This is a genomic window from Stenotrophomonas sp. STM01 (genome assembly GCF_014852135.1).
GTDB lineage: Bacteria > Pseudomonadota > Gammaproteobacteria > Xanthomonadales > Xanthomonadaceae > Stenotrophomonas > Stenotrophomonas capsici.
Genome location: NZ_JACVBA010000002.1, coordinates 115,344 through 173,014 on the forward strand (window position 1 = coordinate 115,344; position 57,671 = coordinate 173,014).

46 protein-coding genes (2 of these 46 cut by a window edge) are annotated in these 57,671 nt (G+C 68.2%); 17 read left to right on the top strand and 29 right to left on the bottom strand.

Translation table 11 applies throughout. The features are described from left to right. A protein-coding gene (locus IB227_RS10570) for a glycosyltransferase family 2 protein (protein ID WP_192287395.1) crosses the window boundary here: on the bottom strand, positions 1 to 208 show its 5' end (the start). The gene continues 812 nt to the left of window position 1, outside the view; only the first 208 of its 1,020 coding nucleotides appear in the window; it begins with the start codon at positions 206 to 208; its stop codon lies off the left edge, out of view. Positions 209 to 234: 26 nt separating this feature from the next. Beyond that, positions 235 to 909, bottom strand: coding sequence for a monofunctional biosynthetic peptidoglycan transglycosylase (mtgA, locus tag IB227_RS10575; RefSeq protein ID WP_225591836.1), 675 nt, complete (start codon positions 907 to 909; stop codon positions 235 to 237). 158 nt (positions 910 to 1,067) lie between these two features. Here mtgA and IB227_RS10580 point away from each other — a divergent pair, with 158 nt between their 5' ends. The 3 genes from IB227_RS10580 to IB227_RS10590 all read left to right on the top strand — a co-directional run bounded on the left by IB227_RS10580 (position 1,068) and on the right by IB227_RS10590 (position 5,995). Further along, entirely contained in the window at positions 1,068 to 1,961 is an 894-nt protein-coding gene (locus IB227_RS10580; protein WP_192287397.1) for an Hsp33 family molecular chaperone HslO, read from the top strand. Positions 1,962 to 2,112: 151 nt separating this feature from the next. Further along, complete coding sequence (locus IB227_RS10585) at positions 2,113 to 2,931, top strand: hypothetical protein (protein ID WP_192287912.1); 819 nt, start codon at positions 2,113 to 2,115, stop codon at positions 2,929 to 2,931. Between the two features lie 235 nt (positions 2,932 to 3,166). Beyond that, entirely contained in the window at positions 3,167 to 5,995 is a 2,829-nt protein-coding gene (locus tag IB227_RS10590) for a TonB-dependent receptor (protein ID WP_192287398.1), read from the top strand. 123 nt (positions 5,996 to 6,118) lie between these two features. On the opposite strand, the gene IB227_RS10595 is transcribed toward IB227_RS10590, so the two are convergent. Continuing rightward, positions 6,119 to 6,721 (bottom strand): TetR/AcrR family transcriptional regulator, encoded by a 603-nt coding sequence (locus IB227_RS10595; protein ID WP_132865284.1) that lies wholly within the window; start codon positions 6,719 to 6,721, stop codon positions 6,119 to 6,121. 165 nt (positions 6,722 to 6,886) lie between these two features. On the opposite strand from IB227_RS10595, the gene IB227_RS10600 reads away from it, so the two are divergent. From IB227_RS10600 to IB227_RS10615, 4 genes are all read left to right on the top strand, one after another. Then, on the top strand, positions 6,887 to 7,795 hold the full coding sequence (locus tag IB227_RS10600) for an alpha/beta hydrolase (RefSeq protein WP_192287399.1): 909 nt from the start codon (positions 6,887 to 6,889) through the stop codon (positions 7,793 to 7,795). After that, positions 7,792 to 10,266, top strand: coding sequence for an acyl-CoA dehydrogenase (locus IB227_RS10605; protein ID WP_192287400.1), 2,475 nt, complete (start codon positions 7,792 to 7,794; stop codon positions 10,264 to 10,266). Before IB227_RS10600 ends, IB227_RS10605 begins: the two co-directional genes overlap by 4 nt. A 64-nt stretch (positions 10,267 to 10,330) precedes the next feature. Further along, positions 10,331 to 10,810 (top strand): hotdog fold domain-containing protein, encoded by a 480-nt coding sequence (locus tag IB227_RS10610; protein ID WP_192287401.1) that lies wholly within the window; start codon positions 10,331 to 10,333, stop codon positions 10,808 to 10,810. 6 nt (positions 10,811 to 10,816) lie between these two features. Continuing rightward, positions 10,817 to 11,221, top strand: coding sequence for a hypothetical protein (locus tag IB227_RS10615; protein ID WP_192287402.1), 405 nt, complete (start codon positions 10,817 to 10,819; stop codon positions 11,219 to 11,221). A gap of 29 nt (positions 11,222 to 11,250) precedes the next feature. Here IB227_RS10615 and IB227_RS10620 read toward each other — a convergent pair whose 3' ends face one another. Both IB227_RS10620 and IB227_RS10625 read right to left on the bottom strand, forming a co-directional pair. After that, entirely contained in the window at positions 11,251 to 11,598 is a 348-nt protein-coding gene (locus IB227_RS10620) for a DUF1304 domain-containing protein (RefSeq protein ID WP_132865289.1), read from the bottom strand. A gap of 51 nt (positions 11,599 to 11,649) precedes the next feature. Beyond that, positions 11,650 to 12,975 (bottom strand): MFS transporter, encoded by a 1,326-nt coding sequence (locus IB227_RS10625; protein ID WP_192287403.1) that lies wholly within the window; start codon positions 12,973 to 12,975, stop codon positions 11,650 to 11,652. A 165-nt stretch (positions 12,976 to 13,140) separates the two neighbouring features. Here IB227_RS10625 and IB227_RS10630 point away from each other — a divergent pair, with 165 nt between their 5' ends. Together IB227_RS10630 and IB227_RS10635 are read left to right on the top strand one after the other, a co-directional pair. Then, a complete protein-coding gene (locus IB227_RS10630; protein ID WP_318639540.1) occupies positions 13,141 to 14,724 on the top strand; it encodes a choline dehydrogenase in 1,584 nt (527 codons plus the stop codon). Between the two features lie 212 nt (positions 14,725 to 14,936). After that, on the top strand, positions 14,937 to 16,349 hold the full coding sequence (locus tag IB227_RS10635) for a serine hydrolase domain-containing protein (RefSeq protein WP_192287404.1): 1,413 nt from the start codon (positions 14,937 to 14,939) through the stop codon (positions 16,347 to 16,349). A gap of 282 nt (positions 16,350 to 16,631) precedes the next feature. On the opposite strand, the gene IB227_RS10640 is transcribed toward IB227_RS10635, so the two are convergent. The 10 genes from IB227_RS10640 to nudE form a co-directional block, all read right to left on the bottom strand. Further along, entirely contained in the window at positions 16,632 to 17,135 is a 504-nt protein-coding gene (locus tag IB227_RS10640; protein WP_132865293.1) for a histidine biosynthesis protein HisIE, read from the bottom strand. Between the two features lie 804 nt (positions 17,136 to 17,939). Further along, on the bottom strand, positions 17,940 to 18,335 hold the full coding sequence (gene gcvH, locus IB227_RS10645) for a glycine cleavage system protein GcvH (protein ID WP_132865294.1): 396 nt from the start codon (positions 18,333 to 18,335) through the stop codon (positions 17,940 to 17,942). Positions 18,336 to 18,425: 90 nt separating this feature from the next. Continuing rightward, positions 18,426 to 19,532 (bottom strand): glycine cleavage system aminomethyltransferase GcvT, encoded by a 1,107-nt coding sequence (gcvT, locus tag IB227_RS10650; RefSeq protein WP_192287405.1) that lies wholly within the window; start codon positions 19,530 to 19,532, stop codon positions 18,426 to 18,428. Positions 19,533 to 19,620: 88 nt separating this feature from the next. Next, positions 19,621 to 20,052, bottom strand: a complete 432-nt coding sequence (locus IB227_RS10655; protein ID WP_132865296.1) for an NfeD family protein — start codon at positions 20,050 to 20,052, stop codon at positions 19,621 to 19,623. 3 nt (positions 20,053 to 20,055) lie between these two features. Further along, positions 20,056 to 21,027, bottom strand: a complete 972-nt coding sequence (locus IB227_RS10660; RefSeq protein ID WP_132865297.1) for an SPFH domain-containing protein — start codon at positions 21,025 to 21,027, stop codon at positions 20,056 to 20,058. A gap of 51 nt (positions 21,028 to 21,078) precedes the next feature. Continuing rightward, on the bottom strand, positions 21,079 to 21,381 hold the full coding sequence (locus IB227_RS10665) for a DUF962 domain-containing protein (RefSeq protein WP_132865298.1): 303 nt from the start codon (positions 21,379 to 21,381) through the stop codon (positions 21,079 to 21,081). 38 nt (positions 21,382 to 21,419) lie between these two features. Continuing rightward, positions 21,420 to 21,743 carry a YnfA family protein gene (locus tag IB227_RS10670; protein WP_132865299.1) on the bottom strand — a complete coding sequence of 108 codons (324 nt, stop codon included), beginning with the start codon at positions 21,741 to 21,743 and terminating at the stop codon, positions 21,420 to 21,422. Continuing rightward, positions 21,740 to 22,558, bottom strand: coding sequence for a nucleoside triphosphate pyrophosphohydrolase (gene mazG / locus IB227_RS10675; RefSeq protein WP_192287914.1), 819 nt, complete (start codon positions 22,556 to 22,558; stop codon positions 21,740 to 21,742). Before mazG ends, IB227_RS10670 begins: the two co-directional genes overlap by 4 nt. 67 nt (positions 22,559 to 22,625) lie before the next feature. Further along, positions 22,626 to 23,432, bottom strand: a complete 807-nt coding sequence (gene cysQ, locus IB227_RS10680) for a 3'(2'),5'-bisphosphate nucleotidase CysQ (protein ID WP_132865301.1) — start codon at positions 23,430 to 23,432, stop codon at positions 22,626 to 22,628. Further along, entirely contained in the window at positions 23,429 to 23,977 is a 549-nt protein-coding gene (nudE, locus tag IB227_RS10685; RefSeq protein WP_132865302.1) for an ADP compounds hydrolase NudE, read from the bottom strand. The genes cysQ and nudE overlap by 4 nt, the downstream gene beginning before the upstream one ends. Before the next feature lie 124 nt (positions 23,978 to 24,101). On the opposite strand from nudE, the gene IB227_RS10690 reads away from it, so the two are divergent. After that, a complete protein-coding gene (locus tag IB227_RS10690; RefSeq protein WP_192287406.1) occupies positions 24,102 to 24,836 on the top strand; it encodes a 16S rRNA (uracil(1498)-N(3))-methyltransferase in 735 nt (244 codons plus the stop codon). Between the two features lie 110 nt (positions 24,837 to 24,946). On the opposite strand, the gene IB227_RS10695 is transcribed toward IB227_RS10690, so the two are convergent. The 7 genes from IB227_RS10695 to pilG all read right to left on the bottom strand — a co-directional run bounded on the left by IB227_RS10695 (position 24,947) and on the right by pilG (position 37,190). Further along, positions 24,947 to 25,417, bottom strand: a complete 471-nt coding sequence (locus IB227_RS10695; protein WP_132865304.1) for a chemotaxis protein CheW — start codon at positions 25,415 to 25,417, stop codon at positions 24,947 to 24,949. 25 nt (positions 25,418 to 25,442) lie between these two features. Then, positions 25,443 to 26,765 carry a chemotaxis protein CheB gene (locus IB227_RS10700; RefSeq protein ID WP_318639541.1) on the bottom strand — a complete coding sequence of 441 codons (1,323 nt, stop codon included), beginning with the start codon at positions 26,763 to 26,765 and terminating at the stop codon, positions 25,443 to 25,445. Next, positions 26,752 to 33,693 (bottom strand): Hpt domain-containing protein, encoded by a 6,942-nt coding sequence (locus tag IB227_RS10705; RefSeq protein ID WP_192287408.1) that lies wholly within the window; start codon positions 33,691 to 33,693, stop codon positions 26,752 to 26,754. Before IB227_RS10705 ends, IB227_RS10700 begins: the two co-directional genes overlap by 14 nt. A gap of 107 nt (positions 33,694 to 33,800) precedes the next feature. Beyond that, positions 33,801 to 35,837 (bottom strand): methyl-accepting chemotaxis protein, encoded by a 2,037-nt coding sequence (locus IB227_RS10710; protein WP_132865307.1) that lies wholly within the window; start codon positions 35,835 to 35,837, stop codon positions 33,801 to 33,803. A 41-nt stretch (positions 35,838 to 35,878) separates the two neighbouring features. Further along, complete coding sequence (locus tag IB227_RS10715) at positions 35,879 to 36,409, bottom strand: chemotaxis protein CheW (RefSeq protein WP_132865308.1); 531 nt, start codon at positions 36,407 to 36,409, stop codon at positions 35,879 to 35,881. After that, positions 36,409 to 36,771, bottom strand: a complete 363-nt coding sequence (locus tag IB227_RS10720; protein WP_132865309.1) for a response regulator — start codon at positions 36,769 to 36,771, stop codon at positions 36,409 to 36,411. Before IB227_RS10720 ends, IB227_RS10715 begins: the two co-directional genes overlap by 1 nt. A 17-nt stretch (positions 36,772 to 36,788) precedes the next feature. Continuing rightward, entirely contained in the window at positions 36,789 to 37,190 is a 402-nt protein-coding gene (gene pilG / locus IB227_RS10725; RefSeq protein ID WP_132866201.1) for a twitching motility response regulator PilG, read from the bottom strand. Positions 37,191 to 37,427: 237 nt separating this feature from the next. Here pilG and gshB point away from each other — a divergent pair, with 237 nt between their 5' ends. Both gshB and IB227_RS10735 read left to right on the top strand, forming a co-directional pair. After that, positions 37,428 to 38,378 carry a glutathione synthase gene (gshB, locus tag IB227_RS10730; protein WP_192287409.1) on the top strand — a complete coding sequence of 317 codons (951 nt, stop codon included), beginning with the start codon at positions 37,428 to 37,430 and terminating at the stop codon, positions 38,376 to 38,378. Next, positions 38,375 to 39,265, top strand: a complete 891-nt coding sequence (locus IB227_RS10735; RefSeq protein WP_132865311.1) for an energy transducer TonB — start codon at positions 38,375 to 38,377, stop codon at positions 39,263 to 39,265. Before gshB ends, IB227_RS10735 begins: the two co-directional genes overlap by 4 nt. Before the next feature lie 54 nt (positions 39,266 to 39,319). Here the strand turns inward: IB227_RS10735 and tsaB are convergent, their stop codons facing one another. The 4 genes from tsaB to mrcB form a co-directional block, all read right to left on the bottom strand. Continuing rightward, positions 39,320 to 40,027, bottom strand: coding sequence for a tRNA (adenosine(37)-N6)-threonylcarbamoyltransferase complex dimerization subunit type 1 TsaB (tsaB, locus tag IB227_RS10740; protein WP_192287410.1), 708 nt, complete (start codon positions 40,025 to 40,027; stop codon positions 39,320 to 39,322). A 10-nt stretch (positions 40,028 to 40,037) separates the two neighbouring features. Further along, complete coding sequence (locus IB227_RS10745) at positions 40,038 to 42,104, bottom strand: ATP-dependent DNA helicase (RefSeq protein WP_192287411.1); 2,067 nt, start codon at positions 42,102 to 42,104, stop codon at positions 40,038 to 40,040. Between the two features lie 131 nt (positions 42,105 to 42,235). Continuing rightward, on the bottom strand, positions 42,236 to 42,766 hold the full coding sequence (locus IB227_RS10750; RefSeq protein WP_132865314.1) for a hypothetical protein: 531 nt from the start codon (positions 42,764 to 42,766) through the stop codon (positions 42,236 to 42,238). Positions 42,767 to 42,774: 8 nt separating this feature from the next. Continuing rightward, the gene (mrcB, locus tag IB227_RS10755) at positions 42,775 to 45,192 is read right to left on the bottom strand and encodes a penicillin-binding protein 1B (RefSeq protein WP_132865315.1); all 2,418 of its coding nucleotides are present in this window, start codon (positions 45,190 to 45,192) and stop codon (positions 42,775 to 42,777) included. Between the two features lie 96 nt (positions 45,193 to 45,288). Here mrcB and IB227_RS10760 point away from each other — a divergent pair, with 96 nt between their 5' ends. Beyond that, positions 45,289 to 47,388, top strand: coding sequence for a glycosyltransferase (locus IB227_RS10760; RefSeq protein ID WP_192287412.1), 2,100 nt, complete (start codon positions 45,289 to 45,291; stop codon positions 47,386 to 47,388). Between the two features lie 16 nt (positions 47,389 to 47,404). Here IB227_RS10760 and IB227_RS10765 read toward each other — a convergent pair whose 3' ends face one another. Together IB227_RS10765 and IB227_RS10770 are read right to left on the bottom strand one after the other, a co-directional pair. Further along, positions 47,405 to 48,958 carry a hypothetical protein gene (locus IB227_RS10765; RefSeq protein ID WP_225591795.1) on the bottom strand — a complete coding sequence of 518 codons (1,554 nt, stop codon included), beginning with the start codon at positions 48,956 to 48,958 and terminating at the stop codon, positions 47,405 to 47,407. A gap of 103 nt (positions 48,959 to 49,061) precedes the next feature. Beyond that, positions 49,062 to 51,221, bottom strand: coding sequence for a bifunctional (p)ppGpp synthetase/guanosine-3',5'-bis(diphosphate) 3'-pyrophosphohydrolase (locus IB227_RS10770; protein ID WP_192287413.1), 2,160 nt, complete (start codon positions 51,219 to 51,221; stop codon positions 49,062 to 49,064). A 62-nt stretch (positions 51,222 to 51,283) separates the two neighbouring features. On the opposite strand from IB227_RS10770, the gene IB227_RS10775 reads away from it, so the two are divergent. Both IB227_RS10775 and IB227_RS10780 read left to right on the top strand, forming a co-directional pair. Next, positions 51,284 to 51,808: a hypothetical protein gene (locus tag IB227_RS10775; protein WP_192287414.1), complete on the top strand. Its 525-nt coding sequence runs from the start codon at positions 51,284 to 51,286 to the stop codon at positions 51,806 to 51,808. Positions 51,809 to 51,849: 41 nt separating this feature from the next. Then, a complete protein-coding gene (locus IB227_RS10780; RefSeq protein WP_192287415.1) occupies positions 51,850 to 52,392 on the top strand; it encodes a DUF4124 domain-containing protein in 543 nt (180 codons plus the stop codon). A 4-nt stretch (positions 52,393 to 52,396) separates the two neighbouring features. On the opposite strand, the gene hrpA is transcribed toward IB227_RS10780, so the two are convergent. Beyond that, on the bottom strand, positions 52,397 to 56,611 hold the full coding sequence (gene hrpA / locus IB227_RS10785; RefSeq protein WP_192287416.1) for an ATP-dependent RNA helicase HrpA: 4,215 nt from the start codon (positions 56,609 to 56,611) through the stop codon (positions 52,397 to 52,399). An 88-nt stretch (positions 56,612 to 56,699) separates the two neighbouring features. Between hrpA and IB227_RS10790 the strand changes: the two genes are divergently transcribed. Continuing rightward, entirely contained in the window at positions 56,700 to 57,248 is a 549-nt protein-coding gene (locus IB227_RS10790; protein WP_132865321.1) for a Dps family protein, read from the top strand. Between the two features lie 316 nt (positions 57,249 to 57,564). Further along, positions 57,565 to 57,671 carry the 5' portion of a DNA helicase RecQ gene (recQ, locus tag IB227_RS10795; RefSeq protein ID WP_192287417.1) on the top strand. Its footprint extends 1,696 nt past the window's final position, so the window shows 107 of its 1,803 coding nt (coding positions 1-107); the start codon lies at positions 57,565 to 57,567; its stop codon lies beyond the right edge, outside the window.

Sequence of the window (57,671 nt, forward strand, 5' to 3'; positions counted from 1 at the left end):
GCAGTGCGGCCACGCGCCGGTCATCCTGCGCCAGCTGCTCGATCACCGCCCAGGTGGCATCGGAACTGCCGTCGTCCACGTACAGGATGCGGCCATCCACGTCCGCCATCGCATCGAGCTGCGCGCACAGCCGCGGATGCAGCAGCGGCAGCGCGTCCTGCTCGTTGAAGGCGGTGATGACAAGGGTCAGGCGATCAGCGGGATTCATGGCCCGATTCTACGCAGGCCGCCGGCTTAATCGCCCGCCTCCAGATAGTCCGCTCCGCCCAGCTGCCGGGCCTGGCGCTGGATCCAGGCCGCGCGGCGCTGCACGTAAGGACCGGGGCGGGCCGCGCTGTAGCGCCGCGGCGACGGCAGCACCGCGGCCAGGCGCGCGCTTTCGGCCGCGCTCAATTGCGAGGCGTCCTTGTTCCAGTAGCTGCGCGAGGCGGCCTGCACGCCGTAGATGCCGTCACCGAATTCGGCGACGTTGGCGTAGACCTCGATGATGCGCTGCTTGGACCACAACGCCTCGATCAGCACCGTGTACCAGACCTCCAGCCCCTTGCGCAGCCAGCTGCGCCCCTGCCACAGGAACACATTCTTGGCGGTCTGCTGGCTGATCGTGCTGGCCCCGCGCAGGCGCTTGCCCTTGGCATTGTTTGCCCGCGCCTTCTCGATGGCCTGCAGGTCAAAGCCGTTGTGCTCGGGGAACCGCTGGTCCTCGGCGGCCACCAGCGAGATCGGCACGCTGGCCGCCATCTGGTCCAGGTCCCGCCACTGGTAATGGATCCGGAACCCCCATTCGCCCTGCGCCAGGGCCTCCACCTGCCGGAACAGCATCACCGTGGAGAACGGCGGGTCGATGAAACGCAGCGCCAGCACCTGCAGCACGCTGAACAACGCCAGCGCCACCGGCACCCGCCACATCCACCACCACCAGCCGCGCCGGCGTCGGGCCACCCCCGCCTGTTCCGGCACGACCTTGCGCTCGTCCTGCTCCGCCCCCATTGAAGACCCACCTTGCAGATTCCATCGTCCGGCGCATTATCCGGCACCGGCCCCCACCTCGCGCAGATGCCGTCCCCATGACTGATACCTCCGACCTCCTCACCCGCTTCCTCCTGCCCGATGCCGGCGTCCGTGGCGTCCATGTCCGTCTGGGTGAAAGCTGGCGCGAAATCCTGTCCCACGGCGACTACCCGCCCGCCGCCGCGCGGCTGCTCGGCGAGGCCAGCGTGGCTACGGCGCTGTTCACCGGCCACACCAAGGTCGATGGCCGGCTGTCGATCCAGCTGCGCAGCAACTCCGCGCTGCGCGCGCTGTTCACCGAATGCACCTCCGCCGGCACCCTGCGCGGCATCGCCCAGCTGGCCGAGGGCGAGGACGCGCCGTCCAGCCTGAGCAGGCTCGGCGAAGGCACCCTGCTGGCGATCACCATCGAAAACCCGGGCCTGGACCCGCGCGAACCGCAGCGTTACCAGAGCCTGGTCAACCTCAGCGGCGACACCCTGGACGACGCCTTCGAGGACTATTTCCGCCATTCCGAGCAGTTGCCGACCCGCCTGTTGCTGGCCTGCGACGGCGAGCACGCCGCCGGCCTGCTGCTGCAGAAGCTGCCCGGCGATGCCGGCGACGAGGACGGCTGGGTCCGCGTCAGCGCCCTGTTCGACACCCTGGGCCGCGAGGAACTGCTGGCCCTGCCCGGCGCCGAACTGCTGCACCGTCTGTTCCATGAGGAGCACCCCCAACTGATGGGCGACAAGCCCTTGCGCTTCGGCTGTTCCTGCTCGCGCGAGCGGGTGGAGGCCATGCTGCAGTCGCTGGGCGAGGAGGAGGCCCGGGCCGCCGCCGAGGCCACCGGCCAGGTCGAGGTCCGCTGCGAGTTCTGTGGCCGCCAATACCACTTCCCTTTGACGGAATTCGGCGTATTGTTCGCTTCTACACCGGCCCAGCAGCCCGCCCCCGAGCGGTTGCAATAAGGGATTGCGAGTTTACGTTCTGGGGAGGACGAGGACTTGTTAAGAAACCATAAACACCATAGGATCAATGGCTCACGCGCCGGGAACTTCCCCGCGCATCCGGGGTCAGAGTGAGTCCATGAACGCCTTCCTGCGCCTGCCGCTTGCCTTGATGATCGCCCTTGGCGCGATCACGGGCGTGCATGCGCAGAACAAGCCGCGCACCGACAGCACCGTCCTGCCGGTCTGGAACCGCGGCAGTGGCAAGGTCGAGGCCCTGCTCTACCTGGAGCCGACCGGCGAACAGCGTGCCGGTGCCCGCTGGAATTTCGGCCGCAGCTCGCTGGATGCCGCGTTTGGCCTGTCCTCCGGCGACTCGCTGGGCCTGCTGTGCAACAGCAGCCGCGGCAGCAGCATCAGCGGGTTGGCCAGCCATTGCATGCTGGCCAGCCTGGGCGACGATGACGACGACAATGGTCATCACATCTCCGCCACCACCGCCTTCAACCGTCCCGGCGGCCGCATCGGCGTCACCGCCGGCACCGGCCGCGACACCCTGCCGGCCTGGCTGGCCGGTGGCAGCCGTTCCGGCGCGGCCCGGGTCGAGCAGAACGACCTGACCGTGTTCGGGCAGAAGAACATCGGCAGGGAAGGCTTCGTCTCGATCGGCGGCACCCTGGCCAAGGCCCGCCTGGTACCGCTCAGTGACGCCTCCCCGGCCATCGTCGACCAGTGGGACAGCAAGAGCCTGAGCGTGGGCGGTGGCTACGGCGCCTTCAGCGCCAACGTCATCGGCCGCGTGGTCGATGCCCCCGGCAGCAGCAAGTGGGAAGGGCTCGGCCTGGGCATCACCTGGCGCACCCCGTGGAGCGGCCAGCTGACCGTCGGTGCGGAGAACGTCATCACCCGCGGCAAGAACCCGTTCTCGCCCCGCAATGAGAGCAACGACGACGGTGCGATACCGTACGTGCGTTACGAGCAGGATCTGTAACCGCAATTTCCAAGTGACTTCCCTGAACGCCCCTTTTTGGGGCGTTCTTCGTTTCCGCCTTTCAAATCAGCACTTTGCCGAATTTGATGACCTTCCACCCTTCCATTAACCAATCTTTAATTTATTTGCAGGCGCAAGTACTATCGGCATCGACCTCGGGTTTTGGGATCGCCCTTCGACCCCACCCAGGCCACACGTGCAACACCCAAGTCCACTTGGCAGAGAGAGAGACCCAATGAATTGCAAGACCACCAAGCTGCGCGACGCAGTTGTCGTCGCCTTGGCAGCAAGTGTGTTCCCGGCCGGCGCCGCGTTCGCCCAGGACACCACCACCCTCGACAAGATCGAAGTCACCGGCTCGCGCATCAAGCGCGCCGACGTGGAAACCTCTCAGCCGGTCTTCACGATGAGCCGTGAGCAGATCCAGGCCCAGGGCCAGACCTCGATCGGCGACATCATCCAGACCATCAGCACCAACGGTTCCAGCCTCAACAGCACCTACAACAACGGTGGCAACGGCGAAACCCGCGTCAACCTGCGCAACCTGGGCTCCAACCGCACGCTGGTGCTGGTCAATGGCCGTCGCTGGGTTGGTGGCACCGGTCTGGGCGGCGCCGTCGACCTGAACACCATTCCCACCGCTGCGGTTGAGCGCATTGAAGTCCTGAAGGACGGTGCATCGACCATCTACGGCTCCGACGCCATCGCCGGCGTGGTCAACATCATCCTGCGCCAGAACTTCGACGGCGCTGAAGCCAATGCCTACTTCGGCCAGTACGACAAGGGCGACGGCTCGCGCGAATCGTACGACTTCACCATCGGCTCCAGCGGCGATCGCTGGCATGCCACCGTTGGCGTCGGCTACGTCAAGGAAGAGCCGGTCTGGGCGGGCGACCGCGCAATCTCGGCGGTGCCGGCCTTCGGCTCGCTGCCGAACACCGGCAACAGCAGCACCACCCCGGACGGCCGCTTCGGCTACTACGGCCAGACTGGCTTCAACAGCGATGGCTCGCCGAAGTTCGAATCCACCCGTCCGGATGGCAGCGCTGGTTACTTCGTCACCGGCAATGGCGGCAGCACCTGGCGCAACTACACCAGCGCCGACAGCTTCAACCACGCCCCGGGCAACCTGCTGGTGACCCCGCAGGAGCGCACCTCGCTGTTCGCCGACGCCGGCCTGTCGATCACCGACAACGTCCGCTTCAAGACCACGGTGACCTACAACGAGCGCAAGTCCGAGCAGGTCCTGGCCGCCATGCCGATCGTGCTGGGCCGTGCCGCACCGGGCACCAACGGCGCCAACATCGTCATCAGCAAGGACAACATCTACAACAACACCGGTCGTGACATCGACTACATCCAGTACCGTGCGATGGAGACCGGTGGCCGTATCTATACGCAGAACGTAAAGACCTACGGCTTCAACGGCGCGTTCGAAGGTGACTTCGAAGTCGGCAGCCGCTTCTGGAACTGGGAAGCCGGTATGTTCTACGGCAAGAACGACCAGACCGACATCACCACCGGCTTCTTCAACATCTCGGCCCTGCGCAACGCCCTGGGCGCATCGTTCATCGACGGCGATGGCGTTGCACGCTGCGGTACCGCAGGCAACGCGATCGACGGCTGCGTGCCGATGAATATGCTCAGCGGCGCCGGTTCGCTCACCCCGGAGATGATCAAGTACGCGAGCTTCACCGCGCACGACGTCTACGGTTATGAGCAGAAGACCTATTACGCGAACATCGGCGGCGAGCTGTTCGACCTGCCGGGCGGCGCGTTCGCCTTCTCCGCCGGCGTTGAACGCCGTGATGAGTCGGGCTTCGATGATCCCGATGGCCTGATCAATTCCGGTGACACCACCGGTAACTCGCGTACCGCCACCAGCGGCGGTTACAAGCTCGACGAAGCCTACCTGGAACTGGCGATCCCGCTGCTCGCCGGCGTGACCGGCGCCCAGCTGCTGGACTTCAGCGTGGCCACCCGCTTCTCCGACTACAGCAACTTCGGCAACACCGTCAACAGCAAGTTCGGTTTCCGCTGGAAGCCGATCAATGACCTGATGGTGCGCGGTAACTGGTCGCAGGGCTTCCGTGCCCCGTCGATCAATGAGCTGTTCTCTGGCGTGAGCGACACCTTTGAAGACGTCGCCGATCCGTGCGCCGGCACCATTGGTGACGATGCCAACACGCCTCCGGCCAGCTGCGCCGGCGTGCCGGCCTACACCCAGTCCAACCCGCAGATCCGCACCACGGTCGGCGGCAACACCAAGCTGGGTCCGGAAACCTCCGTCTCCAAGACCCTGGGCTTCGTCTACAGCCCGAGCTTCGTGCAGGGCCTGGACCTGTCGCTTGACTGGTGGAACATCAAGATCGAAGACGCCATCTACGCCCAGAACGCCCAGCAGATGCTGGACGCCTGCTACCAGCAGGGCGTGAGCTCGATCTGCGACATGATCACCCGTGACACCACCGGCCAGATCTCCAACATGTTGGCCGTGCCCAACAACGTCGGCACCATGGAAGTGGAAGGCTGGGACTTCACCGTCGGCTACCGCCTGCCGGATACCCGTTTCGGCAGCTTCAACTTCATCTGGGACAGCACCTACACCTCGAGCTACACCGTCGAGGATCCGGTGACCGAAGGCTACAACCGCGTCGGCAATTACCTGGACCGCGACAACTACTGGCGTATCCGCTCCAACCTGCTGGTTGCCTGGCAGCTGGGTGACTTCGGTGCCACCGCTTCGGCGCGTTACTACTCCAGCCAGGTCGAGGACTGCACCGGCTCGAACTACACCGGCGGCAACTTCGCACGCCTGTGCTCGGACGCGGATCACATCGGCCGTGGCAACAAGGCTGACCCGCAGCGCCACATCCCGAGCGTGACCTACACCGACCTGAGCGGTTACTGGAAGACCCCGTGGAACGGCCAGATCACCATCGGCGTCAACAACGCCTTTGATCGTGACCCGCCGAAGTCGTACACCACGTTCGCCAACTCGTTCGACCCGCAGTACGAAATCCCGGGCCGCTTCTTCTACATGCGCTACAACCAGAAGTTCTGATCGTAGCCAGGTAGTACCCGGAAACAGACCACGGCCCTTCGGGGCCGTGGTTTTTTGTTGGCTGTTGTAGGGACACAAAAAAGGCCGCAGCACGCTGCGGCCTTCTCATTCACGGCGCCACGATCAGTTGCCCGGGATCAACGTCTCGATCACGTGCTCGACATAGGCCTCGAAGTCCTCGCGGGCCTGCTTGGGCTGCTGCAGCTGCAGCGACAGCTGCAGGAAGCCGACATAGGCAGCATAGGCCAGGCGCGCGCGATGGCGGGCATCGGTGGAACTCAGGCCGGCCTGGCGGAACGAGGCGATCAGGTACTCCATGCGCCGCTGTGACACGCGATCGATGACCGGGCGCACCATCGGGTTGTCCAGCGCCTTGAGCAGTTCGCTGTAGATCACGTGCGGGGTGACCTCGTGCGCGACCAGCTGGAACAGCGCACGCAGACGCGTGCGCGGGTCGGGGACTTCTTCCAGGCTGCCGAAGACCTGCTGCTGCTCGACCACTTCCCAGCGCTCCAGCGCGGCCTGCAGCAGTGCATCGCGCGAGGGGAAGTGCCAGTAGAAGCTGCCCTTGGTCACGCCCAGGCGCCGGGCCAGCGGCTCGACCGCCACCGCACCCACCCCCTGCTCTGCGATCAGGTCCAGCGCTGCCTGTGCCCAATCATCCGCACTGAGGCGGCTGTGCCGCGCGCCGCGGGCGTCCGCGGAAGAAGCTGTCGTGTCATTCATGCGCAGATTTAACCATACGGCGGGGACTGGTTGCAGTACGCACGAGGGATATATCCGCACAAAGTGCACTTACGACCGCCCCCCGGAAAGCCCGTCACCGCGGGATAACCGGCTTCCATACCGAAGGGTATTGACAGTCATCGCACCCAATCCATACCATCGGGTATGGTCAACATGCCCTCTTCCCCGTCGCGCAGCGAAGACATCCGCCTGGATGGCGCCCACGGCGCGACCCTGGCGGCCACGCGCTGGCCCGGCAAGCGCCCGCCGATCCTGTTCGCGCATGGCTTCGGCCAGACCCGTGGCGCCTGGACCAGCACCGCCGCGGCCCTCAACGCGGCCGGCTATGCCGCGCTCAGCCACGACGCCCGCGGCCATGGCGGCTCGGATTGGAACGCCGCCGACCTGCCCTATCACGGCGAACAATTCACCGACGACCTGATCGTGGTGGCCGGCGAGCTGAGCCGCCCACCGGTGCTGGTCGCCGCCTCGATGGGGGGGCTGTTCGGCCTGATGGCCGAAGCCCGTTGGCCGGGGCTGTTCTCGGCAATGGTGCTGGTGGACATCACTCCCCGCTGGGAAACCCGCGGCGTGGAGCGCATCCTGGCCTTCATGAGCGCGCATCCGGAGGGCTTCGCCTCGCTGGAAGCCGCCGCCGACAGCATCGCCACCTACATGCCGCACCGCCCGCGCAAGAGCGAGGACGCACTACGCGCGCTGTTGCGCCCCACCACCGACGGCCGCTGGAGCTGGCACTGGGACCCGCGCCTGGTCCAGGAACTGGCCCGCGACAGCGAGCAGCACCAGGACGCCATCGCCGATGCGGCGCGGCGCGTGCAGTGCCCGCTGCTGCTGATCAGCGGCGGCCGCAGCGACCTGGTCTCGCCGCAGACCGTCGAGGAATTCATGACACTGGTGCCGCACGCGCAGCACGTGCATTTGCCCGAGGCCACCCACATGGTCGCCGGCGATGACAACAACGCGTTTACCGCCGCCGTGTTGAACTATCTGGACGCACTGCCTTCTGCCGCAGCGTCCGCCCGAACCGAGCACGTTACCGGAGCAAGCCAATGAGCATCGTCGTCCCCTTCCTGGCCCTGCTGCTCGCAGGCGCCTTCGTCGCCTACCACCGCATGCGGCTGGTCATCTGGACCGCCATCAGCGCGGTGCTGCTGGGCATCTGCTGGTTCGCCGGCGTCCACCAGACCGCCATCCTCGTGGCCGCCGCGATCCTGGCCCTGGTCAGCGTGCCGGTGCTGCTGCCGTTCCTGCGCAAGCCGCTGATCACCGCCCCGTTCATGGGCGTGTTCCGCAAGGTGCTGCCGCCGCTGTCCAAGACCGAGCGCATCGCGCTGGAAACCGGCTCGGTCGGCTTCGAGGGCGAGCTGTTCACCGGTGACCCGGACTGGAACATCCTGCTCAACTATCCCAAGCCGCAGCTCACCGACGAGGAACAGGCCTTCCTGGATGGCCCGGTCGAGGAACTGTGCCGGATGGTCAACGACTTCGAGATCACCCACGTCCATGCCGACCTGCCGCCGGAACTGTGGGACTACATCAAGAAGAACAGGTTCTTCGGCATGATCATCCCGAAGGAATACGGCGGTCTGGGCTTCAGTGCGCTGGCCCACCACAAGGTGATCCAGAAGCTGGCGTCGGTATCGAGCGTGGTCAGCTCCACCGTCGGCGTGCCCAACTCGCTGGGCCCGGGTGAACTGCTCAACCACTACGGCACCAAGGAACAGAAGGATTACTACCTGCCGCGCCTGGCGATCGGCCAGGAAGTACCGTGCTTCGGCCTGACCGGCCCGTTCGCCGGCTCCGACGCCACCTCCATCCCCGACTTCGGCATCGTCTGCAAGGGCCAGTGGAAGGGCGAGGAAGTGCTGGGCGTCAAGCTGACCTTCGACAAGCGCTACATCACCCTGGCCCCGGTGGCCACGCTGATCGGCATGGCCTTCCGCATGTATGACCCGGACGGCCTGCTCGGCGACACCAAGGACATCGGCATCACCCTGGCGCTGCTGCCGCGTGACACCGCCGGCGTGGAGATCGGCCGCCGCCACTTCCCGCTGAACTCCACGTTCCAGAACGGCCCGATCCGCGGCAAGGATGTCTTCATCCCGCTGACCCAGCTGATCGGCGGCGCCGAGAAGCGCGGCCTGGGCTGGAACATGCTCAACGAGTGCCTGGCCGTGGGCCGCTCCATCACCCTGCCCTCGACCGCTTCGGGCGGCGCCAAGGCCGGTGCCGTGGTGACCGGTGCCTACGCGCGCATCCGCAAGCAGTTCGGCCTGTCGGTCGGCCGCTTCGAAGGCGTGGAAGAAGCGCTGGCGCGCATCGGCGGCAAGGCCTACAAGATCAGCGCGCTGTCGCAGGCCACCGCCGCGGCGGTGGACCGTGGCGACGTGCCGTCGGTGCCGTCGGCGATTGCCAAGTACCACTGCACCAACATGAGCCGCGAAGTCATTTCCGACGTGATGGACGTGATCGGCGGCAAGGGCATCATCCTGGGGCCGCGCAACTTCGCCGGCCGCAGCTGGCAGGCCGCGCCGATCGCCATCACGGTGGAAGGCGCCAACATCATGACCCGCTCGCTGCTGATCTTCGGCCAGGGCGCGATCCTCTGCCACCCGTGGGTGCTCAAGGAAATGAAGGCCGCCCAGGACGAGGACCGCAAGGCCGGCCTGCGCGAGTTCGACCAGGCCCTGTTCGGCCATGTCCGTTTCGGCATCTCCAACGCCGTGCGCTCGCTGTGGTTCGGCCTGACCGGCGCCCGCTTCGGCGCGGCCCCCGGTGACGCCTACACCCGCCGCTATTTCCGCAAGCTGGACCGCTACTCGGCCAACCTGGCGCTGATGGCCGACATCTCCATGATGACGCTCGGCGGCAAGCTGAAGTTCAAGGAATCGCTGTCCGGCCGCCTGGGGGATGTGCTCAGCCACATCTACATGACCAGTGCCATGCTCAAGCGCTACCACGACGAAGGCGCGCCGCAGGCCGACCAGCCGCTGCTGGCCTGGGCCTTCCACGACAGCGTGCACAAGATCGAGGAATCGCTGTCCGCTGCCCTGCGCAACTTCCCGATCCGTCCGATCGGCTGGCTGATGTGGGCGCTGATCTTCCCGTTCGGCCGCCGCGCCGAGGCACCGGGCGACCGCCTGAGCCGCCGCGTCGCCGCCACCCTGATGGCACCGGGCGAGGCCCGTGACCGCCTGGCCCACGGCGTGTTCCTGACCCCGTGCGAGAACAACCCGGGTGGCCGCATCAACAGCTACCTGTCCAAGGCGATCATGGCCGAGCCGGTGGAGCGCAAGTTCCTCAAGGCGCTGAAGACCAAGGGCATCGAGGCGCTGACCTTCGCCACCCAGCTGGACGAGGCCGTGGCCGAGGGCGTGATCACCCAGGACGAGCGCAAGCTGCTGGAAGAGCTGCGCGAACTCACCATGGACACGATCACCGTGGACGACTTCGATCCGCACGAACTGCGTTCGGCCGGCTACTACGACCTGCCGGGCAAGCAGCGCCCGCAGCAGGCCGCGTAAGCCAGCGACAATGCGACAACGACGGCGGGCCTGGTGCCCGCCGTTTTCATATCAGGAAGCTCCCATGACCGCTCCGCTGCTTTCGCTGTACCGCCGCTTCACCCGCTGGCCCGCCGGCCACTGGCTGTTCGCGCGCGCGGTGTGCTTCAAGGCCCCCTACTTCGCCAGCATCTCGCCCACCATCACCGCGCTGGAGCCAGGCCGCTGCGAGGGCGTGATCCGCCAGCACCGCCGCATCAGCAACCACATCGGCACCGTGCATGCGATCGCGATGTGCAACCTGGCCGAGCTGGTCGGCGGGGTGATGGTGGACGCCAGCCTGCCGGCGGACATGCGCTGGATCCCCAAGGGCATGGAGGTGAAGTACCAGGCCAAGGCCCTGGGCGTGCTGAAGGCCGTGGCGACGCCACTGCGGCCTATCGTCAGCGCCGCGGACGGCTATGACCTGCCGGTGAAGGTCAGCGTGACCGATGCGGCAGGGACCGAGGTGTTCCATGCGACCATCGGGATGTGGGTGTCGCCGCGCCCTCCTCGCACAGGCTGATCACCCATGACGACCGCCGAACTACTGGTGCGCCTGGCAGGCGTTCACAGCCTGGGGTTTGCCGCCTTCCATCTGGCGTTCTGGCGGTTGTTCGGCTGGAAGCGCGAGCTCGCCCAGCTCAGCACCGCCAACCGCGCGATCCTGCAGATCCTCAACCTGCGCGTGATCTACGTGTTCCTGGGAATGGGGGTGATCGCGCTGGCCTTCACCTCGGACCTGGTCGACACGCGCCTGGGGGTGGTCCTGCTGTGCTTCATGGCGGTGTTCTGGCTGGGCCGCGCGCTTGAACAGTTCGTCTTCCTGCGCATCAACGACTGGCGCGTGCACCTGCTGACCGGCCTGTTCGTGCTGGGCGCGGTGCTGCATGCCGTGCCGATGTGGCTGGGCTTCATGCGCGCCATCAGCCACTGAGCGGCGGCACTTGCCGGCGCACGCTGGCGTCAGAGCGCCCGCAACACCAGTGCGAGAATCGCCGGCACGGCCTGGATAGGGAAAATGCGCGGGCTGACGCTCCACGCGCCATAGGCACCGGCCACCACCACGCAGACCAACGAGAACGTCACCAGCACCGGTTGTCCCAGTGCCAGGCCGGCGATGATCCCGGCGGCGAGGAAGCCGTTGTACAAGCCCTGGTTGGCCGCCAGCACGCGGGTCGTCTCCGCCTTCTGCGGCGTGTTGCGGAATGTCTTGAGCCCAAGCGGGCGCGTCCACAGGAACATCTCCAGCACCAGGAAGTACACGTGCAGGAGTGCGACCAGCACGGTCAGCAGCAGCGCGAGCAGGGACATGGGCGTTGTTTCCTTCAGGCCAACACAGACAGGGGGGACACGCCGCCGCATTCAACGATCGCGCGGCAGCTTCTTTTCCTCGCGCAACACGCCCAGCGCCGACAGCGTCATCAATACTGCCACCAGCGTGCCGCCGGCGAACACCAGGTGCGAGCCGAACAGCGACAGTCCCTTGTGGACCCAGGCGAAGGTCAGGTCGGCGCCCCGGTAGACCACCGTGTCGATCGCCGCACCGGCCTTGTAGCGCCATTGCCGGTCCACGCGCGTATAGATCGTCTCGCGCGCCGGCTTGCCCAGCGAAAACTCGCTGGCGCGGGTCATCACCTGCACCACCGCCACCATCAGTGGCAATGGTGAAGCGGCCAGCACCGAGAAACCGATGATGATGGCAAAGCCCGGGATCAGCAGCGCCGGGGCAATGCCGAAGCGCGACAGCAGCCAGCGGGTCAGGCCCAGTTGCACGATCAGGGTCAACGCATTCACCGCCAGGTCGATGCGCGAATAGAACGCGGTGCTGGCGGCCGGGTCGGTGATCATCCGCCGCGCGATGGACGCCTGTTCGTTGTACAGCATCGTGCCCACGCCCACGCCGAACACCACCATCAAGGCCAGCCAGCGCAGCAGCGGTTCGCGTGCGATCAGCTTCAGGCCATCGAGTACGCTGCCGCCCATGGGCTTCTCGCCATCGACCAGGCGTTGCTCGCGCTCGCGCTGCACCGCCCAGGGCCGCAACTGCCAGATGCACAGCACGCAGACCAGCAGGAAGCCGGCCGACACCAGCATCAGGTTGGCGATGCCCACCCGCTGCACCAGCGAACTGGTGATGATCGGGCCCAGGAAGGCACCGACCGTGCCCGCGGCGCCGATGTAGCCGTAGTAGGCGCGTGCCTGCGCGTTGGAGAACACGTCGGCCATGAAGCTCCAGAACACCGCCACCGCAAACAGGTTGAATACGGTGATCCAGAAGAAGAACGCCATCCCCCGCCCCGGCACACCGCTGTTGAACATCACGTAGAAGCCCAGCAGCGTGGCGATGAAGAAGCCATACACCGCCGGCAGGAACACCCGTCGCGGGAAGCGGCTGACCACCCAGCCATACAGCGGTTGCATCACCAGCATGATCAGGAACACGCAGGTGAAAAGGAACTGCAGGGTGAAGTCCTTCAGCGGCATGCCGTGCGCGTCGAACCAGGCAATCAGCGATGCCGGGAAGATCGTCTGCAGGTCGGCCGAGGCCGCCATGGCCTCACGCACCGGGCGCAGCACGTAGTAGCCGCTGAGCAGGCAGAAGAAATACAGGAACGACCACCACAGCGCCGGCGACTCGCGCAGTGCCTGGGTCAATCGCGACAGGGAGGTACGGCCGGCAACGCTCATGCAGCACCCCGGGCGCACAGGTGGCAGTGGGACGACGGCATGGGTACTCCGGGGGATACGGTGCGCGTACGTTATCTAATGCACTGCAACATCGCCAGTGCGCCGGACGTGCTGCCAGACAGTTGTCGCAGGCCCTATCCTGCAACGCTCGTGCAGGGGAATACCGTGAAGGAATTCGACTACATCATCGTCGGTGCCGGCTCGGCCGGTTGCGTGCTGGCCAACCGGCTCAGCGCCGACCCGCAGCGGCGGGTGCTGCTGGTCGAAGCCGGCCCCCGTGACTGGAACCCATTGATCCACATGCCCGCCGGCATCGCGCGGCTGGTCCGCAACCGCCGGGTCAACTGGAGCTACGACACCGAGCCGGAGCCGGCCTTGAACCAGCGTCGGCTGTGGTGGCCACGCGGCAAGGTGCTGGGCGGTTCCAGTTCGATCAACGCCATGTGCTACGTGCGCGGCGTGTGCGGCGACTACGACCGCTGGGCACAGGCCGGTGCCACCGGCTGGGACTGGGACAGCGTGCTGCCCTGGTTCCGGCGCAGCGAGGGCAACCGCCGCGGTGCCGATGCCCTGCACGGTGCCGACGGCCCGCTGCAGGTGGCCGACCTGCGCCACGTCAACCCGCTGAGCCATGCCTTCCTGCTGGCCGGGCAGCAGGCCGGCCATGCGCTCAACGAGGACTTCAATGGTCCTGACCAATTGGGGGTCGGCCTGTACCAGGTCACCCAGAAGGACGGTGCCCGTTGCTCCTCCGCCGCGGCCTACCTCACGCCCGTGCGCCAGCGCCCCAACCTGCAGGTGCTCACCGGTGCGCAGGTCGAGCGCGTGCAGATCGACGACGCCCGCGCGACCGGCGTGGTGCTGCGCGTCGGCGGGCAACGCCGGCACCTGCGCGCCAGCGGCGAGGTACTGCTCAGTGCCGGTGCGATCAACTCGCCGCAGTTGTTGATGCTGTCCGGCATCGGCCCGGCCGACCACCTGCGCGGCCACGGCATCGACGTGCACCTGGACCAGCCCGGCGTTGGCGCCAACCTGCAGGATCACCTGGACATCTGCACGCTCTACCGCACCGTGCCCGGCGTCAGCTACGACCGCGCCAGCGAACTGAAGATCGGCTTCGACTACTTCCTGCGCGGCCGGCGTGGCGCCGGCACCAGCAACGTGGCCGAGGCCGGCGGCTTCGTCCGCAGCCGCTACGCCCCCGACGAGCGCGCCGACATCCAGTTCCACTTCGTCCCGGCGATGCTCGATGACCACGGCCGCCATCGCCTGCCCGGCGACGGCTACACCCTGCACGCCTGCTACCTGCATCCGCGCAGCCGCGGCCACATCGGCCTGGCCAGCAGCGACCCGCGTGCGCCGGCGCGCATCCACGCCAACTACCTGGGGGATGCCGGGGGCTTCGACCTGAAGATGATGATCGAGGCCGCACGGCTGAGCCGGGACATCCTGCGCCAGCCCGCGTTCGATCGCTGGCGCAGGGCGCCGCTGTTCCCCGAACGCGAGGACCTGGACGACGCCGGGCTGGAGGCCTTCATCCGCGCCAAGGCCGAGACCATCTATCACCCCATCGGCACCTGCCGGATGGGCAGCGACGCCACCGCCGTTGTCGATCCGCAGCTACGGGTACGCGGCATCGACGGGCTGCGGGTCATCGATGCCTCGGTCATGCCCACGCTGGTCAGCGGCAACACCAACGCCCCGACCATCATGATCGCCGAGCGCGCCGCTGCCCTGATCCGGGGCTGAGAGGCCATCGCTTCGTGGCAGGCATCACGCTTTGCAGCGCAGTCAGCTTTGCATGGCCCCGGCGATCCAGCGGACGGTCCCGAACCCTGCTGCCGGCTTAAAGAAAAATCAGCGATTTCAACATGATGCCCATTCATCCTCTTCTTGTTTGTGCAATCAGGAAAAGCGGCGCTAGAATCGCTGGCAGCTGTAACCAACAGGCATCCATCACGATGAAAGAGAACAACAATCGCCGGCGTATCCGTCCGGTGGCATCGGGGTTGCTCGGGGTGTTGATGCCCTTCGCATTGTCTTCGACGGCACAGACGCCGACCCACGACAGCCTGCCCGCCGCGGCAGCGCCGGCCGCCCTGCCGGTGAACCTTGAGAACGCCCCCGCCCAATCGCCGACCCAGCCGATGCCCTATCGCGTCGCCCTGCGGCCGGACCAGGTGCAACCGCTGCCCGCCGATTTCAACGTCGCTGCCATCGAATCGCTGGCCGAGCAGTTGACCTACGGCAACCGCGTGCCGGGCATGGCGATGGCGATCGTGCAGGACGGCCGCATCCTGTCGGCGCGTGGCTACGGCGTCACCGACATCAGCAACCCGCAGCCGGTCGATGCGCACACCGTGTTCCGCCTGGCCTCGCTGTCCAAGGCCTTCGCCGGCACCATGGCCGGCCTGCTGGTCAACGACGGCACGCTGCGCTGGGACAGCAAGGTCACCGATTACGTACCCGGCTTCCGCCTGTCCACGCCGGAGGCCACCAGCAAGCTCACCGTCGCCGACGTGCTGAGCCATCGTGTCGGCCTCACCTACAACGCCTACGACCGCGACGTCGAAGCCAATGCCGATTACTACACGCTGACCCAGAAGCTGGCCAGCGCGCCACTGCGCTGCGAGCCGGGTGATTGCTACGCCTACCAGAACGTCGCCTTCAGTCTGGTCGGCGACGTGGTGTTCGCCGCCTCGGGCAACTTCTACGAGCAGGCGGTGGAGAAGCGCATCCTCAAGCCGCTGGGCATGAACGATGCCAGCCTGGGTCTGGCCGGCATCCAGGCCAGCTCGCGCTGGGCGCGCCCGCACGTGCGCAGCCGCAATGGCTGGGTGTCGCTGAGCCCCAAGCCCACTTACTACCGCGTGGCTCCGGCGGCAGGCGTCAACGCCAGCGCCAGTGACATGGCGCAGTGGCTGCTGGCCCACACCGGCCACCGTCCGGACGTACTGCCGGCGCCGCTGCTGGCCACCCTGCATGCACCGCTGGTCAACACGCCCGGCGAGATGCGTTCGGGCTGGCGTCACCAGCGCCTGTCCTCGGCCGGCTATGCACTGGGTTGGCGCGTGTTCGACTACTCCGGGCACCAGGTGGTGTTCCATGCCGGTGCCGTGCAGGGCTATCGCGGACTGGTCGCGTTGCTGCCCGAGCGCGACCTGGGCATCGCCATCATGTGGAACGGCGAGAGCAGCCTGCCCAGCGGCATGATGCCGACCATCCTGGACCGTGCCATCGGCCTGCCGACGCAGCGTTGGCTCGACGTGGACACCGACTTCGGCAGCGACAACCTGATGGCCGAGGACAGTGCCCCGGCACGCAGCGGCAAGAAGGGCGCCTCGTCCGAGCGCGCCAACGCCTCGCCACGCTGATCCCGACATTCGTGCAACACCCGAGGGCGGCCAATGGCCGCCCTTCTTTTTTCGCAGGTGCGGCATCAGCCGCGAAGCCGGCACCACGGCGACCAATCCCGCAGTTGCCGGCAGTACATCCGTCACCCGCACAACGAACGTCCACCGAATCACGCCTACGCCCGGTTGGGTATCGGCTTCGCGGCCAAGGCCTCTCCCACGGGGTGGACGTCGCGCATAAAAAAACTCCCTCCCCGCTGGGCAGTCGGGGAAGGAGTCTCAGGTACCGCTACCGAGCTTGGATCAGATCAGCGGTGCCGGGGTTGCCGGCAGGGCGACCGGAGCGGCCTTCTTCTTGCGAGCGGCCGGCTTCTTCTTGGCAGCAACCTTCTTGGCAGCCGGCTTCTTGGCAGCGGCCTTCTTGACGGTCTTCTTCACGGCCTTCTTGGCGGTGGCCTTCTTGGCAACCTTCTTGACGGCCTTCTTGGCAGTTGCCTTCTTGGCAACCTTCTTCACCGCCTTCTTGGCGGCGGCCTTCTTGGCAACCTTCTTGACGGTCTTCTTGGCAGCAGCCTTCTTGGCAGTCTTCTTCACTGCCTTCTTGGCGGTTGCCTTCTTGGCGACCTTCTTCACTGCCTTCTTGGCGGTCTTCTTGACGGCCTTCTTGGCGGTGGCCTTCTTGGCGACCTTCTTCACTGCCTTCTTGGCGGTTGCCTTCTTGGCAACCTTCTTCACGGCAGCTTTCTTGGCGACTTTCTTCACCGCCTTCTTGGCGGCCGGCTTCTTAGCAGCTTTTTTCGTGGCCATTGTATGGCTCCTCGTCAGTGATCTATGGAATTGAAATGCCCAGTTGAAGCAAACCCGCGGTTGGATCCGCGGAGGACCGACGACGCGTCAGGCGCGTCGTGACGGATACAGAAACACCCGCAACGATTCCCGCCACGGGTGCCATGTCTTGTTCGGGGGGTGTTTCGCGGAAGGAAGCGAGTCCTGCTCCACCATCGAGAGAATCCTGGCGGACGTCCAAGTTGTGCTTCGCGTCTGAATGTTGATCCGGCTCACTCGCTTCCGCAGGAAAGGTCTGCTGGGCGAAACCTAATCACGGTTTTTTTTACTGTCAACTGTCTTTTCAAAAAATTTTCGGGAAGCACCCGCGCCACCCCTCCGCCGCCACCGACCTTCCGGCACCGCAGGCACCCGCCCATCGATCGCACCCAAGGCGGTCGCGAAAAACACGAATGCAAAAAACATCGGGAAAAACGCACTTTTCGTTTCACGCATGCGGCAACGCATGCATGCGTGCAGCATCGATGCCGACACCTTGCGGGGTGCCGGCGACGCTCGGCCGACACCCGCCCGGCAGCAAAAAAAAATTCAGCCGGTGGTGATCCTTTGTTCAGCGCGACGGACATTTTGCGCAGAATTTTTTGCACCCTTCGCCGCCTTGGCGGTAACCGTTCGCACCGTCGCGCGCATGTGTTGATGCCGGTCGAGCATGTCGCCGTCCGGCGCCGAACACTTGCCCTGCGTCCACGTCATCACGCGGCGCTGACATCGGCGCAAACAAAAACGGCCGCCTCGCGGCGGCCGTCTCGTCGATGCGGAACGGACTCAGTGGTCCTCGTTCTCCAGCATCTCGGCGTAGTCGTCCGGACCGAGCAGGTCGTTCAACTGCTCCGGCTCGGACAACTCGACGACGAACAGCCAGCCGTCGCCGTAGGCGTCTTCGTTGATGGTTTCCGGCTTGTCGGTCAGCGCTTCGTTGACCTCCACGACGGTACCGGACACCGGGCTGTAGACATCCGATGCCGCCTTGACCGATTCAACCACGGCGGCGCCGACGCCTACCTGCACGCTGTCGCCGACAGCCGGCAGCTCGACGTACACCAGGTCGCCCAGCAGGCCTTGGGCATGGTCGGAAATGCCGACGGTGACGCGGCCGTTACCTTCGGTACGGGCCCACTCGTGGGACTTGAGGAATTTGAGGTCGCCAGGGATCTCGCTCATGGAACTGCTCCGAAAAAAGCGGTGGTCGGGATGGAACACTAGTTTAACGAACCGGGCACGCGGTGGTGCCCGGTCCGGTCAGGCAAACAATCAGAGGTTGATGCCGGCTTGCGCCTGGCCGTCGCGCACGAACGGGAACTTCACCACCCGCACCGGCACTTCCTTGCCACGGATGTCCACGCGCACCTCGCCCGGCACGCCGGCCGGCACGCGGGCGAAGGCGATCGCCTTGCCCAGCGTCGGCGAGAAGGTACCGGACAGGATCTCGCCCTCGCCATTGGCGGTGAGCACCTTCTGGCCATGGCGCAGCACGCCCTTCTCGTCCATCACCAGGCCGATCATCTGGCGCGCGTCACCGGCAGCCTTCTGTGCCTCGAGCACCGGGCGTCCGATGAAGTCGCGGCCTTCGTCCAGGCTGACGGTCCAGGCCAGCGCCGCTTCGAACGGGCTGACGGTTTCGTCCATGTCCTGGCCATAGAGGTTCATGCCCGCTTCCAGGCGCAGCGTGTCACGCGCGCCCAGGCCGGCCGGCTTCACGCCGGCGGCCAGCAGCGCGTTCCAGAACGCGACGACCTGGTCCTGCGGCAACAGCACTTCGTAGCCGTCCTCGCCGGTGTAGCCGGTACGTGCGACGAACAGCTTCACGCCGGCGCTGGAGGTGACCTCCAGCGCGGCGAAACGTGCCAGCTTGTCCAGCGCGGCGCGGTCGGCCTCGGCCACCAGCCCGGCGACCAGCGCACGCGCCTGCGGCCCCTGCACGGCGACGATCGCCAGCTCTTCGCGCTCGACCACGTCCACGTCGAACGCGGCGGCCTGCTGGCGGATCCAGGCCAGGTCCTTCTCGCGGGTGGAGGCGTTGACCACCATGCGGAAGAAGTCCTCGCCCAGGAAGTAGACGATCAGGTCGTCGATCACCCCGCCCTGCGGGTTGAGCATGCAGGAGTACAGCGCCTTGCCGCTGACCTTGAGCTTGTCGATGGAGTTGGCCAGCAGGTGGCGCAGAAACTCACGGGTGCGCGCACCCTTCAGGTCGACCACGGTCATGTGGCTGACGTCGAACATGCCGGCCGCGGTGCGGACCAGGTGATGCTCATCGATCTGCGAGCCGTAGTGGATCGGCATGTCCCAGCCGCCGAAGTCGACCATCTTGGCGCCGAGCGAGCGGTGGGTGTCGTTGAGCAGGGTTTTCAGGGTCATGGCCGTTCCACGTAAAAGAGGTGCGGCATTATCCCAGATGGCACCATTTAAAACCTGCGGCACCGCCACACGACGGCACCGCCGGCACTCAGGCCGGCTGCACCTTCAGGGTCATGCCGTCCACCGCCACCACGCGCACGCGGCTGTCCACCGGCAGGTCCGGCCCGGCCACCACCCAAAGCGCATCGTCGACCTTGGCCCGCCCGCTGCCATCGACGATGGCCTGTTCGAGCACCACCACGCGCCCGACCAGTTGCTCGGCGCGGCGGTTGAGCAGTGGCTGGTCGCTCTGCCGTGCCGCCTTACGGAACCAGGTGCGGTAGACCTGGATGGAGACGAAGCTCAGCACCACGAACAGCACCACCTGCAGCAGCAGGCTCATGCCATCGAACAGCCACACCAGCGCGAACACCACCGCCGCGGCGATGCCCATCCACAGCATGAATGCGCCGGGGAGCAACGCTTCGGCGGCGAACAGCACCACCGCCAGCGCCGCCCACGCAATGACCTCCCAGCGCATGGCTCAGCGCTCCAGCGGCGGCGGGTTGCCGCGTGCCGGTGCCGGCTTGCGCTCGTCCTGGCGGCCGAATGCCTCCCTGGCCAATTCAGCGACGCCGGCGATCGAACCGATCACGCCGGAGGCCTCCATCGGCATCAGCACCAGCTTCTGGTTCGGCGAGTTGGCCAGTTCGGCGAAGGCCTCCACATACTTCTGCGCGACGAAGTAGTTGATCGCCTGCACGTTGCCGTTGGCGATGGCGTCGGACACCATCGTGGTCGCCTTGGCTTCGGCCTCGGCCAGGCGCTCGCGGGCCTCGGCATCACGGAAGGCGGCCTCCTTGCGGCCCTCGGCCTCCAGCACCGCGGCCTGCTTCTGGCCTTCGGCGCGCAGGATCTCCGACTGGCGGACGCCTTCGGCTTCCAGCACCGCGGCGCGCTTGTTCTGCTCGGCCATCTTCTGCTGCTGCATCGACTGCACCAGGTTGGTCGGCGGCTGGATGTCCTTGATCTCGATGCGGGTGACCTTCACGCCCCACGGGTTGGTGGCGTGGTCGACGACGTTGAGCAGCTTGGCGTTGATGGTCTCGCGCTGGCTCAGCGATTCGTCCAGGTCCATCGAACCGATCACGGTGCGGATGTTGGTCTGGACCAGGGCGATCATCGCCACTTCCAGGTTGGCCACTTCATAGGCCGCCTTGGCCGCGTCCAGCACCTGGAAGAACACCACCCCGTCCACGCGCACGACCGCGTTGTCCTTGGTGATCACGTCCTGGCTGGGGACGTCCAGCACCTGCTCCATCATGTTGACCTTGCGCCCCACCCCGTACACCACCGGGAACAGGAAGTGCAGGCCGGGGGTCATCGTGTGGGTGTACCTGCCGAAGCGCTCGACCGTCCACTCGTAGCCCTGCGGCACCATGCGCACGGTCTTGAACAGGACGATGATGCCTGCCACCGCCACGACCAACGCGAGAAATCCTGCTCCGCCGCCCATTTGCCCTCTCCCGAGCCTGTGTGATGGGGCGAGTATAGCCAGCCCCGCCGGTTACAGCGGCAGGCGCCCGCGCAGGATGTCGGCGAACATCACCCAGTCGCCGGCGAAGGAATAGAACGGATGGCTGAAGGTGGCCGGGCGGTTCTTCTCGAAAAAGAAGTGCCCCACCCAGGCAAAGCCGTAGCCGCACAGCAGCGCGGCCAGCAACCAGCCCCATTGCTGCTGCCACATGGCCAGCGCTAGGCAGCCGAGCACGCCCCAGCTGCCGATGAAGTGCAGCCGGCGGCAGGTGCGGTTGCGGTGCTCCTGCAGGTAGTACGGGTAGAACTGGCGGAAACTGCTGAAACGCGACATGGCCTGCTCCCGGGGTTCCCGCGCGCAGGATAGAACCTTCAGTCGGCGCGTGGCGCGAACATGATCACGGCCATGCCTAGCAGGCACAGGCCACCGCCCAGCAGGTCCCAGCGGCTCGGCCGCACCGCGTCCACCAGCCACAGCCACAGCAGCGCCACGCACACATAGACGCCGCCGTAGGCCGCATAGACGCGCCCGCTGGCGGTGGGGTGCAAGGTCAGCAGCCAGGCAAACAGCGCCAGGCTCGCCGCCGCCGGCAGCAGCAGCCAGGGACTGCCCTGTTTGCGCAGCCACAACCACGGCAGGTAGCAGCCGACGATCTCGGCCACCGCGGTCAGCAGGAACAGCAACGCCGTCTTCATCGCGCCGCGCCCTTTTCCTCGTCCTTCACCTGCCGCCACAGTGCTTCCTGCTGCGCCAGGTCCAGGTCCTGCATGGCACCACCGCGTGCCCGCGCGTGTGTTTCCATCGCGCGGAAGCGGCGCTCGAACTTGAGGTTGGCCTGGCGCAACGCGGTGCCGACATCGACGCGCGCATGCCGCGCGAGGTTGGCGCAGACGAACAGCACGTCGCCGATCTCCTCCTGCAGGCGCGCCTGGTTGGCATCGACCGGCCCGGCGGCGAACTCGGCCTGCACCTCATCCACCTCCTCGCGCAGCTTGTCCAGCACCGGCACCGGGTCGGGCCAGTCGAAGCCGGTGCGCGCGGCACGCGACTGCAGCTTGGTCGCCCGTTGCCATTCCGGCAGGCCACGCGAGATGCCGGCCAGCGCCGAATCATCGGTCTCGCCCCGGGCGGCACGCTCGGCGCGCTTGATCTGTTCCCAGTTGGCGCTGACATCGCCGGCACCGTCAACGCGGGCGTCGGCGAAGATGTGCGGATGGCGGCGGACCATCTTGTCGCTGATCGAGGCCACCACGTCACCGAAGTCGAACGCGCCCTGCTCACTGGCCATCTGCGCGTGAAACACCACCTGCAGCAGCAGGTCGCCGAGTTCGTCCTTCAGGTCGTCCAGGTCGTTGCGATCGATCGCATCGGCCACCTCGTAGGCTTCCTCGACGGTGTACGGCGCGATGCTGGCGAAGTCCTGCTGCAGGTCCCACGGACAGCCGCCGGCCGGATCGCGCAGGCGCGCCATGATGTTCAACAGCGTCTGGATGTCGTTGCGCCCGGACATGTCGGTGGTGCCCTCATCAACAAAGCGCCGGCGTCGGCCGGCGCGGATCAGCATGCAGGCAGTGGGCTCAGAGCCCGGCCACCCAGTCCTGCCACGGCAGCGAGGCATCCCCCAACGCGACGAAGTCGCCATTGAGCAGACGCGGCCGCTGGTTGTACTGGAACGGTGCGCCGCTGTCGGCGGCCAGCAGCACGCCACCGGCGGCCTCCAGCACGCATTGCCCGGCGGCCGTGTCCCATTCACTGGTCGGTCCCAGCCGCGGGTACACGTCCAGCGTGCCCTCGGCGATGCGGCAGAACTTCAGTGACGAGCCCTGCGCGACCATCTCGATCTCGCCCATGCGCTGCAGCAGCAACTCGGTACGGCCGCTGCGGTGCGAACGGCTGGCGGCCACACGCAACGGCAGCGCCGGCGGCACGCGGGTGATGATCACCTCGTCCTGTCCGTTCTCCCGGCGATAGGCCCTGTCGCCACGCATTGCGTGCCAGACCACCCCGGTCACCGGTGCCTGCACCACGCCGAACACCGCGTGGCCATCGACGATCAGCGCGATGTTCACGCTGAACTCGCCATTGCGCTTGATGAATTCGCGGGTGCCGTCGAGCGGGTCGACCAGCCAGTAGCGCGACCACTGCCGACGGGTTTCCCATGGCAGCTGCGCCGACTCCTCCGACAGCACCGGGATGTCGGGCGTCAGTGCCGCCAGGCCGTCGACGATCAGCCGGTGTGCGGCCAGGTCGGCGGTGGTGACCGGGCTGTCATCGTCCTTGCGTTCGATATCGAAGCCATTGGCGTAGACCTGCATGATCGCGACGCCGGCACGCTGGGCAATGTCGATCACCGCCTCGCGCTGCAAACGGTCCAGCCCACTCATGCCTGCTTCCCCAGCCACTCGCGGGCGATGAACAGCGCCGCCAGCGAGCGGCCTTCGGAGAAGTCCTCGCGCAGCATCAGCTGGTCCAGCTCGGCCAGCTTCCACGGCACCACTTCCAGCTCCTCCGGCTCATCCCCGGCCAGCCGTTCCGGGTACAGGTCACGCGCCAGCACCAGCCAGGACGCGTGGCTCATGTAGGTCGGTGCCAATGTCATCGCACGCAGGACCTCGACCTTGCGCGCACCGTAGCCGGCTTCTTCCTTCAGCTCGCGGTCGGCGGCCTGTTCAGGGGTTTCGCCGGCATCGATGCGGCCCTTGACCAAGCCCAGTTCGTAGCGGTGCAGGCCGGCGGCGTACTCGCGCACCAGCAGCACGGTCTCGGCGTCCAGCATCGGCACCACCACCACCGCGCCATGCCCACGGCTCACCAGCCGTTGGAAGTGGCGGCGTTCACCGTTGGAAAACTCCAGGTCCAGCTGTTCCTGGCGGAACGGACCGATGTCCTGCTCGACCACCTTGTGGATCTGCGGCAACCGGCGGCTCATGCGTGGGCCCCGGCACGAATGCGGAGGATCGATAGAATGCGCATTGGCAGATACGTTCTCATGAGCCTGAAATGCTAGCAGACCCGGCCCCTTTCCCGCCGACCCGCCATCGCGAGGTCCCCCGATGCGCCTGACCCGTTGCCCCGTCGACCTGCCGCTGCAGGTGGGCCAGACCCTGTCGCTGCCCGAAGAGGCCGCCAATCACCTGGTGCGGGTGATGCGCCTGCGCGAAGGCGAAGGCTGCGTGCTGTTCAACGGTGACGGCCACGATTACGCCGCCACGGTGAGCAGCATCGGCAAGCGCGAGGTGCAGGTGCATGTCGACCGCTCCGACGCACTGGACAACGAATCGCCGCTGACGATCACTCTGCTGCAGGGCATCGCGCGCGGCGAGAAGATGGACCTGATCCTGCAGAAGGCCACCGAACTGGGCGTGGGCCGGATCCTGCCGGTCAACGCCGAGCGCACCGAGGTGAAGCTGGATGCGGCGCGCGCCGAGAAACGGCTGGCGCACTGGCGCAGCGTGGTTGGCTCGGCCTGCGGGCAATCCGGCCGCGCCCGGATTCCCCGGATCGACGCACCGCTGTCATTGGCCGCCGCGGCCGCGGCCTTGCCGCCCCAGACCCTGCGACTGACGTTGGACCCGCAGGGTGAGCATCGCCTTGCCACGCTGGAGGCGGCACCGGCCAATGGCGTGGTGATCGCGATCGGTCCGGAAGGCGGCTGGTCGCCCCGTGACCGCCAGCAACTGGCCGATGCCGGCTTCCAGGGCCTGCAGCTCGGCCCGCGCATCCTGCGCACCGAAACCGCGGGGCTGGCGGCCATCGCCGCATTGCAGGCGAAGCTGGGCGATCTCTGAGCGTTGCCGGGTGCACGCGCGAGTGGCCCGGCAGGCGGTGGCGGCAGCACAGGCTGGTGACATATAAAAAAGCCGCGCGAGTGCGCGGCTTTCCTGTCCCGGCGCTGGGCTCAGGCGGCCGCCAGCGCCGCGGTCACCGCGCTTTCGATGGCATCCAGGTCCGGCAGCAGGGCACTCTGCTCGCCCAGCAGCACGCGCATGTGCACCACGCCCGGCAGGCTTTCTTCCGATGCGTCGGCCAGCAGGCCATCGCGGGGCACCGCGATCAACTGCGGGAAGGACTGGGTCAGCAGCGCGAAGTACGGCAGCTCCGGGTTTCCACCCAGGGCCTTGAGCACCACCACCTTGTTGTTGCCGCTGACCGGCTCGCCGCCCTGCCCGCTCAGGCCGGCATAGGACAGCAGCGGGACGCTCCAGCCGTGCCAGGCGATCTGGCCGACCAGCCAGGCCGGGGCATTGCCGATCGGCTCGACCGGCACACGCGACATCATTTCCGCGACCGTGGCATTGGGCAACAGCACGCGCTCGTTGCCGGCCTGGATCAGGACCCCACGTACTTCGTCGTTGTTTGCGTAGCTCATCGTCGATTCCTTGGTTGCGCCGGCATCAGCCGGCGCAATGCGTTGCCAGTTCGGCGACCAGATACTCCGGGTCGCCCGCCGGCTTGCCGGCAACCGCCAGCTGGCTGGCCGCCGCCGGGTCGTAGCAGCCTTCACCGATCTGGCCCGCGACCCAGCCACCGCGTTCGGCGAACGCCAGCACCGGTTCGACCAGGCCGACATCGGCGCCACTGAGCAGCATCACCGCGCTGCGCACCGGGTCTAATGCCTCCAGCAGGTCACCCTGCCCGTCGCCAAAGCGCAAGCCGCCCTCGGACGACAGGCTGGTGGCATCCGGCAGGATGTAGACATTGCCGCCGGCCAGGCTGACGCCCGGTTCGGCAAGGCTCACCGGCAAGCTGGTCGCACGCGACATCTGCTTGACCAGGTTGGCGTACCGGCCACCGTCCAGGCGCAACTGCACCAGCACCGGGCGCGCGAAATCTTCCGGCAGGCCGGCCAGCACGCGGCGCACCGCGTCCGGGCCGCCGATGCCGGCGAACAGCAGCACTGCTCCGCCATCGGCACCTTCTTCCTCGATGTCGACCAGCGACAGCGAGGTGTTCAGCAGGCTGGCAAGCGCGGGCGGTGGCGGGGCCTCCGGCGTCGCCGCAACCTCCTGGTAACCCTCTTCCTCGACCAGCGACCACTTGCTGAAGTCCATGACCGGTTCGGCGGTCTCCGCCGCCGGCACCTGCACGGCCGGTTCGGTCCCGGCCGGTTCCGGCAGCGGCGGCGGCAGCACCGGCGGCTCGGCCGCCGGCGTTGCGATCAGTTCCTCGAAGGAAAGCACCTGCGGACGCTCTTCGGGCACGACCGGCGGCACGTACAGCGCGTCGGCCGGCACGTCCACCGACTCGACGAATGCCTCGTCGAGGTGGAACTGCAACGGCGCATCGACATGGCGATCGGCCGGACGTTCCGGCAGCCCCGGTTCGAGTGCGGCGGCCGGCTCGGCGGCATCGTCCTCCTGCCCCGGGGGCAGCACGTTGCCATGTCCCTGCAGCTTGGCGGCCAGGTGGCGGATCCAGCGCTGCGCCTCCCAGCCCTCGCGACGCGCGGCCAGTTCGGCTTCCTCGAACATCAGGGTCAGGTGCGGGGCTTCGAGCAGCGGCTCCAGGCGCTCCAGGGCGTCCTCGATCGCCGGCTCCAACGCCACCAGCACCACCTGCGGCGCAGCGGCTTCCAGGGCGGCACCGTCGAGCTGGTTGGGATCCTCCTCCAGCACGACGTGGCCACCGGCGGCGGCAATTGCCTCACGCAGGCGTTCGCGTGCCGCACCGGCACGGGCCAGCAGGGCTACCGGCTTGGTGGTGTCATTCGCGTACACGTGCGATCCCCAGCAGGTCGTAGACATTGCGCATCAGGTCCAGCTCCTGGTACGGCTTGCCCAGGTAACGCTGCACGCCGATCTCGAACGCACGCTGGCGATGCTTGTCACCGCTGCGCGAGGTGATCATCACGATCGGCACGTCCTTGTAGCGCGGGTCGGCGCGCATGGCGGTGGCCAGCTCGTAGCCGTCCATGCGCGGCATCTCGATGTCCAGCAGCATCAGGTCGGGCACGCGCTCTTCCAGCAGCTCCAGCGCCTCGACGCCGTCGCGTGCGGCGGCAACCTCGAAGTTGTGGCGCTCCAGCACGCGGCCGGTGACCTTGCGCATGGTCAGCGAATCGTCGACCACCATCACCAGCGGCGCATGGCGCTGGCTGGTGACCACGGTCGCCTCCACCGCCTGCTGCGGCTGGGCCAGGTGGCGACGCACCAGCGGCGCGACGTCCAGGATCACCACCACGTTGCCTTCGCCGGTGATGGTGGCGCCGTAGATGCCCGGCACCGAGGCGATCTGCAGGCCCACCGGCTTGACCACGATTTCGCGGTTGCCCAGCACCTGGTCGATCGCCACCGCTGCGCGCAGGTCGCCCGAGCGCACCAGCAGCAACGGGATCTCGTTCTGGCCTTCGGCCTTGGCCGCGGCCTGGCCGACCAGGGTGCCCAGGTTGTACAGGGTGAAGTCTTCGCCGTTGTAGTGGTAACCGCTCTGCCCGGATTCGAAGCGCTCGCGGGAAATGCGGCCGATACCGCTGACCGATGCCACCGGCACCGCGTAAGTGGTCTCGCCGATGCGGACGAACACCGCCTGGGTGACCGCCAGCGTCTGCGGCAGGCGCAGGGTGAAGGTGGCGCCGTGGCCACGCTCGGAATGAATGTCCACCGAGCCGCCGAGCTGGCGTACTTCGTTGCGCACCACGTCCATGCCCACGCCACGGCCGGCCAGCTGGCTGACCTGCTCGCTGGTGCTGAAGCCCGAGGCGAAGATCATCTGGTCCAGCTGGCTGTCGTCGATCTGCTCGTCGGCGCCCAGCAGGCCACGCTGCTCGGCGCGACGGCGGATCGCCGCGCGGTCCAGGCCGGCGCCGTCATCGGCCACTTCCAGCACGATTTCCGACCCTTCGCGGCGCAGGCGCAGGGCAATCTCGCCTTCCTCGACCTTGCCGGCCCGGGCACGTGCGGCCGGTTCTTCCAGGCCATGCGCAACCGAGTTGCGCAGCATGTGCTCCAGCGGCGCGACCATGCGGTCGAGCACGTTGCGGTCCAGTTCGCCGTGCGTGCCTTCCAGCTTCAGGTGCACCTGCTTGCCGGTGTCGTGCGCGGCCTGGCGGACCACGCGACGCAGGCGCGGCACCAGTCCGTCGAACGGCACCATGCGCGCGCGCATCAGGCCGTCCTGCAGTTCCGAGCTCACGCGTGACTGCTGCTGCAGCAGCGTGTCGTAGTTGCGCGACAGCTCGTCGAGCACGCCCTGCAGGCCGCCCAAGTCGGCCGCCGATTCGTTCAGCGCACGGCTGAGCTGCTGCAGCGTCGAGAAACGGTCCAATTCCAGCGGGTCGAAGGTCTGGTCGGCCTGTTCGTGCTCGCGGCGGTAGCGGGCGACGATCTGGGCTTCGGTTTCCAGGTCCAGGCGGCGCAGCTGGTCGCGCAGACGCGCGTTGGTGCGGTCCAGTTCGGCCATGGCGCCACGGAAGGCACCGAGCTGCTGCTCCAGGCGCGAGCGGTAGATCGCCACTTCGCCGGCGTGGTTGACCAGACTGTCGAGCAGGTCCGCGCGCACGCGCACCTGTTCCTGGCCACGCGGGGCACCTTCTTCCTCGGCGGCCTGCTCGTCGATCACCGGTGCCGACAACGGCACCGCGGCTGCCAGCGGCTGCGGCTGCACCTCGTCCGTCACCGGCATCGGGGCGGACGCGTCCAGCGCCGGTGCCTCGACCGGTGCCGGTGCCGCTTCGGCGCGGCCATCGGTACGGGCTTCGAACGCGCCGATCAGGTCCAGCGGCATCTGCACCGCGTGGTGGTCACCGGTATGCACCAGCAGCTGGTGCAGGCGGTCGAAGCCCCGCTCCAGCAGCGTGACGTCGCCGCGGGTCATCTCGGTGCGGTTGGCCGCCACCGCTTCCAGCAGCGATTCGATGCCGTGGCCAAGGTCGCCAATGGCATTGATGCCGGCCATGCGCGCACCACCCTTGAGGGTGTGCAGGTCGCGCTGCAGGCCCGCCAGTGCTTCGCGGTCCTCCGGCGTCGAGCGCAGCTCGTGCAGCAGGCCATCGCAGTGGTCGAGCAGGTCCTTGCCTTCCTCGACGAAGATGTCGACCAGCTCGCGGTCCAGCTCGTTGAAGTCCAGCGGTCCGACCACCAGTTCGGCCAGCACCGGCTCGGACACCACCACCGGCTGGTCTTCCGGCAACGGGGCGGTCAGTGGTGCCAGTTCGATCCTGGCAGCCGTACCCGGCACATCGACCGGCACGTCGGCAACCGGTACGGCAACCGATTCAGCCGGCTCCGTGATTTCGTCGCCCTGCCCGGCCACATCGGCAGCCAGCGTGTCGATCTCTTCCGCATCCACGACCGGGTCGATTGCGACCTCGGCGCCTGCGGTGGCGGCGGCGTCGCGTTCCACGATGACGGCAACCGGCACGTCGACCGCAGCGTCTTCCAGCACCGGTGCGACTGCGGCTTCGGCCGCTGTGTCTTCCAGCGGTGCGTCTTCGGCGACGTCACGAGTGTCTTCCAGCCGCATTTCGCTGGGCGCGGACACATCGACATCCTCGACACCGGCCGCCGCTTCGTCCACGGCGGCATCCATCGCTGCGACGTCGGAGGCAGTTTCCTCGACGTCGACGACAACCGCTTCCGGCAGTGCATCCACGTCGTTCCCGACCGCGACAGCACCTTCGGCATCGGCATCGTGCAGGGCAGCTTCCGAAACCGACACCGTTTCGCTATCCGCCAGCGGTGCGAGCGCGGCAGACAAGTCCTCGACCTCGTCCACCTGCGCCGCGATCTCCGCCACCTGCACGTCGGCGTCGGCGTCGGCAACAAGGTCGGCGTCCTGCACCGACGGCGCTTCGACTTCGCTCGGCGTGGCCACCTCGGCCTCGTCGGACACGGACGGCTCCAGCGCGTTCGCCTCGCGGGCCGGAACGGCCTCCTCGACTACCGTGTCCTTGCGGAACGCCGCGGCCGCGACGCCCGCGACCGCGGCGCCGGCCGTCGCCAGCCAGGCGAACGGTGACGATGTCCCCGAAGCCGCCGGAGACTCAACCGCTTCCTGCGCGGACGGCGCTTCGGCCGCTTCTGCGGGTGTCTGGCGGACGTCGTCGGCGAAGGCAACCGGTGCCTCATCGATCGGTGCCCGCTGTGCGGCTTCATCCACGTCGGCGTGGGAATCCTGCTGCGCGGTATCGGCTGCATCGACAACATTCAACGCGGCGGCAACCGCGTCCGTCGTGGTCGTCGGCTCGACGGCCATCTCCGCTTCGGCGGACGACAGGTCCACAGGCGATTCGATGGCCTGTCCGGCATCCGTCTGCACATCCTGCACCGGCACGGCGCCCGGCGTGCCTTCCAGCAGCGAGGCATCCAGGTACGCCGACAGGTCTTCGGCCATGGACAGTTCCGGGGCGGACGGCTCCGCCGCACCGGTTTCCTCGACGGCTGCAGGGTCGGCGTCGTCCAGCGACAGCTCGTCCTCGACCGGCATCGGCGGCCACTTGGCATCGGGCAATGCATCGACCAGCGTCTGCAGGCGTTCGGCCACACCCGGGAATGCCGGGATGCGGGGCGCCGGGTCGCGCAGTGCGTTGATGGTGGTGTCGATGGCCGCTGCCATCTGCGACAGCGCCTGCACACCGACCGCGCCCGGCACGATGCCGGCCGCCAGCGAGCGCTTGACGAAGGATTCGGCCGGCGAGGTGATGCTGGTGATCACCGGCACGTCGGTCATCGCGAACGCACCGCTCATGGTGTGCACGGCGCGCAACAGGTCCTCGTTGACCGGCTGCGGTGCCGCGTTCGACTGTGCCAGCCAGCGATTGACCGTTTCCAGATGCACGCTGACCTCGGCTTCGAGGATCTCGCGCAGCACGCTGTCCACCGAGGCCGGGGTGCCTTCCGCCTCGACGGCGGCCACCGCCATCGGCTCGGCCACGATCGCCTCGGCGACCGGCGCGGGTGCCGGAGCAGGCGCAGCACTCGGCGTCTGGTAGAACGCTTCCTCGCCCGCGGCGACGCGGTCGGCCACATCCTGCATGCCCAGCAGGTCCGAATGCAGGCTGCCGGCGCCGCGCAGCGCGGCATTGAGCTCCGGCAGCACGTCATAGGCCTGGTTGACCATGGCGACCACGGCCGGGCTGGCCGGGCGACTGCCGTCCAGCACGCGGTTGAGCATGCCTTCGATTTTCCAGCTGAACTCGCCCAAGGTGCGTGCGCCAACCAGGCGACCACTGCCCTTGAGGGTATGGAACACGCGGCGCACCGGGCGCAGCCGCTCCATGTTGCCCGGCGCAGCGCGCCAGGCCGTCAACAGGTGCCCCAGGTTGACCAGTTCTTCGTCGAACTCCTCGATGAAGACATCGCGGATGTCCTGGTCGATGTCATCACCACCATCGATGAACCCGCCATCGAGCGTGGCGAACGACACCGGTGCACGCGCGGCAGGTGCGGCGGCCGCAGCCGCGGCCTCCACCAGCTCCGGCACGCGTGCCGGTTCCGGCGCGGCCGGGCGTGCGAACGGATCGAACGCGTCGGCGGCGGCATTGAGCTCGGCCATGAAGGCGGCAGCCTCGGCATCGGCCACTTCCACCGCTTCGGGCACCTGTTGGGCGACCACGACCGACGGCTCCTCGGCCGGTGCCACCGGTGTGGCAGCATCGGCGGCTTCGGTCGGCTGTTGCAGGAGCGGCGCTTCCTCCAGCTGCCAGTCAGCCGGTGCGTCGATCGCGGCGGGTTCGACGGGCGACGCTGCTTCCAGCGTGACTGCCTCGTCCAGCTCCGGCGCGAAGAAGCCGTCGGCGACGGTCACGTCCTGCACCGCGGCCGGCTCGACGCGCGCAGACGCATCGTCCAGCTCCAGCAGGCTGCTGTCGAAGGTGAAGACCGTCGATGCCGCAGCCTCGGGCACGACCTCCTCGGAGGCCACCGGGTCGAAGGCCTGGAATGCGGTGGGTGCGATGTCCGTGGCCGGTGCATCGTCACGCTCTTCCAGCACGATCGGCGCCACGACATCGTCGTTGCCCACCGGCTGCGTGTATTCGGCCGCGACCGGGTCGAACACCGACGCATCCGCGGTGACGGCCGGTTCGGCCGGCACCTCGAACGGCCCGGCGACATTCGGCACCGACGGCAGTTCGTTCAAGGTGGGCTTGGCATGGATGGCCGCGCCGAACAGCAATGGATAGGCCGGCGTTGGCGTGGCAGCGGCAGCGGCAGGCACGATCTCCGGCAGCGGCGGCGGAACCGTCGCGGCAACCGGCTCCTGTACCGGGGGCTCGGCCTGCGGAGCGGCTTCCTCGACGATGACCGGCGTTTCCTGCACCGGTTCCAGGTCCCACCGCGGCGTCTCGACCGGCGGCTCGGCCGCTGCCGGGGCCTCGACGAGCGCAACCGGGGCAGCTTCCGTCACGGCAGGTGCGTCCATCGTGACGGCGGCGGCCATGCCGGCCGGCGCGTCGACGGTCAATGCCGGGATCGGCCAGTAATGCAGTGCTTCCAGGCTGCTGCGGGTGATGTCGAGGATGTCCTCGCGGCCCGAGCGGCGGTCACGCAGCGCTTCGAGGTAGTACTCCAGGCTGGCCATGGCGTCGGCCAGGGTATCCAGCTGGCGGCCACCGGGAATGCGGCGGCGTCCGATCAGTTCGGATTCGATGTACTGGCGCACGGCCAGCAGGTAGTCCGCCGGCTGCGGCAGTTCCAGCATGCGCAGCGCGCCGGCGACCTCGCCGAGCAGGCGCGGCACTTCGGCCAGGCGCTCGTGGTCCCAGTTGGTCTCGATGAAGGCGACGAACGATTCCCGCGCGGCGGTGAAGTTGGCGATGGCTTCGTGCGCCAGCACCTCCACCGTGCGCCGGGTCTCCACCGCGGCCGCGTCGTCCTCGCCTTCGGCATTCGCGCCGAGGTGGGCGACCTGGTCGTCCAGCGAGGCGTCCACGTACAGCAGCGAGCCGGCGATATCCAGCAACAGGTTGTCGTCGATGCCACGGTTGCCGGCGACCACCTCGGCCAGCGCGTCGCGCTGCTTGGCGACGATGCCGCGGGCAACGCCCAGGCCCATCACGCCCAACGTGTCGGACACCGCGCGCAGTTCGTCGACCTGGGTCTGCAGGTCGGCCGCGTTGCCACCGGTGCGCACGTGCAGGTCCAGCGCATCCTTGATGCGCATCAGGTCTTCCTTGACCGCGTTGCCGACCGTATCGAGCAGTTCGCGGTTGCGGCCACGCAGGCTGCCGCGGGCATGTTCCAGTTCGGCCGGGCTGGCGTCGCTGGCATCGGGGTTGAACGCGAACAGCACGCTCTCGTTGATGCCTTCGGCACCACGCGCGGCGCGGATCTCGTTGAGCAGCGGCAGCAGCACGATCGGGATGTCGCGGTGGCCGTTCTGCAGGCGCTCCAGGTAGTCCGGCAACAGCACGGTGCCACGCATCAGCGTGGCGCAGGCTTCCTCGCGCTCGGGCACGGCGCCGTCGCGCACCGCGTTGGCCAGCAGCTCCAGCTCCTCGGCCACCATCGCCGGGGCGTACAGCTCGACCATGCGCAGCGTGCCCTGCACCTGGTGCAGGTAGCCGGCGCAGAAACGCATGCGGCTGGTGTCGCTCGGGTCTTCAACGAACTGCTCGACCTCGTTGCGCACCTGGCGCAGGGTCTCGTCCAGCTCCGGCTTGACCCAGCCCAGCGCCGCGTGGCTCATGGCATCGCGCAAGGTACTCATCGCACTCCCCTGTACAGCAGCGATCGCATGGCGAGGTTCTGGCCCTGCTTCGCGGTATGGCAATACTTCATCTGCTGGTTCCCTTCATCCCCGACCAGTCAGCCCGTTCAAGCCGGCAGCTTGAAGTCGGCCACCGAACGCCGCAGCTCGGCCGCCAGCTGGTTCAGCTGGCCCAGCGAATCGGCGGTCTGCCCCGCACCGTGCGAGGTCTGGCCGGTAATCTGCCGGATCACGCCCATGGTCTGGGTGATGTCGGTAGCGGCTGCGGCCTGCTGGTTGGCGGCGACGGAGATGCTCTTGATGAGGTTGTTCAGCGCGTTGGACACGCGTTCGATTTCGGTCAGCGCGGTACCGGCGTCCTCGGCCAGGCGCGCACCGGACACCACTTCGGCGGTGGTCTGCTCCATCGAGGTGACCGCTTCGTTGGTATCGGCCTGAATCGCCTGGACCAGGCCTTCGATTCGACGGGTCGCGCCGGAGGTACGTTCTGCCAGGCGCTGCACTTCGTCGGCCACGACCGCGAAGCCGCGGCCCGCTTCACCGGCCGACGCCGCCTGCACGGCCGCGTTCAATGCCAGGATGTTGGTCTGCTCGGAAATGTCGTTGATCAGTTCCACGATCGAGCCGATTTCCTGCGAGGACTCGCCCAGCCGCTTGATGCGCTTGGAGGTTTCCTGGATCTGGTCGCGGATCTGGTCCATACCCTGGATGGTCTGGCGCACCACGCCGGCACCCTCGGTCGCGATGACCACCGAGCGCTGTGCCACTTCGGCCGACTCGCTGGAGTTGCGCGACACCTGTTCAATGGAGGTCGCGATTTCGCCGATGCGGTCCGAGGCGCTGGTGATCTCGTCGGCCTGGTGGCCGGCCGCTTCTGCCAGCTGCATGGCGGTGGCCTGGGTTTCCTGCGCCGACACCGCCACCTTGCTGGAGATGTCGTTGATGGTGGTCACCAGGTGGCGCAGTTCGTCCACGGCGTAGTTGATTGCGTCGGCGATGGCGCCGGTCATGTCCTCGGTCACCGAGGCCTTCACCGTCAGGTCACCTTCACCGAGCGAGCTGATTTCGTCCAGCAGCCGCATGATCGCCTGCTGGTTGCGGCTGTTGAACTCCACCTGCGTCTGGTAGCGGGTTTCCTGTTCGCGCGAACGGCTGCGCACGGTGCTCCAGACGAACATGATGATCGACAGCACCGACAGGCCGCCGAACACCACGCTCCACCAGAAGTTCGGGAAGATGCGGGTATCACGGGTCGAGCCGAAGGCCGAGAACGCATCGAACAGCCTGCGGCTGCTCTCCAGCATCTTGTCCGAGCCGGTGGTCAGCGCGGTGGCCGAGGACTGTGCGGCGAACAGGTTGCGCGAGCTGGCCAGGATGGCGTCGGCGTCCTTCTTCATCTTCGCCCACTGGTTGGCCGACTGCTCCAGCGCCACCTGTGCATCGGCGCTGCGCACCGCGGTGATGCCCATTTCCTGGTTGCCGTGGCGCAGGCCTTCCAGCACCTGCGAGAACACCACCATGTCGCGCGCAAGCGCGTCGCCGGCGCCGCTGGCGCCCGGGCCACCGGCGCGGATTTCGGTCACGCGGCGGGCCATCGTGCCGGCCACCACGACCTGCTGCAGGCCGTTGTAGACCTGCGAGGACTGCGCGCCACCGGCGGTCATTTCGCGCACCACCTCGTTCAACTGCGCCTGCAGCTGCGGCACCGCGCCGACGAAGCTGTCGGCATTGCCGGCCAGCGCCATGATCGCCGGCTCACTGGCCACGATCTGTTCGGCGTTCTTGGACAGCGGCTTCCAGGTGTCGACCAGGTTGGCCAGCGGGCGGGACACGCCGGCCTCGGTGCCGAAGCGGCCCTGCAGCTCGCTCACGGTGCCTTCGATCTTGCTGCGGGTGTCCTTGAACGCGGCATACGCCGTGCGGCTGCCGCCCACGGCGTCGCGGCCCTGGTTGGCCAGCTGCTGTGACAGCACCTGCAGGTCGGCCGCGCCGGTACTGGCGCCTGCCAGGCGGCTGCCCTGCCACGTTGCCACACCGGTGTTGGCGCCGAAGACGATCATCGACAGCACCAGCAGGCCCAACCAGAAGTTGGTGCCCACGTTGCCCAGCTTGCCGGCCCTGGTGGATTCAGGAGCAGTACTCATCGTTCGACCTCGATATCAATGCGATGAAGCAGGCACGCCAATCAGGCGGCGGCCTGCCGGAATTCAGGAGTGCGGGAAAGCAACGACAGCGAAAACACGCCCCAGTCGCGCCCCTCGTCGTGGAAGGCACGCTCGACGAAGTGGGCATAGCGGCCCTGGGCGATGTCACCGGCCGGCACCTGCATGTGCTGCTCGAAGCTGCGCTGGCCGTACAACTCGTCGATGACCAGCGCCACGTCGCCGCCGGCCTGGCGCATGATCAGCACGCGCTGGCCTTCCTGCGGCGCGGTACGCTCGCCTTCGAGGAAATTCTTCAGGTCCACCACCGGGAACAGGTTGCCGCGCAGGTTGCCCACGCCCAGCAGCCACGGCTGCGCGCCGGGCACCAGGGTGATCGGCGGCATCGGCACGATTTCGACCACTTCGCGGAAGTCGGACACCAGGTGGCGCGTGCCGATGCGGAAGCCCACCCCGCGCCAGACATCCTGTGAGAAGCGCCGCTCGGGCAACTGCACCGCGTGCGCCAGGCTGCGCCGTTCGTAAGCTTCAAGGATGTCGAAGGGAGAACGCATCAACCCACCAATTTGTTGATCCGCGCGATCAGGTCATCCTCACGCGGCGGCTTGACGATGTAGTCGGTCGCACCCTGGCGCATGCCCCAGGCCTTGTCCGTTTCCATGCTCTTGGTGCTGACGATCAGCACCGGGATATCGCGGGTGGCCTCGTCACGCGACATCGCGCGCGTGGCCTGGAAACCGCTCATGCCAGGCAGCACCACGTCCATCAACACCAGTTGCGGCCCCTGGCTGCGTGCGATCTGCAGCCCTTCCTCGGCGTTGTCCGCCGACAATACTTCGTGGCCGGCCTTGACCAGCCATTGCGTAAACACCGCCCGGTCGGTCGGTGAGTCTTCGATCAACAGAATTCGAGCCATTTTGCCTTACCCCCTGGTCAGGCGTTGACGTATGTGCGGATGGCACCCAGTAGTTCGTCGCGGGTAAATGGCTTGGTGAGGTACTGCTCGGAGCCGACGATGCGGCCGCGTGCCTTGTCGAACAGGCCATCCTTGGACGAGAGCATGATCACCGGCGTCGACTTGAACAGCTGGTTACCCTTGATCAGGGCACAGGTCTGATACCCGTCCAGACGCGGCATCATGATGTCGACGAAGATGATCTGTGGCTGCTGGTCGGCGATCTTGGCCAATGCCTCGAAGCCATCGGTCGCGGTAACGACCTCGCAGCCTTCACGTTTCAGAAGTGTTTCGGCGGTACGCCGGATGGTCTTCGAATCATCGATCACCATCACCCTCAGTCCTGCGAGTTCCCCACCCGCAGCCATTTCTTCAACCATTTCCTGTTTCCCCGAACGCGCGGCCTGCATCGACGATGCCGCCGCGAAAGCGCATCTATATCCCAGCCCACGCGGCTGCTGTCAAGCAATGTCCACGGGAACAGGCCGGACATCCTTCACATGTGACGCACTTCTCATTTATGGCGCAAGTCCATTCAGGCTCCCCCGCCCCGTCCCGCGCTGGGCGCACCTGCCACGAACAGCTACCATCACCGTCTGAATTGCCGGATTGGACCCATGCCTTTAGACGTCATCGTGGTGATGGACCCCATCGCCCACATCAAGATCGCCAAGGACACCACCTTCGCGATGCTGCTGGAAGCCCAGCGCCGTGGCCACCGCCTGCACTACGTCCGCCCGGGCGGCCTGTCCCTGCACGGGGGGGTGGCCATGGCCGAGGTGGCGCCGCTGCAGGTCCGCGACGACAAGGCCGGCTGGTTCACCCTGGGCGCCTTCGCGCCGCTGGCGTTCGGCCCCGGCCAGATCGTGCTGATGCGCAAGGACCCGCCGTTCGACGGCGAGTACCTGTACGACACCCTCGTCCTGGGCATCGCCCAGCAGGCCGGCGCGCTGGTGGTCAACGACCCGCAGGGCCTGCGCGACTTCAACGAGAAGCTGGCCGCGCTGTTGTTCCCGCAGTGCTGCCCGCCGACCCTGGTCAGCCGCAGCGCCGCCGAGCTGAAGGCCTTCGTGCTTGAACACGGCCAGGCGGTGCTCAAGCCGCTGGACGGCATGGGCGGCCGCTCGATCTTCCGCAGCGGCACGGGCGATCCGAACCTGAACGTGATCCTGGAAACGCTGACCGAAGGCGGCCACAAACTGGCCCTGGCGCAGCGCTTCATCCCCGACATCAGCGCCGGCGACAAGCGCATCCTGCTGGTCGATGGCGAACCGGTGGACTACTGCCTGGCGCGCATCCCGCAGGGCGACGAGTTCCGCGGCAACCTGGCCGCCGGTGGCCGCGGCGAAGGCCGCCCGCTGAGCGAGCGCGACCGCTGGATCGCCGCCCAGGTCGGCCCGGAGATGAAGCGCCGTGGCATGCGATTCGTGGGCCTGGACGTGATCGGCGACTACCTGACCGAGGTCAACGTCACCAGCCCCACCTGCGTGCGCGAGCTGGACGCCCAGTTCGGCCTGAACATCGCCGGGCAGCTGTTCGACGTCATCGAGGCCGGCCTGACGCAATGAGTTCCACCGCCGCCGGCCTGCCCGCCTCGTCACGCGTTACCGAACAGCAACGACTGACCGCCACGCTGGTGCTGTCCACGCTGGTGCATGGGTTGCTGATCCTGGGCGTGGGCTTCGCGGTCAGCGACAACGCGCCGCTGGTGCCGACGCTGGACGTGATCTTCAGCCAGACCAGCACGCCACTGACGCCCAAGCAGGCCGACTTCCTCGCCCAGGCCAACCAGCAGGGCGGCGGCGACCATGACAAGGCACAGCGTCCGCGCGACAGCCAGGCCGGCGTGGTGCCGCAGAACCAGGACGGGTTGGCCCCGGTGCCGCTGCAGGCGCAGTCGGCCGCCGCGCCGCCTCCGCCGGAAGCACGGGTGATCACCAGCGTGCACGGCCAGGACCGTGTCGCCGATGCGCAGTCGCGGCCCCTGCCCGACCGCCCCGATGCCAATGCGCCGATGACCGCCCGCGAGCAGCGCGACGCGGAGATGGCGCGTCTGGCCGCCGAGGTGCACCTGCGCTCGGAGCAATATGCCAAGCGGCCGAACCGCAAGTTCGTCTCGGCCAGCACCCGCGAATACGCCTACGCGAACTACCTGCGCGCCTGGGTGGACCGCGCCGAGCGCGTGGGCAACCTCAACTACCCCGACGAGGCACGCCGGCGCCGACTGGGTGGCCAGGTGGTGATCACGGTGGGCGTGCGCCGCGACGGCAGCGTGGAAAGCAGCCGGGTGCTGCGCAGCAGCGGCGTGCCGCTGCTCGATGCCACCGCCCTGCGCGTGATCGAACTGGCGCAGCCATTCCCGGCGCTGCCACGGACCGAGGATGACATCGACATCCTGCAGGTCACCCGCACCTGGGTATTCCTGCCCGGTGGCGAGCTGCGCGACGACCGCTGAGGCGGTGACGGCGGGGATTCCATCCCTGCCTGTGGGGTTCTGCCTGCGGCCCGCTCAGCGTTTGGAGTCGCGCAGCGCCTGTTGCTCGACCAGGGTCAGGGCGACGTTGTCGCGCAGGTAGGCCGGCTGCACCCGTTCCGGGGCAATGCCTTCGCCACGGGCCAGCATCGGCACCGCGATCTTCAGCACGTCCGCCGCATGTGGCAGCGCCGCCGGGTCCTGCGTGGGCAGACGCCCGGCCAGCCGCGCCGCCAGCACGCCTTCCAGCGCCCCCAGGCCGGTGCCGACCGCGGACCAGGCCGAAGCATCGTCCGGCAGCTCATACGCCTCCGGGGCCACCAGCACTTCCTGCCCGTCCAGCAGCAGCCCACCCTCCGCATCACGCAGGTAACGCGCGGCGTAGATCTCGCCCATGCGGGCGTCGATGCTGGCCAGTACCCGTGGCGCATCAGCCGGTGCGCGCAACGCCAGCGTCTGCAGCGTGGATACCGGCAGCAACGGGCGGTCCAGCGCCAACGCGATGCCCTGGGCGATGGCGATGGCCAGGCGCACGCCGGTGAAGGCGCCGGGACCACGGCTGAGCGCGATGCCATCGAGCTGGCTGCGGGCAACGCCGGCCTCGGCCAGCAACTGCTCGGCCCACGGCAGGCTCAGTTCGGCATGCCGGCGCGGCGCGACCTCGAAACGCTCCAGCACCTGCCCATCCACATGCACGGCGACGGAACAGGCTTCGGTGGCGGTTTCAAAGGCGAGCAGCTTCATAGCGATACGTTCACGACAGGGAAAATGACGGCGCGGCAGGATCCGCGACGGCGTCAGGCACACCCGCGGCGATGGCCGCGGCTGCATCGGTTTCAGGCGTAGCGCCCCATTGTCGCGCAAAGAAGGCCTGCACATCGGCCAGTTCGCGCGTCCGCCGGAACGGTGGCAGCGAATCCAGGAACACCCGGCCGTAGCCCTTGGACAACAGGCGCGGGTCGCACAGCACCAGCACGCCGCGATCGGTCTCGCTGCGGATCAGCCGGCCCACGCCCTGCTTGAGCGCGATCACCGCCTGCGGCAGCTGTTCGTCGCGGAACGGATTGCCGCCCTCTCGCCGGATCGCGTCCAGCCGCGCCTCGAACACCGGGTCGTCCGGTGCGGCGAACGGCAGTTTGTCGATGACCACCACGCTGAGTGCATCGCCGACCACGTCCACGCCTTCGCGGAAGCTGGCCGAGCCCAGCAACACACCGTTGCCGGAGTCACGGAAGCGCTGCAGCAGGCTGGCGCGCGGTGCCTCGCCCTGCACGAACAGCGGCCACGGCCCGTCGCGCAACGCTTCGGCGGCCTCGCGCAACGCGCGATGCGAAGCGAACAGCAGGAACGCCCGCCCCTGCGAGGCCTCCAGCACCGGCCGCAGCGCGGCGATCAGCGCCGTGCCATAGCCGCGCGCGGCCGGATCGGGCAGGTGCTGGGGCAGATAGCACAGTGCCTGCTGCGGCCAATCGAACGGGCTGGGCTGGACCAGCGTGTCCGGGTCATCCAGCCCCAGTCGCTTGGCCAGGTGGTCGAAGCCGCCGTCCACGGTCAACGTGGCCGAGGTGAACACCCACGCCGCCATCGAGCGCTCGCGGTGCTCGCGCAACGGGCCGGACACATCCATCGGCGTGCGCTGGCAGCGGAACCCTCGTGGGGTCAGCTCGTACCAGAGCACGTCGTTGCCATCGTCGACACCGGCGGCGTCATGCTCGTCGGCCTCGAAATCGAACAGCGGCAGGTCCTCGCCCAGCCAGCGCGCCAGCCGTGACACGGCTTCCTGCGCGCGCGCATGGCAGGCATCCAGGCCCGGCGAGGCCTCGCGCACCAACGCCAGCGCGTCACGCAGCTGCGCCAGTGCGGCGCTGACCGCATCGAAGCCGTCGGCCACTTCCGGCTGGGCCATCGCCCGCCAGCGGGTGCCGCGCGGCGGCAGTTTTTCCATCGCCTCGCGCAGCGCGCGCAGCGCCAGCTCCAGCGTCGCCACCGGTTGCTGCAGGGTGGCCTGCGCGCCGGCGACGCTGCGGCATTCGGCCAGGCAGTCGCGGGCCAGCTCCTGCCACGGGCGCATGCCGAAGCCTTCGCCGAAGAAATTGGTGGCCAGTTCCGGCAGCTGGTGCGCCTCATCGATGATGAACGCCTGCGCGCCAGGCAGGATTTCGCCGAAGCCTTCCTGCTTGAGCGCCAGGTCAGCCAGCAGCAGGTGATGGTTGACCACCACCAGATCGGCCTCCTGTGCGCGCTGGCGGGCCCGCACCACGAAGCAATCGCTCCAGAACGGGCAATCTGTGCCCAGGCAGTTGTCGACGGTGGAGGTGACCATCGGCAGCAGCGGCGAATCGTCGGCCAGGCCATCGAGCTCGGCGATGTCGCCGTACTGCGTGCGCCCGGACCAGGTCACGATGCGCTGGAATTGCGCCACCTGCTCCGGCGTACTGAAGCGCGGCTCGCCACGCGCCTGGTCCAGGCGATAGCGGCACAGGTAATTGGCGCGTCCCTTCAGCAACGCCGCACGATGGCCGACCCCCAGCGCGGCGCGCACGCGCGGCAGGTCGCGGTGGTACAGCTGGTCCTGCAACGCGCGGGTACCGGTGGAAACGATGGTCTTCAGGCCCGACAGCAGCGCCGGCACCAGGTAGGCGAAGGTCTTGCCGGTGCCGGTCCCCGCTTCGGCCAGCAGTACGTCGCGCTGCTGCAGCGTCTCGGCGATGGCGCCGGTCAGGCGCAACTGGGCCGGGCGCGGCACGAAGGCATCCAGCGCGCGGGCGAGCGCGCCGCCTTCGCTGAGGGCTTCACAGCTGGCGGTGGCGAGGGAGGACATGGCCTTGACGCGGAGAACCGGTGTCGGGGAACGGGAGGGCGGTGGACGAGACGACCGTTCGAGGGAACCCGGTGCACGGGCCCTGCCGGCCGCTCAGCGTCGCGGCATCGCTGCCCGCGTCCCGGGCGCGGTCAGAACCGCTTGATCCCCGGCACCGTGCAGCCTTCGATCTGCGCGTGCGCGGACACCGCGTTCTCCTTCTCGGCGCGGGCCAGGCGCGACTGCTCGATGGTCGCCCAATGCCGGCGGCACAACGGGCCGGTACGCGAACCCAGGTCCACGGCCTTTTTGGCCAGGGTCTCCGCGCGCGCCCAGTCGGCCTGCAGCAGCGCCACTTCGGCACGTTCCTGCAGGATGCCCGGGTCGTTGTCGACCAGCATCAGCGCCTGGTTCAGGTCCTCGGCGGCACCGGCCAGGTCACCGGCCTTGCGCTTGGCGATGGCGTTCTCGCGCAGGTCATCGACCTGGGCGTCGCGCAGCGGCTGCACCGACAACTCGGTGTCATCGACGCCGGCGATGGCCTCCACCGCGGCCAGGCGCTGCGCCGGCGTGGTGGTGTCCTGCACGACCGGTGGCGACGGCGGCGTGCTCACGCAGGCCGCCAGCAGCAGGGAGGCCGCCGTAGCGGCCAGCGCGAAACGAAGAGCAGAAGAAACGTTCATGCCCGGCATTATCGCGCAGGCGTCTCGGAAGCGGGCGTGGAGGCCGGTTCAGGCGCCTTGCGGTCCAGCCCGAACCAGCTGCGCCAGCCACCGCCTTCGCTGCCACCCTCGCCGGCATCCGGCACGGCCTCGGCCGGCGGGCTGCACGGCGCATACGCCGGCGCGAAGCCGACCACGAACGGGAAGCGGCGCGCGCCCGGGCAACCTTCGTCGGTGGCGTTGTTGCCGTTGGCATCCACGTACTGCCAGTCCAGCCCCTTGTTGTTCACGCGCAGCGGCTTGCTCGGCAGGTTGCGGAAGATGCCCGACCACACCCGCATCGCGCCGGAGGCACCGAACAGGCCGGTCTGTTCGTTCTGGTCGTTGCCCATCCAGATCACCGCCAGGTGGTCGCCGGTGTAGCCGGCGTACCAGCTGTCGCGGCCATCGTTGGAGGTGCCGGTCTTGCCGGCCGCCTGCAGGTGCGACAGGCCCTCGGCGTTGAGCCGGGCGGCGGTGCCGCTGGCCACCACCTGCTGCAGGCCCACGCTGATCAGGTTGGCGGCGATGGAATCGCCCTCCTGCGCCGGCGCCGGGCTCTTGTCGTAGCGCTTGAGCAGCTTGCCCTGCGCATCGACCACGCCACGCACCGCGTGCAGCGGCTGGATTTCACCACCGGAGGCCAGGAACTGGTACAGCTGGGTCATGCCGTACGGGCTCTGGTCGGTCGAGCCCAGGATCACCGCCGGGTTGGCCTCGGCCTTGAGCCCGGCCAGCACGTTGATCAGGTGGGTCAGCCGCTCCGGGCCGACCTGCATGCCCACGCGCACCGTGGCCTGGTTGTAGGAGCGCGCCAGTGCATCGATCAGCCGGACCGTGCCGTGGCTGCGGTTGTCGGCGTTGCCCGGGGTCCAGTTGCGGCCCCGGCTGAGGTTGACCGTCACCGGCGTGTCCTCGACCCAGGTCGCCAGCGAGAAGCGGTCCGGCTGGGCCAGCGCCAGCAGGTAGACGAACGGCTTGAGCAGCGAGCCGACCGGGCGCTGCGCCTCGATGGCGCGGTTGAAGCCCGGCTCGGACACGTCGCGGCTGCCCACCACCGCCAGCACGTCGCCGTTGTGCACGTCGGTCAGCACCAGCCCGGTCTGCAGTTCGGGGCGGCGCTTGTTCTCCAGTGCCTTGATGGTGTGCTGCACCGCCCCTTCGGCGTAGGCCTGGGCGGACGGCGACATGCCGGTGAACACGTTCAGGCCGGCGCCCTGCAGCACGCTTTCCGGGTAGTCGTTGCCCAGCTGGCGGCGCACCAGGTCGATGTAGGCCGGGAAGCGGTTGGCCGCGGCGATGCCCGGCGTCTTGGACACGCCCAGCGGTGCCTTCAGTGCGCGCTGGTACTCGGCATCGTCGATCAGCTTGTTCTCGTGCAGCTTGCCGAGCACGAAGTTGCGGCGGTCCAGCGCGTTGTCCGGGTTGCGCCGCGGGTCGTAGTACGACGGCCCCTTGACCAGGCCGATCAACAACGCCACCTGCTCGGTGGTCAGCGAATTGAGGTCGCGCCCGAACCAGAACTCCGCGCCCGACGCCACGCCGTGGATGGCCTGCTTGCCACGCTGGCCCAGGTAGACCTGGTTGAGGTAGGCCTCCAGGATGGTGGCCTTGTCGTAGCGCGCCTCCATGATCAGCGCGTACAGCACTTCGTTGAACTTGCGGGTCAGCGTCTGTTCCTTGCCGATCCCGAGCAGGCCACTGCGCGCCAGCTGCTGGGTCAGCGTGCTGGCGCCCTGGCGGGTTTCACCGCCCGAACGCACGGCCACCCACACCGCGCGCACGATGCCGCTGATGTCGATGCCGTGGTGATGGGCGAAGTCCTTGTCTTCCACCGCCTGCAGGCCGGTGACCAGCAGCTCGGGGGTCTCGGAGATCCGCACCAGGCGGCGCTCCTCCTGCTTCTGGCCATAGAGCGTGGCGATGCGCGCCGGGTCCAGCCGCGCCGCCTTCAGCCCCTTGCGGTCGGCCGCGTCACGCAGCGAAGCCACCTGCCCGCCAGACACCACCACCTCGACCTGGCGCGGCGCGATCCGGCCATCCACGTCGATGTAACCGCGGCTGGAAATGCGGAAGCTGCCGCCCTGCACGCGGTAGGTGCCGGGGCTGCTGCCGGTGCCGTCATCACGGTAGCCGGAGGCCGCCAGCTCGGTCTTGAGCGTGGCCGCGTTCATCGCCACGCCCGGGCTGAGCACCAACGGCCGCGCGTAGACACGGGTCGGGATCTGCCAGCGCAGTTCACCGAAACGCTGGGTGACCTGGTTGTTCAGGTAGATCGTGTAGGGGATCAGGAAGCCCAATCCCAGTGCGACGGCGGCCATGCCCCAGGTGATCAGGCGGCTACGCCACGGCGGACTGCTGTCGTCGGTATCGTCGTCGAACTCGTCGGAATCGTAGCGTGGCGGCACGGGGATGCGAGAATGTGAGTTGCAATGAGTCTAACGCAGCCATGCCCCGGGGCGCGGTCGCGGGCCCTTCCCTGCTTAAGCTGGAGTTCCACCGGAATGTCGATGTCGCTGGCCGATGCGCGCTACCACCTCAAACGCATCGTCGGCCTGATCCGCCGCGGGCTGGCCAGCCTGCGTACCCGCGGCTGGCGCGCCACCCTGCACCGGGTCGGCGTGCATACCCGCCGCCAGCCGCCGCCGCAGCGCGCGCCCCTGTTCTTCCCGGAAGCCGCTCCGTTCGCACCGTTCAGCGCGCCGGCCAGCGAACAGCCGCGCGCCAGCATCGTGATCCCGGTCTACAACCACTGCGCCCACACCCTGGCCTGCCTGCGCGCGCTGGCCGCGCATCCGCCGGCGGCCAGCTGCGAGATCCTGGTGGTCGACGACGGCAGCAGCGACGAGACCGCCACCTGGATGCCGCAGGTGCAGGGCCTGCGCTACCACCTGCGTGAACGCAACGGCGGCTTCATCGCCGCCTGTAACGACGGGCTGCGCCTGAGTCGCGGCGACTACGTGGTGCTGCTCAACAACGACACCGTTCCCCAGCCCGGCTGGCTGGATGCGCTGCTGGATACCTTCGCCCGGGTTCCCGAAGCCGGCCTGGTCGGCGCGCAGCTGCTGTACCCCGATGGCCGCCTGCAGGAGTCCGGTGGCGTGGTGTTCGACGACGGCAGCTGCTGGAGCTACGGCCGCTTCGAATCGCCGGAAGATCCCCGCTACGCCAGCCTGCGCGACGCCGACTACTGCTCCGGGGCGGCGCTGGCGGTGCCGCGCGCGCTGTTCGAACAGCTTGGCGGGCTGGATACCCGCTACGCGCCGGCGTACTACGAGGACACCGACCTGGCCTTCAAGGTGCGCGCCGCCGGCCGGCGCGTGCTGGTCCAGCCGGCCAGCCGCGTGGTGCACGACGAAGGCACCAGCAATGGCACCGACACCGGCAGCGGGGTCAAGGCCTACCAGGTACGCAACCAGCAGGTGTTCGCCGACAAGTGGCGCGATGCCCTGCGCCGGCAGCTGCCGGTCGGCAGCGTGCCCGGCCCGGCGCTGCTGCACCGGGACCAGCGCCAGATCCTGGTCCTGGACGAATCCATGCCGCACCCGGACCGTGACTCAGCGTCACTGCGCCAGGTCAACCTGATCCGCATGCTGCTCGCGCAGGGCGCGCACGTGGTGTTCGTGCCCACCCGCGGCGAGCATGCCGGCGGCGCCACCGAAGCCTTGCAGGCGATGGGCGTGGAAGTCTGGCACGCACCGTTCCTGGGCGGCATCGGCAGTTGGCTGCGCGACAACGGCAAGCGCTTCGCGGTGGTGATGATGGTGCGCTACCACGTCGCCAACGAGTGCCTGGCGCTGGTCCGCGAATTCGCGCCGCAGGCGCGCACCGTGTTCGATACCGTCGACCTGCACTACCTGCGCGAGCGCCGCGGCGCCGAAGTGGCCGGCGACGCCAGCCTGCTGCGTGGCGCCGAGCGTACCCGCGCCAGCGAGCTGGCGATCATGGCCGCCACCGACATCACCCTGTTGGTCAGTGCCGCCGAACAGGAGCAGCTGCGCGTGGACGCGCCGCAGGTCCGGGTCGAACTGGTGTCCAACCTGCATGAAGTGGCCGGCCACGGCCTGCCCTACGCGCAGCGCCACGGCCTGGTGTTCGTCGGTGGCTTCCGCCACCCGCCGAACCTGGACGCGATGCAGTGGTTCATCGGCGAGGTGTTCCCGCGGATCCGCGTACAGCTGCCCGATGTCCGCTTCCACTGCATCGGTGCGGACGTGCCCGAGGCCATCCAGGCGCTGGCCGCCGCCTGCCCCGGCGTGATCGTGCACGGCTACGTACCGGACGTGGTGCCGTACATGGAACAGGCCCGCCTCGCGGTGGCACCGCTGCGCTATGGCGCCGGGGTCAAGGGCAAGGTCAACCTGAGCATGGCCCACGGCCAGCCGGTGGTCGCCACCAGTTGCGGCGTGGAGGGTATGTTCCTGCGCGATGGCCAGGACGTGCGCGTGGCCGATGAGGCGCAGGCCTTCGCCGATGCGGTGGTGCAGCTGTATGCCGATCCGGTGCTGTGGCAGCGCCTGTCCGACAACGGCCTGCACAACATCGCCCGGCACTTCTCCATGGAGGCCGCCCAGGCGGCGGTCACGCGGGTGTTCTTCGACTGACGCCGCCCGGCGCGGCTCAGGGCCCCGGACCGGCCGAGCGCACGCGTTCGGCGAACGCGTGGATTTCCGGCGTGCCCGGGTCGATCTGGCGTGCCTGCTGCAGGGCCTGCGCGGCGAACGCGGTGTCGCCCATGCCCAGCCGCTCGCTGCCAACGGCCAGCCAGCGCTGGGCCAGGCGCCGATGCGCGGGGGCCAGCGCCGGGTCGCTCGGCGCCAACGCCTGCCAGGCATCCAGGCAGGTGCGCGCGGCACGCAGGCGATTGCCGCGCAGGTTGTCTTCCATGCACTGCCGGGCCGCCGGCTGGATCCGGGCAGCGGCGCGTCGCACCCGCGCATCCTGCGGCGCCAGCGCCTGCGCTGCCTTGAACCGGTCATAGGCGCTGCTGCCCGGTGGCAACAGCCACTGCTCGCGCGCCTCGGCTTCCTGCAACTGCGCGAGCAGGCGTTTCAGGCGTCGCTCGCGCTCGGTGTTGGACAAGGGGGTTTCCATCGACTGGCGTGCGTCGCGCGCGCGCTGCACCGCCTGCTCTGCGGCGGCCACCTCGGTGCTGTCCGGGGCCAGCGCGCGGGCCTGCGCCAGCGCCGCCTCGGCCTGCTCGAAGTGGAAGTCGGAGGCCAGGCGCGTGGCCTCCTGTGCCTGTGCCACGGCGATGCGCTGCAGGCCACGACGCGCGGCCGCGTCCTCGCCCACCGCCAGCACCTTCTGGAACGATTCGGCAGCCTGCGCCAACCGTCCACGCGCCAGTTCGCGCTCGCCCTGCCGGGCGCGCTGTTCCAACGCCGCATTGAGCGCCGCCTTGGCCGCCGGCAGTTCGGCATGGCCGGGGTCATAACGCTCCACCCGCTGCAGCAGCGCCGCCGCGTCGGCCAGCCGTCCTTCGTTGGCATCACCCGAGGCCCGTGCCAACAGGTCGGACAACGCGTCGTCGCGTCCTTCCAGCGCCTGCATGCGGTCCGGCTGCACCGCCAGCACGCGCTGGTACAGTGGCAGCGCGCTGTCCGGCCCGTCGTCCAGGCTGCCAGCCAGGTGCGCGGCCTCCGCATCGCGCAGCAACTGCTCCACGCCGTCCTGCTCGCGGCTGCCATGCTGCAGCGCGCGCTCGATCTGCTCGATCTCGGCCGAAGGCGCCTGCAGTTGCCGTGCCAGCTCCAGCGACGTACGTGCCGCGGCCAACTGGCCGGCACCCATCTGCCGGCGTGCCTGCGCCAACGCCGCCTGGCCGGTCTGCACCAAGGCGTCCTGCACGTCGCGCCGGTCCGGGTCCAGGGCCGCCGCCGCGGCGAACAGTTCGCGGGCCCCATCACCATCCGGGGCGGTCAGCCGCCCCTGTGCCAGGGCACGGCGACCGTCATCGAGCAACTGCTGGATGCGTGTTTCCGGCCAGAACCAATCGGCCAACGGCTGTCGCAGCAGGGTCAACAGCAACGCCAACGCCGCCACGCCCAGGCCGATCGAGCGCCACGCACGCGGACTGTTCCAGCCACGCGCGACCCACCAACGGCCATACAGCCGCAGCGTGTCGCCGAGCGTTTCCAGTCCCTGCCTGCAGCGGTGCCGCCAATTCTCCATGCGTTCCAGCATACCTGTCGGGGCATGACGGCCATCCTGCCGTGCCCTGCCGTGTTTCCCCGTGAGGCGCGCACCTGCCCGCTGCCGGACAGGGCGCGCGGCATCATCCCAAGCGGCGCACGTCGTCCACGCCCGGCAGTGCATCCAGCTTGCCCAGCAAGGTGGAGAGCTGGCCGTAGTCGCTGACCTTAAGGCGCAGGCGCAACTGCACCCGGCCACTTTCGCGCAGGTTGTCGCTGTTGATCTCGGTGACGTAGGCGTCTTCCTGGGCGATCAGGTTGGTGATGTCCTTGAGCAGCCAGCGCCGGTCGACCGCACGCACCATCACGTCCACCTCGTAGCCGGAGCCGGTGCGCCCCCACTCCACCGGCAGCACCCGCTCCGGGTGCGCGGCGGCAAGCCGGGCCAGCGCGACGCAGTCGGCCCGGTGCACGGTGACGCCGCGGGTGCGGGTGATGTAGCCCTGGATCGGTTCGCCGGCCACCGGCTGGCAGCAGCGCGCCAGCTGCACCAGCAGGTTGCCCACGCCCTGCACGGTGAAATCGGACTTGCCGGTGCTGCCGCGTCGCGCGGTGGGACGCGGCAACGGCGGCGGCGCGGCCGGTGCCTGCGCCGCTTTCTCCGCTTCCAGCAGCGCGCGGCTGACCTGGTTGGGGCCGGTGTCGCCGAGCGCGACCTGGATGTACAGGTCATCCACGCTCTCGGCGTGGAAGCGCCGCACCACGGTCGCCAGGTCGGCCTGCTGCAGGCCGAGCCGCTTGAGTTCGCGGTCCAGCAGGTCGCGGCCGGCCTGCACGTTGCGCGCACGGTCCAGCTTGTGGAACCACGAGCGCACCTTCTCGCGCGAGCGGTTGCTGGCCAGGAAGCCGTTGGCCGGCAACAGCCAGTCGCGACGGGGATCGGCCTCCTTGCCGGTCAGGATCTCGACCCGATCGCCACTGCGCAGGTGGTAGGTCAACGGCACGATGCGGCCGTTGATCTTCGCCCCGCGGCAACGGTGCCCGACCATCGTGTGCACGTGGTAGGCGAAGTCCAGCGGCGTCGCCCCGGCCGGCAGGTCCATCACCTCGCCCTTGGGGCTCAGTGCGTAGACGCGGTCCTCGACCAGTTCGGCATCCAGCGCGCCGGCCAGGTCCTCCGGCGCGGCCGGGTCCTGGGCCTGCTCCAGCAGCTGGCGCATCCAGGTGATCTTGCGGTCGAACGCCTTCTCCGCGCCCTTGCCGCCCTCCTTGTACTTCCAGTGCGCGGCCACGCCCAGTTCGGCCTGGGCATGCATTTCATGGGTACGGATCTGGACTTCGATCGTGCGCCCCTCCGGACCGATCACCGCGGTATGCAGCGAGCGGTAGTCGTTGGCCTTGGGCCGGGCGATGTAGTCGTCGAACTCGCTGGGGATGGGCGTCCACAGCGCATGCACCACGCCCAGCGTGGCGTAGCAGGCGGCCACGTCGTCGACCATCACCCGCACCGCGCGCAGGTCGTAGAGCTGCTCGAAGGCCAGGTGCTTCTTCTGCATCTTCCGCCAGATGCTGTAGATGTGCTTCGGGCGGCCACTGACCTCGGCGGGGATGCCCTGTTCGGCCAGGGCACCGGACAGCTTGCGCTTCACCGCCTCGACGTAGCGCTCGCGCGCGATGCGCGTCTCGTCCACTTCGCGGGCGATGTGGCGGTAGGTTTCCGGGTCCAGGAAGCGGAACGCCAGGTCTTCCAGTTCCCACTTCAACTGCCAGATGCCCAACCGGTTGGCCAGCGGCGCATGGATGTCGCGGGTCAGCTGGGCCAGTGCGCGGCGCTGTTCGTCGGTCAGCTTGTCGGCCGCGCGCATGCAGGCCAGCTGCCGCGACAGCAGGATCGGCACCACGCGCAGGTCGTGGATGATCGACAGCAGCAGGCGGCGCAGGCCCTCGGAGTTGCGCCCGGCGTCGCGCCCGGCATGCAGCGCCCACACCTGGTCGGCGGCGTCCTGGCCATCAAGCAGGCCGGCGACCGCCGCGGCCATGCCGCCCAGCGGCAACTCGGCCACCCGCACGCGCAGGCCCGGCAGGTCGAACAGCAGCGCGGCGATGATCACGCTCTCGTCGGCGGACAGCAGCGCCAGGGAATCCAGGGTGTCGGCCAACACCGGCCAGGGCAGGCGCGGCGCGTGCGCCACGTCGGGCTGCTGCCAGCACGACAACAGGGCCTGCCGCAGCGGTTCGGACAGGGCGCGGGTGGAAGGACGCTGCAGCAGCGTATCCAGGCCAGGGGAGGAAGAACGGTTCACAGCAGTCAATTGCAGGTGGATGCCCCTACACTAGCGCCCAACTGCCGCCGGGAACAACGTTCATGAAGCTGCCTCGCCTTGCCGTCCTCGCCGCCTTCACCGCACTTTCACTGTCGCCGCTGCTGCCGGCCCATGCCCAGCGCGTGGTCCATGGCGACCTGCAGCAGCAGATGTCGCCCGCCGAGTTCAAGGCCGCCGGCCTGGACAAGCTCAATGCCGAGGAGCTGGCGGCATTGAACAACTGGTTGCAGGGCAAGGTGGAACAGGCCGCCAGCGTTGCCAGCGCCGCGGTGGAACAGGCCCGCGAGGAAGGCCGCCAGGAAGTGATCGTGAAGAACCGCGGCTTCTTCGATTTCGGTAGCCGCGACCCGATCGTGGCCAAGCTGGAAGGCGAATTCCGTGGCTTCGGCAAGGGCCGCCAGTACACCCTCGACAACGGCCAGGTCTGGGAGCAGACCGACGAGGCCAGCGTCTCCGGCGTACGCCGTGACATGCCCACGGTGGAGATCACCCCCGGGCTGATGAACGTCTGGTACCTGCGCGTGGAAGGTCTGAACACCCGCGCCAAGGTCCGCCGGACCAAGTGACCGACGCCGCGGCACCGCCCCTCCCAGCGACCCCACCTGCCATGCCCAACACGATCCTGCTGCCCCTGTTGCTGTTGCTGTTGCTTCCTGCCGGCGCGCATGCGCAGGTCTACAAATGCAAGGGCAAATCGGGGGAGACGATGTACTCCGAGCATCCCTGCGACGCCCGCGCCGAGCCGATGAAGCTGCGCGAGGACCGCCTCGCGTCGACGGCTGCCGGCACCGGTACCGAGCCATCCGGCCAGCCCCCGACGGAGGCCGCGCCGGCGGCGACCGCCGATACCGGCACCAGCGCCGATGGGGAGGCCAACCGCGCCGCCGAACGTGCCTGCATCGCCACGGCCACGGCATCGATCTACGGTTCGTCCAACGACCGCGTCGGCACCCTGCAGCAGCAGATGGCCATGCTCAACGACCAGCTGGCCGCGGCCACCACCGCCGAGCGCAGCCAGGCCCTGCGCGGGCGCATGGCCACGTTCCGCCAGGCCATCACCCGCGAACACGCCAACGCACAGAGCCAACTCAACACCGCGCGCCGCGCCTGCGCCGAGCAGCACCGCCCGGCGGCGGTGCCGGCCCGCTGAGGGGTCAGCCGCGCAACGCGGCGACCCGCTGCGCCAGCTTCTTGGCGGAGATCCCCGAGCGGAAGCCCAGTTCCTGCGCGAACAGCGATACCCGCAGCTCCTCGATGTCCCAGCGCAACGCCGCCCATTCGGCACGCGCGGCGCGGCCCTGCAACCGCGCCTCATCCAGCGCGTCGACGAACGGCTTGAGCTCCAGCATGCGCGCCTGGTCACGCGGCGGGTCACGCTTGGCGCGTTCGGCGCGCAGCAGCATGGCCTTGAGGTAACGCGGGAACTGGGCCAGCGCATCGGCCGGCGTTTCGCGCAGGAAGCCGGCATGCACCAGCCCTGCCAACTGCGCCTCCATGTCGTCCAGGTTGCCGCGCGCCCAGCCCATCAGCGGTGCTTCCAGCTGTGGCTTGAGCTCACCGACCAGGCCCAGGATGGTCTCGGCCAGCTTGAGCCGTGTCATCGCCTCGCCGAACAACTGCTTGCCGGCCTCGCTGCGGCGCTGCTCGAACGCCTCCGGTGTGCGGATCCCGGCCAGGCCATCGGCCAGTACCGCGTTCATCGCCGCATCCACCAGGTCGCCGCGCAGGCGCTCCTGCGACTCGATGGCCGCGTACAACAGGCCGGTCTTGGGCGAGACCGGCAATTGCTTGCGGGCCTGCTTGACCTTGTCGGCCAGGCCGATTTCCAGCAGCCGGCGTACACCCAGCGGATGCGCCAGCGCCGCCTCGTTGCGGTCGGCGAAGATGCGCAGCGCGGCGGCATCACCGGTGTCCACCAACGCCGGATAGGCGGGCACGCCGGCCTCGCCCGGGACCTGTTCGGGGATGGCCGTGGCGGGGAACTCGCGTAGTCCCTCGGCCGCCAGCGCCTGCCCGGCACGCGCGGCAAAGGCATTGCCGGCACGTTCGCCGAAGCGCGCACGCAGCGCCTCCAGGTCGCGCGACATGGCCAGCAGCCTGGCTCCCTTCCCGTTCGCCGAGACCTCCTTGCCCGGTGCATTGCCCCCGCCCGGTTCAGCGCCGCGCGACGGCGCCGCCTCGAACAGGCGCAGGTTCATCCGCAAGTGCGGCTCCAGGGCATCCACCTCGAAATCGGTGGCCGCCACCGTCGCCCCGGTGGTCTTGCTCAGGAAGCGCGCCAGCTCGCCACGGATGTCATCGGCCGAAGGCTGTGGCCAGGCCTCGAAGAAGGCCCGGCCGAAGTCCGGCGCCGGCACGTAGTTGCGGCGCATCGCCTTGGGCAAGGCACGGATCATGGCACTGGCCTTGTCGGCGACGAAGCCCGGTGCCAGCCACGACAGCCGCGCCGGGTCCAGCGCATTGAGCAGGTGCAATGGCACGTCCAGGGTCACGCCGTCATCCTCGGCACCGGGCTCGAAGCGGTAATGCATCGCCAGCCGTGCGTCGCCCAGCGCGAAGTACTTCGGGTAGCGGTCTTCCTCGCTGCCTTCGCCCGGCAGCAGGTCGGTCAACGACCACTGCAGCGTGCGACGCTGCTCCGGCGGCAACGCCTGCCACCAGCCGTCGAGCAGGCTGGCCGAGTGGATATGCGACGGCACCCGGTCCAGGTACCAGCGTGCCTGCCAGTCCTCGTCGGCGACGATGCCGGCACGGCGCAGCTTGGCTTCTTCCTCGCGCGCCTGCTCCAGCACCTTCTGGTTGGCGGCGACGAAGCCGGCGCGCGTGTTGATCTCGCCGGTCACCAGCGCCTGCCGCACGAAGATGTCGTGCGCCTCGCCCGGGTTGATCTTGCCGTAATGCACGGGCTTCTTCGGTGCCAGCACCAGGCCGAACAGGCTGATCTGCTCCGACGCCAGCACCTGTCCCTGCGCGCGCGACCAATGCGGATCGAAGTGCTTGCGCGCCAGCAGGTGGGGAATCTCGGCGATCACCCAGTCCGGCTCGATCGACGCATTGGTCAGGCCCCACACGCGCTGGGTGTCGAGCAGCGTGGCACTGAGCACCCACGGCGGCGGCCGCTTGGCCAGCGCCGACCCCGGGAACAGGTGGAAACGGCGCTGTCGTGGCGCCTGGAAATCGCCCTTGTCGGTGCGATGCCCGACCTGGGTCGGCAGGCCGGCCAGGATCGCGCGGTGCAGGGCTTGGTAGGCCGCCACGCGCACCTTCTCGGGGATGCTGGCACCCGGGTCCGGCGACGCGACGTTCACCTTGCCCTGCGGCCCGGCACTGCCCTTGCCGGCAATGACCGGCGTCGATGTGCCTTCGCGCGCCAGCCGGGCAGCCTTGTGCAGCTCACCACGGGTAGCCTTGCGCTTGGCCTCGGCATCGCCGCCGGCCGGCACCGCGACCGGTGCGGCCAGCAGCGCCCTGCCAAAGGCATCGCCCTCGTTGACCGACCAACCGAGCTCCTCGCACAGCAGGCGCAGTTGGCGGTGCAGCTCGCGCCATTCGCGCATGCGCAGGAAGCCCAGGAAATGCCGTCCGCACCAGTCGCGCAGCTTGGACTGGGTGAGATCTTCATGTGCGATGCGATAGGCCTCCCACAGGCGCAGGATGCCGATGAACTCCGAACGGCCGTCGGCGAACTGCGCATGCGCGTTGTCGGCCGCCTCGCGGGCTTCCGGCGGACGCTCGCGCGGGTCCTGGATGCCCAGGAAGGCGGCGATCACCAGCATCTCGCGCAGGCAACCGCCCTTCTGTGCGGCCACCAGCATGCGCGCCAGCTTCACATCCACCGGCAGGCGGGCCATCTGCCGGCCAATCGCGGTCAGCTTGCGCTCCGCATCGATGGCGCCCAGCTCGGCCAGCTGTTGCCAGCCGTCGGCCACCGCGCGCTCGTCGGGGGCTTCCAGGAACGGGAATTCATCGATCTGACCCAGACCCAGCTGCAACATGCGCAGGATCACGCCGGCCAGCGAGGAGCGCCGGATCTCCGGATCGGTGAACTCCGCGCGCGACTGGAAATCGGCTTCGGAATACAGCCGGTAACAGATGCCCTCGGAGATACGGCCGCAGCGGCCCTTGCGCTGGTTGGCGCTGGCCTGCGACACCGGCTCGATGTGCAGGCGGTCCAGCTTCTGGCGCGGGCTGTAACGCTTGACGCGGGCAAGGCCGGGGTCGATCACGTAGCGGATGCGCGGCACCGTCAGCGAGGTCTCGGCCACGTTGGTGGTCAGCACGATGCGGCGCTTCGGGCCCGGGTTGAACACCCGGTCCTGGTCCTTGGCCGAGAGCCGCGCATACAGCGGCAGCACTTCGGTCTCGCGGTACTTGCGGCGCTCCAGCGCCTGGTGCGCGTCACGGATCTCGCGCTCGCCGGGCAGGAACACCAGCACGTCGCCACGCGCGTCGCTGCGGGTGATCTCGTCCACCGCCGCGACGATGGCATCGTTGACCGACACCGGGTCCGAATCCGCGTCCTCACGGCGGCCACGCGTGCCGGCCGGGCGCGTTTCCTCGCCGTTGGCCGCCACCTCGTCCAGCGCGCGGTAGCGCACTTCCACCGGGTAGGTCCGGCCCTCGACGTTGACCACCGGTGCATCGTCGAAGTGGCGCGAGAAACGCTCGGTGTCGATGGTGGCCGAGGTGACGATCAGCTTCAGGTCCGGGCGCTTGCACAGCAGCTGCTTCAGGTAGCCCAGCAGGAAATCGATGTTGAGGCTGCGTTCGTGCGCCTCGTCGATGATCAGCGTGTCGTAGCGCGACAGCCAGCGGTCGGAGGCGATCTCGGCCAGCAGGATGCCGTCGGTCATGAACTTGATGCGGCTGTCCTCACCGACCTTGTCGGTGAAGCGCACCTGGTAACCCACCACCGAACCCAGCTCGGTCTGCAGTTCCTCGGCCACGCGCGCGGCCACCGCCCGGGCGGCGATGCGGCGTGGCTGGGTGCAACCGATCATGCCAGCCTGGCCACGGCCGGCGGCCAGACACAGCTTCGGCAGCTGGGTGGTCTTGCCCGAACCGGTTTCACCGGCGATCACCACCACCTGGTGCGCGCGGATCAGCGCGGTGATCCGGTCGGCTTCACGCGCGATTGGCAGCGCATCGTCCATGGTGATGGAAACCGGCTGCGCGGCCCGCTGCCTGCGCTGCGCCTGCGAGCGCTCCAACAGCTGCAACAGCGCCTGCTCGGCGGCCGCATCGGCCGGCTTGCCCTGCCAGCGTGACCACAGGCCCAGCAGGCGGCCGCGGTCGCGGCTCATCGCCCCGTCAATGGCCTTGCGGGCGTCGCGCAGGCGGATGGCAGTCTGATTTTCGATAGCGCTCATCAATCGTTCAACGTGAAAACTTGAAATACCGGTACGGTTACCGGAGCGGTATTGTGAAGCCATTCAACCCGCCAAGGAGTAAAGCGTCATGGCCAAAACCAAGCACAGCAGCAAATCCGAAGCCGGCAAGAAGAAGCTCGCCGCGGCCGCACCGTCGGCCCCGGGGGTGGATATCGGGATCAAGGACAGCGATCGCAAGAAGGTGGCCGACGGCCTTTCACACTTCCTGGCCGATGCCTACACCCTGTACCTGAAGACCCACAACTTCCACTGGAACGTCACCGGGTCGATGTTCAACTCGCTGCACAACATGTTCATGGACCAGTACACCGAGCAATGGAACGCGTTGGACGAGATCGCCGAGCGCATCCGCGCGCTGGGCTTCAACGCACCCGGTTCCTACCGTGAATTCGTGACCCTGACCTCCATCGCCGAGGAGCCCGGCCTGACCGATGCCCCGGATTGGCGCGAAATGGTCCAGCAGCTGGTCTCCGGCAACGAAGCGGTCTGCCGCACCGCGCGCAAGGTACTGGAACAGGCCGGCAAGGCCAATGACGCACCCAGCGAGGACCTGCTGACCCAGCGCCTGCAGATCCACGAAAAGTACGCCTGGATGCTGCGTTCACTGCTGCAGTAAGCGTTGCAGGGCTGCCTCCCCTCGCGTGGACGAGGCAGGTTCGAGCCGGGGAAGCAGCGCTTACCCCATCCCGGCCCTCCCCTTCGCTGCGCGAAAGGGAGGGGGAAGAGCGGGTTCGCTGCGTTCGGCGATTTCGCTGGCTTCTGCCAGGTTGCGTGAACACCCCCTCCCTTTCGCGCAGCGAAGGGGAGGACCGGGGTGGGGTGCTGCCTGCGCACCGCCGCCAACCGCCCTACGCGCCCCGGCATCGTCTCCCCTGCGCGAAAGCCGCATAACCGACACCCGGCCAGTCCTCGCCAGCAGGTAAACTAGCGCGATGCCCCAAAGTCACGCGCAAGAACTGCTTTCCAGCGTTTTCGGTTACGACAGTTTCCGCGGCGACCAGCAGGCCATCGTCGAACATGTTGCCAGCGGCAATGACGC

Excerpts from the sequence above, each read along its gene's own strand:
- IB227_RS10610 (WP_192287401.1), top strand. The coding sequence starts at position 10,331 with ATGACCGCTCCGCTGCTTTCGCTGTACCGCCGCTTCACCCGCTGGCCC.
- IB227_RS10710 (WP_132865307.1), bottom strand. The coding sequence starts at position 35,837 with ATGAGTACTGCTCCTGAATCCACCAGGGCCGGCAAGCTGGGCAACGTG.
- IB227_RS10790 (WP_132865321.1), top strand. The coding sequence starts at position 56,700 with ATGGCCAAAACCAAGCACAGCAGCAAATCCGAAGCCGGCAAGAAGAAG.
- IB227_RS10625 (WP_192287403.1), bottom strand. The coding sequence starts at position 12,975 with ATGAGCGTTGCCGGCCGTACCTCCCTGTCGCGATTGACCCAGGCACTG.
- IB227_RS10615 (WP_192287402.1), top strand. The coding sequence starts at position 10,817 with ATGACGACCGCCGAACTACTGGTGCGCCTGGCAGGCGTTCACAGCCTG.
- mtgA (WP_225591836.1), bottom strand. The coding sequence starts at position 909 with ATGTGGCGGGTGCCGGTGGCGCTGGCGTTGTTCAGCGTGCTGCAGGTG.
- IB227_RS10665 (WP_132865298.1), bottom strand. The coding sequence starts at position 21,381 with ATGTCGCGTTTCAGCAGTTTCCGCCAGTTCTACCCGTACTACCTGCAG.
- mazG (WP_192287914.1), bottom strand. The coding sequence starts at position 22,558 with ATGTCCGGGCGCAACGACATCCAGACGCTGTTGAACATCATGGCGCGC.
- IB227_RS10605 (WP_192287400.1), top strand. The coding sequence starts at position 7,792 with ATGAGCATCGTCGTCCCCTTCCTGGCCCTGCTGCTCGCAGGCGCCTTC.
- hrpA (WP_192287416.1), bottom strand. The coding sequence starts at position 56,611 with ATGAGCGCTATCGAAAATCAGACTGCCATCCGCCTGCGCGACGCCCGC.
- IB227_RS10735 (WP_132865311.1), top strand. The coding sequence starts at position 38,375 with ATGAGTTCCACCGCCGCCGGCCTGCCCGCCTCGTCACGCGTTACCGAA.
- IB227_RS10585 (WP_192287912.1), top strand. The coding sequence starts at position 2,113 with ATGATCGCCCTTGGCGCGATCACGGGCGTGCATGCGCAGAACAAGCCG.
- cysQ (WP_132865301.1), bottom strand. The coding sequence starts at position 23,432 with ATGAGTGGGCTGGACCGTTTGCAGCGCGAGGCGGTGATCGACATTGCC.
- IB227_RS10745 (WP_192287411.1), bottom strand. The coding sequence starts at position 42,104 with ATGTCCTCCCTCGCCACCGCCAGCTGTGAAGCCCTCAGCGAAGGCGGC.
- IB227_RS10760 (WP_192287412.1), top strand. The coding sequence starts at position 45,289 with ATGTCGATGTCGCTGGCCGATGCGCGCTACCACCTCAAACGCATCGTC.
- IB227_RS10720 (WP_132865309.1), bottom strand. The coding sequence starts at position 36,771 with ATGGCTCGAATTCTGTTGATCGAAGACTCACCGACCGACCGGGCGGTG.
- IB227_RS10635 (WP_192287404.1), top strand. The coding sequence starts at position 14,937 with ATGAAAGAGAACAACAATCGCCGGCGTATCCGTCCGGTGGCATCGGGG.
- IB227_RS10595 (WP_132865284.1), bottom strand. The coding sequence starts at position 6,721 with ATGAATGACACGACAGCTTCTTCCGCGGACGCCCGCGGCGCGCGGCAC.
- gcvT (WP_192287405.1), bottom strand. The coding sequence starts at position 19,532 with ATGACCCTGAAAACCCTGCTCAACGACACCCACCGCTCGCTCGGCGCC.
- IB227_RS10765 (WP_225591795.1), bottom strand. The coding sequence starts at position 48,958 with ATGGAGAATTGGCGGCACCGCTGCAGGCAGGGACTGGAAACGCTCGGC.
- IB227_RS10655 (WP_132865296.1), bottom strand. The coding sequence starts at position 20,052 with ATGCGCTGGGAGGTCATTGCGTGGGCGGCGCTGGCGGTGGTGCTGTTC.
- IB227_RS10670 (WP_132865299.1), bottom strand. The coding sequence starts at position 21,743 with ATGAAGACGGCGTTGCTGTTCCTGCTGACCGCGGTGGCCGAGATCGTC.
- IB227_RS10640 (WP_132865293.1), bottom strand. The coding sequence starts at position 17,135 with ATGGCCACGAAAAAAGCTGCTAAGAAGCCGGCCGCCAAGAAGGCGGTG.
- IB227_RS10780 (WP_192287415.1), top strand. The coding sequence starts at position 51,850 with ATGCCCAACACGATCCTGCTGCCCCTGTTGCTGTTGCTGTTGCTTCCT.
- IB227_RS10715 (WP_132865308.1), bottom strand. The coding sequence starts at position 36,409 with ATGCGTTCTCCCTTCGACATCCTTGAAGCTTACGAACGGCGCAGCCTG.
- IB227_RS10705 (WP_192287408.1), bottom strand. The coding sequence starts at position 33,693 with ATGAGTACCTTGCGCGATGCCATGAGCCACGCGGCGCTGGGCTGGGTC.
- IB227_RS10695 (WP_132865304.1), bottom strand. The coding sequence starts at position 25,417 with ATGAGCTACGCAAACAACGACGAAGTACGTGGGGTCCTGATCCAGGCC.
- tsaB (WP_192287410.1), bottom strand. The coding sequence starts at position 40,027 with ATGAAGCTGCTCGCCTTTGAAACCGCCACCGAAGCCTGTTCCGTCGCC.
- IB227_RS10690 (WP_192287406.1), top strand. The coding sequence starts at position 24,102 with ATGCGCCTGACCCGTTGCCCCGTCGACCTGCCGCTGCAGGTGGGCCAG.
- pilG (WP_132866201.1), bottom strand. The coding sequence starts at position 37,190 with ATGGTTGAAGAAATGGCTGCGGGTGGGGAACTCGCAGGACTGAGGGTG.
- IB227_RS10775 (WP_192287414.1), top strand. The coding sequence starts at position 51,284 with ATGAAGCTGCCTCGCCTTGCCGTCCTCGCCGCCTTCACCGCACTTTCA.
- IB227_RS10750 (WP_132865314.1), bottom strand. The coding sequence starts at position 42,766 with ATGAACGTTTCTTCTGCTCTTCGTTTCGCGCTGGCCGCTACGGCGGCC.
- gshB (WP_192287409.1), top strand. The coding sequence starts at position 37,428 with ATGCCTTTAGACGTCATCGTGGTGATGGACCCCATCGCCCACATCAAG.
- IB227_RS10580 (WP_192287397.1), top strand. The coding sequence starts at position 1,068 with ATGACTGATACCTCCGACCTCCTCACCCGCTTCCTCCTGCCCGATGCC.
- nudE (WP_132865302.1), bottom strand. The coding sequence starts at position 23,977 with ATGAGCCGCCGGTTGCCGCAGATCCACAAGGTGGTCGAGCAGGACATC.
- gcvH (WP_132865294.1), bottom strand. The coding sequence starts at position 18,335 with ATGAGCGAGATCCCTGGCGACCTCAAATTCCTCAAGTCCCACGAGTGG.
- IB227_RS10590 (WP_192287398.1), top strand. The coding sequence starts at position 3,167 with ATGAATTGCAAGACCACCAAGCTGCGCGACGCAGTTGTCGTCGCCTTG.
- IB227_RS10660 (WP_132865297.1), bottom strand. The coding sequence starts at position 21,027 with ATGGGCGGCGGAGCAGGATTTCTCGCGTTGGTCGTGGCGGTGGCAGGC.
- IB227_RS10600 (WP_192287399.1), top strand. The coding sequence starts at position 6,887 with ATGGTCAACATGCCCTCTTCCCCGTCGCGCAGCGAAGACATCCGCCTG.
- IB227_RS10620 (WP_132865289.1), bottom strand. The coding sequence starts at position 11,598 with ATGTCCCTGCTCGCGCTGCTGCTGACCGTGCTGGTCGCACTCCTGCAC.